This is a genomic window from Stenotrophomonas maltophilia (assembly GCF_013464485.1).
Taxonomy (GTDB): domain Bacteria; phylum Pseudomonadota; class Gammaproteobacteria; order Xanthomonadales; family Xanthomonadaceae; genus Stenotrophomonas; species Stenotrophomonas maltophilia_AW.
In genome coordinates this window covers 1-56,999 of record NZ_RAUX01000038.1, presented here as the reverse complement: position 1 = coordinate 56,999, position 56,999 = coordinate 1, and the positions used below count along the sequence as shown (strand labels likewise).

Annotated in this window: 50 protein-coding genes (1 of these 50 running past the window's edge); 30 read left to right on the top strand and 20 right to left on the bottom strand. The window is 66.1% G+C overall.

All coding sequences use genetic code 11. The features are described 5' to 3' along the window. The 5 genes from mnmE to rpmH all read right to left on the bottom strand — a co-directional run. Positions 1-699, bottom strand: the 5' portion of a protein-coding gene (gene mnmE, locus D7Y61_RS17295) for a tRNA uridine-5-carboxymethylaminomethyl(34) synthesis GTPase MnmE (protein WP_180868061.1). The gene continues 651 nt to the left of window position 1, outside the view; only the first 699 of its 1,350 coding nucleotides appear in the window; its start codon is at positions 697-699; its stop codon lies beyond the left edge, outside the window. A gap of 3 nt (positions 700-702) precedes the next feature. Then, entirely contained in the window at positions 703-3,375 is a 2,673-nt protein-coding gene (locus D7Y61_RS17290) for a polysaccharide deacetylase family protein (protein WP_180868059.1), read from the bottom strand. Between the two features lie 150 nt (positions 3,376-3,525). Next, on the bottom strand, positions 3,526-5,241 hold the full coding sequence (yidC, locus tag D7Y61_RS17285) for a membrane protein insertase YidC (protein WP_180868058.1): 1,716 nt from the start codon (positions 5,239-5,241) through the stop codon (positions 3,526-3,528). Beyond that, positions 5,241-5,735: a ribonuclease P protein component gene (gene rnpA, locus D7Y61_RS17280; RefSeq protein WP_180868056.1), complete on the bottom strand. Its 495-nt coding sequence runs from the start codon at positions 5,733-5,735 to the stop codon at positions 5,241-5,243. The genes yidC and rnpA overlap by 1 nt, the downstream gene beginning before the upstream one ends. A gap of 5 nt (positions 5,736-5,740) precedes the next feature. Continuing rightward, positions 5,741-5,881 carry a 50S ribosomal protein L34 gene (gene rpmH / locus D7Y61_RS17275; RefSeq protein ID WP_005411729.1) on the bottom strand — a complete coding sequence of 47 codons (141 nt, stop codon included), beginning with the start codon at positions 5,879-5,881 and terminating at the stop codon, positions 5,741-5,743. A 255-nt stretch (positions 5,882-6,136) separates the two neighbouring features. Here rpmH and dnaA point away from each other — a divergent pair, with 255 nt between their 5' ends. The 15 genes from dnaA (at position 6,137) to D7Y61_RS17200 (ending at position 23,055) form a co-directional block, all read left to right on the top strand. Continuing rightward, positions 6,137-7,468, top strand: coding sequence for a chromosomal replication initiator protein DnaA (gene dnaA / locus D7Y61_RS17270; RefSeq protein ID WP_180868055.1), 1,332 nt, complete (start codon positions 6,137-6,139; stop codon positions 7,466-7,468). A 275-nt stretch (positions 7,469-7,743) separates the two neighbouring features. Continuing rightward, positions 7,744-8,844, top strand: a complete 1,101-nt coding sequence (dnaN, locus tag D7Y61_RS17265) for a DNA polymerase III subunit beta (protein WP_005411731.1) — start codon at positions 7,744-7,746, stop codon at positions 8,842-8,844. A 992-nt stretch (positions 8,845-9,836) separates the two neighbouring features. Further along, positions 9,837-10,931 (top strand): DNA replication/repair protein RecF, encoded by a 1,095-nt coding sequence (gene recF / locus D7Y61_RS17260; RefSeq protein WP_180868053.1) that lies wholly within the window; start codon positions 9,837-9,839, stop codon positions 10,929-10,931. 112 nt (positions 10,932-11,043) lie between these two features. Beyond that, on the top strand, positions 11,044-13,503 hold the full coding sequence (gene gyrB, locus D7Y61_RS17255) for a DNA topoisomerase (ATP-hydrolyzing) subunit B (RefSeq protein ID WP_180868051.1): 2,460 nt from the start codon (positions 11,044-11,046) through the stop codon (positions 13,501-13,503). 67 nt (positions 13,504-13,570) lie between these two features. Beyond that, positions 13,571-14,416 carry a CPBP family intramembrane glutamic endopeptidase gene (locus D7Y61_RS17250; protein ID WP_180868049.1) on the top strand — a complete coding sequence of 282 codons (846 nt, stop codon included), beginning with the start codon at positions 13,571-13,573 and terminating at the stop codon, positions 14,414-14,416. Between the two features lie 71 nt (positions 14,417-14,487). After that, positions 14,488-15,294, top strand: a complete 807-nt coding sequence (locus tag D7Y61_RS17245) for a M48 family metallopeptidase (protein WP_010487422.1) — start codon at positions 14,488-14,490, stop codon at positions 15,292-15,294. 132 nt (positions 15,295-15,426) lie between these two features. Beyond that, complete coding sequence (locus D7Y61_RS17240) at positions 15,427-16,614, top strand: tetratricopeptide repeat protein (RefSeq protein WP_180868047.1); 1,188 nt, start codon at positions 15,427-15,429, stop codon at positions 16,612-16,614. A gap of 143 nt (positions 16,615-16,757) precedes the next feature. Continuing rightward, on the top strand, positions 16,758-17,426 hold the full coding sequence (locus D7Y61_RS17235) for an energy transducer TonB (protein WP_430543717.1): 669 nt from the start codon (positions 16,758-16,760) through the stop codon (positions 17,424-17,426). Positions 17,427-17,520: 94 nt separating this feature from the next. Continuing rightward, positions 17,521-18,282 (top strand): TonB-system energizer ExbB, encoded by a 762-nt coding sequence (gene exbB, locus D7Y61_RS17230; protein ID WP_049420916.1) that lies wholly within the window; start codon positions 17,521-17,523, stop codon positions 18,280-18,282. Between the two features lie 62 nt (positions 18,283-18,344). After that, complete coding sequence (locus D7Y61_RS17225) at positions 18,345-18,770, top strand: ExbD/TolR family protein (RefSeq protein ID WP_180868045.1); 426 nt, start codon at positions 18,345-18,347, stop codon at positions 18,768-18,770. A 3-nt stretch (positions 18,771-18,773) separates the two neighbouring features. Continuing rightward, on the top strand, positions 18,774-19,187 hold the full coding sequence (locus D7Y61_RS17220; protein WP_005411740.1) for an ExbD/TolR family protein: 414 nt from the start codon (positions 18,774-18,776) through the stop codon (positions 19,185-19,187). 101 nt (positions 19,188-19,288) lie between these two features. Then, positions 19,289-20,749 (top strand): cardiolipin synthase, encoded by a 1,461-nt coding sequence (gene cls / locus D7Y61_RS17215; protein WP_180868043.1) that lies wholly within the window; start codon positions 19,289-19,291, stop codon positions 20,747-20,749. A gap of 40 nt (positions 20,750-20,789) precedes the next feature. Then, entirely contained in the window at positions 20,790-21,065 is a 276-nt protein-coding gene (locus D7Y61_RS17210; protein WP_180868041.1) for a hypothetical protein, read from the top strand. Positions 21,066-21,074: 9 nt separating this feature from the next. Next, a complete protein-coding gene (locus D7Y61_RS17205; protein WP_180868039.1) occupies positions 21,075-21,818 on the top strand; it encodes a pyridoxine 5'-phosphate synthase in 744 nt (247 codons plus the stop codon). Positions 21,819-21,963: 145 nt separating this feature from the next. After that, the gene (locus D7Y61_RS17200; RefSeq protein WP_180868037.1) at positions 21,964-23,055 is read left to right on the top strand and encodes a PA0069 family radical SAM protein; all 1,092 of its coding nucleotides are present in this window, start codon (positions 21,964-21,966) and stop codon (positions 23,053-23,055) included. A 55-nt stretch (positions 23,056-23,110) separates the two neighbouring features. Here D7Y61_RS17200 and D7Y61_RS17195 read toward each other — a convergent pair whose 3' ends face one another. The 3 genes from D7Y61_RS17195 to D7Y61_RS17185 all read right to left on the bottom strand — a co-directional run bounded on the left by D7Y61_RS17195 (position 23,111) and on the right by D7Y61_RS17185 (position 26,480). Beyond that, positions 23,111-23,818 carry a 2OG-Fe(II) oxygenase gene (locus tag D7Y61_RS17195; protein ID WP_180868035.1) on the bottom strand — a complete coding sequence of 236 codons (708 nt, stop codon included), beginning with the start codon at positions 23,816-23,818 and terminating at the stop codon, positions 23,111-23,113. A gap of 107 nt (positions 23,819-23,925) precedes the next feature. Then, positions 23,926-24,942 carry a class 1 fructose-bisphosphatase gene (locus D7Y61_RS17190; protein ID WP_180868033.1) on the bottom strand — a complete coding sequence of 339 codons (1,017 nt, stop codon included), beginning with the start codon at positions 24,940-24,942 and terminating at the stop codon, positions 23,926-23,928. Between the two features lie 335 nt (positions 24,943-25,277). After that, entirely contained in the window at positions 25,278-26,480 is a 1,203-nt protein-coding gene (locus D7Y61_RS17185; protein WP_180868031.1) for an aromatic amino acid transaminase, read from the bottom strand. A 171-nt stretch (positions 26,481-26,651) separates the two neighbouring features. Here D7Y61_RS17185 and D7Y61_RS17180 point away from each other — a divergent pair, with 171 nt between their 5' ends. Beyond that, positions 26,652-28,742, top strand: coding sequence for a TonB-dependent receptor family protein (locus tag D7Y61_RS17180; protein ID WP_180868029.1), 2,091 nt, complete (start codon positions 26,652-26,654; stop codon positions 28,740-28,742). Positions 28,743-28,818: 76 nt separating this feature from the next. Here the strand turns inward: D7Y61_RS17180 and D7Y61_RS17175 are convergent, their stop codons facing one another. Next, complete coding sequence (locus tag D7Y61_RS17175; protein WP_126930451.1) at positions 28,819-29,163, bottom strand: hypothetical protein; 345 nt, start codon at positions 29,161-29,163, stop codon at positions 28,819-28,821. A gap of 146 nt (positions 29,164-29,309) precedes the next feature. Here D7Y61_RS17175 and D7Y61_RS17170 point away from each other — a divergent pair, with 146 nt between their 5' ends. The 3 genes from D7Y61_RS17170 (at position 29,310) to ligD (ending at position 33,245) form a co-directional block, all read left to right on the top strand. Next, positions 29,310-29,708, top strand: a complete 399-nt coding sequence (locus D7Y61_RS17170; protein ID WP_010487387.1) for a hypothetical protein — start codon at positions 29,310-29,312, stop codon at positions 29,706-29,708. A gap of 141 nt (positions 29,709-29,849) precedes the next feature. Beyond that, positions 29,850-30,755, top strand: a complete 906-nt coding sequence (locus D7Y61_RS17165; protein ID WP_180868027.1) for a Ku protein — start codon at positions 29,850-29,852, stop codon at positions 30,753-30,755. Between the two features lie 3 nt (positions 30,756-30,758). After that, entirely contained in the window at positions 30,759-33,245 is a 2,487-nt protein-coding gene (gene ligD, locus D7Y61_RS17160) for a DNA ligase D (protein ID WP_180868025.1), read from the top strand. A gap of 75 nt (positions 33,246-33,320) precedes the next feature. On the opposite strand, the gene D7Y61_RS17155 is transcribed toward ligD, so the two are convergent. The 4 genes from D7Y61_RS17155 to D7Y61_RS17140 all read right to left on the bottom strand — a co-directional run bounded on the left by D7Y61_RS17155 (position 33,321) and on the right by D7Y61_RS17140 (position 36,346). Next, positions 33,321-33,713: a hypothetical protein gene (locus tag D7Y61_RS17155; RefSeq protein WP_180868023.1), complete on the bottom strand. Its 393-nt coding sequence runs from the start codon at positions 33,711-33,713 to the stop codon at positions 33,321-33,323. 162 nt (positions 33,714-33,875) lie between these two features. Continuing rightward, positions 33,876-34,904, bottom strand: a complete 1,029-nt coding sequence (adhP, locus tag D7Y61_RS17150) for an alcohol dehydrogenase AdhP (RefSeq protein ID WP_180868021.1) — start codon at positions 34,902-34,904, stop codon at positions 33,876-33,878. Positions 34,905-35,000: 96 nt separating this feature from the next. After that, positions 35,001-35,639, bottom strand: coding sequence for a bifunctional 4-hydroxy-2-oxoglutarate aldolase/2-dehydro-3-deoxy-phosphogluconate aldolase (eda, locus tag D7Y61_RS17145; protein ID WP_057501592.1), 639 nt, complete (start codon positions 35,637-35,639; stop codon positions 35,001-35,003). A gap of 116 nt (positions 35,640-35,755) precedes the next feature. Beyond that, positions 35,756-36,346 carry a cysteine dioxygenase family protein gene (locus tag D7Y61_RS17140; protein WP_180868019.1) on the bottom strand — a complete coding sequence of 197 codons (591 nt, stop codon included), beginning with the start codon at positions 36,344-36,346 and terminating at the stop codon, positions 35,756-35,758. Positions 36,347-36,585: 239 nt separating this feature from the next. On the opposite strand from D7Y61_RS17140, the gene D7Y61_RS17135 reads away from it, so the two are divergent. Continuing rightward, positions 36,586-37,641 carry a LacI family DNA-binding transcriptional regulator gene (locus D7Y61_RS17135; protein ID WP_180868017.1) on the top strand — a complete coding sequence of 352 codons (1,056 nt, stop codon included), beginning with the start codon at positions 36,586-36,588 and terminating at the stop codon, positions 37,639-37,641. Positions 37,642-37,739: 98 nt separating this feature from the next. Here the strand turns inward: D7Y61_RS17135 and phhA are convergent, their stop codons facing one another. Beyond that, positions 37,740-38,633 (bottom strand): phenylalanine 4-monooxygenase, encoded by an 894-nt coding sequence (gene phhA / locus D7Y61_RS17130; protein WP_180868015.1) that lies wholly within the window; start codon positions 38,631-38,633, stop codon positions 37,740-37,742. A 125-nt stretch (positions 38,634-38,758) separates the two neighbouring features. On the opposite strand from phhA, the gene D7Y61_RS17125 reads away from it, so the two are divergent. After that, positions 38,759-39,244, top strand: a complete 486-nt coding sequence (locus tag D7Y61_RS17125; protein WP_164137061.1) for an Lrp/AsnC family transcriptional regulator — start codon at positions 38,759-38,761, stop codon at positions 39,242-39,244. Positions 39,245-39,283: 39 nt separating this feature from the next. Here the strand turns inward: D7Y61_RS17125 and D7Y61_RS17120 are convergent, their stop codons facing one another. Together D7Y61_RS17120 and D7Y61_RS17115 are read right to left on the bottom strand one after the other, a co-directional pair. After that, positions 39,284-40,276, bottom strand: coding sequence for a patatin-like phospholipase family protein (locus D7Y61_RS17120; protein WP_180868014.1), 993 nt, complete (start codon positions 40,274-40,276; stop codon positions 39,284-39,286). A gap of 179 nt (positions 40,277-40,455) precedes the next feature. Continuing rightward, positions 40,456-41,475, bottom strand: coding sequence for a TIGR00266 family protein (locus tag D7Y61_RS17115; protein WP_180868012.1), 1,020 nt, complete (start codon positions 41,473-41,475; stop codon positions 40,456-40,458). A 159-nt stretch (positions 41,476-41,634) separates the two neighbouring features. Here D7Y61_RS17115 and D7Y61_RS17110 point away from each other — a divergent pair, with 159 nt between their 5' ends. Next, a complete protein-coding gene (locus D7Y61_RS17110; protein WP_180868010.1) occupies positions 41,635-43,905 on the top strand; it encodes a TonB-dependent receptor in 2,271 nt (756 codons plus the stop codon). Positions 43,906-44,053: 148 nt separating this feature from the next. Here the strand turns inward: D7Y61_RS17110 and D7Y61_RS17105 are convergent, their stop codons facing one another. Beyond that, the gene (locus D7Y61_RS17105) at positions 44,054-44,893 is read right to left on the bottom strand and encodes an acid phosphatase (RefSeq protein ID WP_180868008.1); all 840 of its coding nucleotides are present in this window, start codon (positions 44,891-44,893) and stop codon (positions 44,054-44,056) included. Between the two features lie 260 nt (positions 44,894-45,153). Between D7Y61_RS17105 and D7Y61_RS17100 the strand changes: the two genes are divergently transcribed. Both D7Y61_RS17100 and D7Y61_RS17095 read left to right on the top strand, forming a co-directional pair. Further along, positions 45,154-46,032: a hypothetical protein gene (locus D7Y61_RS17100; RefSeq protein WP_180868006.1), complete on the top strand. Its 879-nt coding sequence runs from the start codon at positions 45,154-45,156 to the stop codon at positions 46,030-46,032. A gap of 11 nt (positions 46,033-46,043) precedes the next feature. After that, complete coding sequence (locus D7Y61_RS17095) at positions 46,044-47,246, top strand: DUF4785 domain-containing protein (protein ID WP_180868004.1); 1,203 nt, start codon at positions 46,044-46,046, stop codon at positions 47,244-47,246. Between the two features lie 267 nt (positions 47,247-47,513). On the opposite strand, the gene D7Y61_RS17090 is transcribed toward D7Y61_RS17095, so the two are convergent. Then, positions 47,514-48,335: an ABC transporter ATP-binding protein gene (locus D7Y61_RS17090; protein WP_180868002.1), complete on the bottom strand. Its 822-nt coding sequence runs from the start codon at positions 48,333-48,335 to the stop codon at positions 47,514-47,516. A 151-nt stretch (positions 48,336-48,486) separates the two neighbouring features. Between D7Y61_RS17090 and D7Y61_RS17085 the strand changes: the two genes are divergently transcribed. From D7Y61_RS17085 to D7Y61_RS17070, 4 genes are all read left to right on the top strand, one after another. Next, a complete protein-coding gene (locus tag D7Y61_RS17085; RefSeq protein WP_180867995.1) occupies positions 48,487-49,689 on the top strand; it encodes a DesA family fatty acid desaturase in 1,203 nt (400 codons plus the stop codon). Next, positions 49,686-50,018, top strand: a complete 333-nt coding sequence (locus D7Y61_RS17080) for an EF-hand domain-containing protein (protein WP_180867993.1) — start codon at positions 49,686-49,688, stop codon at positions 50,016-50,018. The genes D7Y61_RS17085 and D7Y61_RS17080 overlap by 4 nt, the downstream gene beginning before the upstream one ends. A 19-nt stretch (positions 50,019-50,037) precedes the next feature. Next, on the top strand, positions 50,038-50,850 hold the full coding sequence (mutM, locus tag D7Y61_RS17075; protein ID WP_180867992.1) for a bifunctional DNA-formamidopyrimidine glycosylase/DNA-(apurinic or apyrimidinic site) lyase: 813 nt from the start codon (positions 50,038-50,040) through the stop codon (positions 50,848-50,850). Positions 50,851-50,955: 105 nt separating this feature from the next. Continuing rightward, the gene (locus tag D7Y61_RS17070; RefSeq protein WP_180867990.1) at positions 50,956-52,560 is read left to right on the top strand and encodes a glucan biosynthesis protein; all 1,605 of its coding nucleotides are present in this window, start codon (positions 50,956-50,958) and stop codon (positions 52,558-52,560) included. 36 nt (positions 52,561-52,596) lie between these two features. Here the strand turns inward: D7Y61_RS17070 and D7Y61_RS17065 are convergent, their stop codons facing one another. Continuing rightward, positions 52,597-53,301: a sel1 repeat family protein gene (locus D7Y61_RS17065; RefSeq protein ID WP_180867988.1), complete on the bottom strand. Its 705-nt coding sequence runs from the start codon at positions 53,299-53,301 to the stop codon at positions 52,597-52,599. A 101-nt stretch (positions 53,302-53,402) separates the two neighbouring features. Beyond that, positions 53,403-54,023 carry a thymidine kinase gene (locus D7Y61_RS17060; protein ID WP_180867986.1) on the bottom strand — a complete coding sequence of 207 codons (621 nt, stop codon included), beginning with the start codon at positions 54,021-54,023 and terminating at the stop codon, positions 53,403-53,405. Between the two features lie 101 nt (positions 54,024-54,124). On the opposite strand from D7Y61_RS17060, the gene D7Y61_RS17055 reads away from it, so the two are divergent. Both D7Y61_RS17055 and D7Y61_RS17050 read left to right on the top strand, forming a co-directional pair. Further along, positions 54,125-56,101, top strand: coding sequence for a UvrD-helicase domain-containing protein (locus D7Y61_RS17055; RefSeq protein ID WP_180867985.1), 1,977 nt, complete (start codon positions 54,125-54,127; stop codon positions 56,099-56,101). A gap of 261 nt (positions 56,102-56,362) precedes the next feature. After that, the gene (locus tag D7Y61_RS17050) at positions 56,363-56,887 is read left to right on the top strand and encodes a GNAT family N-acetyltransferase (RefSeq protein WP_180867983.1); all 525 of its coding nucleotides are present in this window, start codon (positions 56,363-56,365) and stop codon (positions 56,885-56,887) included. The last annotated feature ends 112 nt before the right edge of the window (positions 56,888-56,999 follow it).

The window sequence follows — 56,999 nt, the reverse complement described above, 5'->3', positions numbered from 1 at the left end:
TGAACTCTTGCCGGCATTGGGTGGGCCGATCAGTACCGCGTGCAGGCCATCGCGCAGGCGGCGGCCGCGTTCTGCGTCCCGGCGCAGCAGGGCCAGATCACTGCGCGCCTGATCCAGTCCACGCCGCACCTGCGCACCACCGAGGGTATCCAGCGGTTCGTCGGCGAAGTCGATGGCCGCTTCCACGTGGATGCGCAGCAGCACCAGCTGCTCGACCACGGCGTCGATGCGCTTCGAGAACACGCCATCCAGCGAACGCCGTGCGGCGCGCGCGGCGCGGTTGTCGCCCGCGGCGATCAGGTCGGCGATGGCCTCGGCCTGGGCCAGGTCGAGCTTGCCGTTGAGGAAGGCGCGTTCGCTGAACTCGCCCGGCCGTGCCTGGCGCGCGCCCAGCGCGATGCAGCGCGCGACCAATTGCTGCAGCAGCACCGGGCTGCCATGGCCCTGCAGTTCCACCACTTCCTCGCCGGTGAAGCTGTTGGGCGCCGGGAACCACAGCACGATGCCATCGTCGATCACCTCGCCGTCAGCATCACGTAGGCGTGCATAGTGGGCATGGCGTGGGCGCAGCGTGGGCGCACCGAGCGCGGTGGCGATGGCGGCGGCACGCGGGCCCGAAAGGCGCAGCAGGCCGACACCGCCCGCGCCGGGCGCGCTGGCAATGGCGACGATGGTGTCAGTGCGAAAGGTATCGTCCATCGCTCAGAGCTTCTCCAGCTGCGTGCGTGCCTGCGCGGCACCGCTGCCCTGCGGCTGCAGTGCCAGGTAGGTGGTGTAGGCCTGCTTGGCCTTGGGTTTGTCGCCCGCGTTGAAGTAGGCATCGCCCAGGTTCAGATAGGCCACGGCACGCGAGGGGTCGATCTTCAGCGTGTTCTCCAGCCAGCGCGCGGCTTCGACGTAGCGCTGCTGGCGGTAATAGACAAAGCCGAGGTTGTTGGCGGCCTGGGCGAAGTCCGGGCGCAGCTTCAGCGCCTCGGTGAACTGCGCCACCGCCTCGTCGTACTGCTTCTCGCGGTACAGCTGCAGGCCACGGTCATTGGCCTGCTGCGCGCGCTGGCGATCCGACGCCGGGCCGGCGGTGGGCACCACCAGCTTGGCCTTGCCGCCCTGCAGGTCGGCCACGGTCACCGGTGCCTGGCTGCCCTTGGCTTCGCTGGCGGCCTCGACCTTGTTGTTCAGTGCGATCGCATCGGCGGTCAGCTGGCGCGTATCGGCATTGAGAAACTCCTGGCTGTCCGGCACCTGGAACACGAACTCGCCGCCCTGCGAACCGGGCAGGCTGCCGAAGGCCGGCGTCTGGTGCGAAACGGCCGAGACGGCCGGCGCCACGTAGGCGGCCAGCTCGGTACCGGTGATCAGGCCATCGCCGTTGAGGTCGCCCTTGCCGGCCAGCGCCTGCAGCAGCACCCACGTAAACACCGAATGGCCGTTCGGGCCGGCGTCGGCCACCTGCTGGTCGGCGCCGCCGGCGGTCAGCATCTGCCGCGCGCTGCGACGCGCGTTCTCGCGCAGGAACGACGACGACGAAGGGCCACCACGGGTCAGGCCCAGGCCGCTGTAGCAGGCATCCATCACGAACATCACGTGCTTGGCCTGCATGCTCTCGGCGATGTTCTGGATGTCGGTCATCGCGATGGCGTCGGTGGCGAATTCCTTCGGGTCCGAATCGACCGGGATGATGTAGCCGAGGTCACGTCCGGAGGCGAGCTGACGGGTGGCGCCATGGCCGGCGAAGAACACGAACACGCGGTCGTTCTTTCCGGTGCGGTCATCGGCCAGGCGGTCGTGGAAGGCGGCCAGGATGTTGTTGCGGGTGGCCTGCTCGTTCTTCAGCACGATCACCTGCGAGGACGGGAAGCCGAACTGCCCGGTCAGCGTGTCGGCCACCGCCTGCGCGTCATGGCTGGCGTATTCCAGCTTCGGCCACCTGGCGTAGTTGTCGATGCCGACCACGATCGCCCACGATTTTTCGTAGCCGGTGGTGACGGTGGCCGCACTGGCCTCGCCCTTGCGCGCACGGGCAACGGTGAACTCGCGGCCGTTCCAGCCAGCGAACTGGTAGCCATCGGCAATCAGGCGGTCGAGGATCTGCGGCAGCGCCTTCACCGCACGATCGTGGATGTCGTGGAACAGGATGATGCCGCGCTGTTCCTTGTTCACCTGGTCGAGCACGCGCTGCACGATCGACTCCGGGACCGGGTCGGCCCAGTCCATCGAATCGATGTTCCACATGATCGATTTCAGCCCGGCCTCGTTGAGCAGCTGCAGGCCTTCGGCGTTGCGCGCGCCATAGGGGAAGCGGAACAGCGGTGCACGCTTGCTGTCGACATCCTTCAACAGTGTGTCGGTATCCAGAACCTGCTGGCGCAGCGCCTCGCCGGTGGTGCGCGACAGCTGTGCGTGGGTCAGGCTGTGGTTGCCGACCGCATAGCCCTCCTCCATCAGGTTACGGCTGATCTTCGCCATCGGGCCCAGGCTGACCTTGCCATCGGCCTCGACCTTGCCCAGGTTTCGGCCCACTTCGAAGAACACGCCCGGCACGTCGTAGCGCTTGAGGATGGCCACCACTTCATCGGTGTAGGCCTTGTGCGGGCCATCGTCGAAGGTCAGCACCACGGTCTTGGCCGGCAGGTCGCGGCCGAAGATTTCGCGGTCGCTGTCCTTCATGGACATCGGGTACGGCTCGATCACGCCGTAGTCGCGCAGGATCGCTTCGCGGCTGTAGTCCTTGTGCAGGTGGGCGATGTAGTCGTCCCACTTCTCGCGCTTCAGCTCGATGGCGCGGGTGCGCTCGAAGCGGCTGAAGATGCGGGTCAGTTCCTGGTTGTAGTTGCGTTCGATCTCATCGAGCGCTTCCAGGTCCTCGCCGATGCGCTGGTGCAGCTTCACCGCCGGCAGCGAAGAGTCAGTGCCGACGCGCTCATGCAGATCGCGCAGCACTTCGCGGAAAGCCAGGCGGTCGGCGTCGAACAGTTCCGGCGCCGACTCGATGTAGTCCAGCACGGTGCCCAGCGTGGCGAAGCGCTGCGGACTGGCGCCGCGCAGCAACGTGTCGAACTGCGCGGCGATGGCCGTGCGCTGTTCCAGTCCATCGTGGAACAGCTGCTGGCCCACACGCGTGGAGGTGCCGCGGTCGACAGCCGACTGCTGGTCCTCGTCGGCCAGCAGCACGATGATCCGGCGGTACCCGTCGAGCTGCTTCTGCAACGCAGCCAGCAACGGTGCGGCGGCCGGATCGGCAGCCGCAGCCGCCTGCGCGCTGGGCTGGGTGACGGTGGTCGCCGGCACCTTCGCGTCCTTGTCACCACAGCCGGCAACGACCAGGGTGAACAGCAGCGACGGCAGGAACAGGCGGAACGACGACGCGCGCGGCATGGCGGACTCGGAAGTGGGAGGAACGGTGTGCGGGGAATTCTAACGCCGCATGCGAAAAGCCCGCCTTGCGGCGGGCTTCTTGCGGGTCGGTCAGGCCAGGAGCAGTCGACTAACAGTCGACTCTACCAAGCAGGTGACCTGCCGGTCGGCTTATTTTTTCTTGACCGGGGCCGGGGCGGTGGTGGCCGGGACCGGCTCGCCGCCATGGCGCTTGGTCATCCACCACTGCTGCAGCAGGCCCAGTCCGCCGTTGACCACCCAGTACAGGACCAGGCCGGACGGCATGAAGGCCATCATGACGCCGAACACCAGCGGCATGAACTGCATCATCTTCTGCTGCATCGGGTCCATGCCCGGTGCCGGGGTCAGCTTCTGGGTGAACCACATCACCGCCACGTTGATCACCGGCAGGATGAAGTACGGGTCGCGTGCGGTCAGGTCCTGGATCCAGCCCAGCCACGGCGCCTGTCGCAGCTCGACCGATTCCACCAGCACCCAGTACAGGGCGAAGAAGATCGGCATCTGGATGAGGATCGGCAGGCAGCCGCCCATCGGATTGATCTTTTCCTTCTTGTACAGCTCCATCATCGCGGTCTGGAACTTCTGGCGGTCATCGCCATAGCGCTCCTTCAACTGCGCGATGCGCGGCTGGAAGCGACGCATCTTGGCGCCGCTCTTGTACTGAACGGCCGACAGCGGATACAGCACCAGCTTCAGCAGCACCACCAGGCCCACGATCGCCCAACCCCAGTTGCCGACCAGCTTGTGCACCTGGTTCAGCACCCAGAACAGGCCCTGGCCGATCACCGCCATCATCGAGAAGCGGCTGTAGTCCACCACGCGGTCCAGGCCCGGCACGTCTTCCTTTGCGATCAGGTTGACCAGCTTCGGGCCCACCCAAAGGCGTGCCTCGGTGCTGGTCGACTGGCCGGGAGCGACGGTGAAGGCCGGGCCACGCGCTTCGATCAGGTCACGACCGGCCACCTGCGACAGCACGTAGTGCGCGGTCTGGTCCTTCTGCGGGATCCAGGCGGTGAAGAAGTGGTGCTGCAGCATCGCCAGCCAGCCGCCGGTGATGTTCTGGTTCAGCGTGCCGTCTTCCAGGTAGTCCTTGAACGCACGACGCTGGTACTTCTTGTCGTTGTCGTACCAGGTGGCACCGTTGAAGCTGAAGGAATCCGGGTTGGTCATGCTCCGCGACAGGATGGTCGGGGTGCGGTCCAGGGTGCGGTAGACGTAGCCGTTCCACGGCGCAGCGCCGGCATTGCTGACTTCGTCCTTGAAGCGCACGGCATACTCGTTGCGCGAGACAGTCAGGGTGCGCTTGATGGTCACGCCGTTGTCGGCGGTCCACACGAATGGGATCTGCAGTTCGTTCTGGCCCTTGGCCAGCACGAAGTCCTTGGTGTCACCGACCAGCTTGAAGCCGTCGGCGCCCGGCACCGGGGTGTTCTTGTCTTCGCTGGCCCAGCCACTGATCGCGCTGTACGGATGCGCGGGGTCTTCGGTCAGCAGGCGGACCGGCGGGCTGCCTTCGTCCTTGGTCTGCGGGAACTGCAGCAGCTCGGCGTCCAGCACGCGGCCGCCGTCGAGCACCAGGCGCAGCACGTCGGTGGTGACGGTCACGCGCTGGCTGGCCGGGGTGGCACTGGCCTGGGCCTGCACGGCAGCCTGGCCCGGGGCGCCCGGCACCTGGGCGTTGGGGATGGCGCCCGGGGTCGCACCCGGAACACTCTGTGCGGCAGCCGGGGCCGACGTGGTCGTCGGTGCCGGGGTCGGAGCAGCCTTTTCACGGCTCCACTCCATCCACAGCAGCACGGCCACCATCAGCCAGGCAAAAATGAGGAATACGCGGGTCTGGTTCATCAGCGGACAGGCTCGGCGGGGCCGGGACGCGATGCCGGCTCGGTCAAAGAAGGAGTTGCGATGCCATCAGGCGGCGGCATTGTGCCGTCCACGCCCGGCGCGGGCAATGCACGCAGGCGACGCAGCAGGCGCAGGAAGGCCTGGCGGATCTCGTCGTTGCTGGCGGAACGCGCAGCACTACGGGCCACGACGACGAAGTCGCCTGGCTGGATGTCGGTACGTGTCTGACGCAGGGTGTCGCGCAGGACGCGCTTGATCCGGTTACGCCCGACGGCGTTCGGATCAACCTTGCGGGAAACCGCCAGACCCAGCCTGGCCGGCCGGTCAGCCGGCAGCCAGTGCAGGGTCATCAGCGGATCGGACACACGGCGGGCGCCGTTGAAGACCGTTGAATATTCGGCACGCGTGCGAACCCGCGCAGAGCGAGGGAATCGCTTGCGCGGGTCTGCAGTATTCACTGTCGAAGGGATTGCGTCTGCCGCGATGTGCGGCATGGCAATCAGGCGCTCAGGACTTTGCGGCCCTTGGCGCGGCGACGCGACAGGATCTTGCGGCCGTCAGCGGTCTTCATACGGGCACGGAAGCCGTGGTCGCGCTTACGCTTGAGGTTGCTGGGCTGGTAGGTGCGCTTCGTGGCCATTGGGGGCCTCTCGTATGAATGGGACGGAAAGAACCGGAAATTCTAGAGAGGTCTCCCCCCTCACGTCAACCCCTTGGAGCTACGCGAATTCACCGGGCTGTGCAATAGCTGTGGATGTTTTTGTGAATAAGTAGGGGACAAGCATTCCGAAGGCGGGCGCTCGGTGGTAGTCTGAGCCATCCATTTCCCCCCTTTCCGGCCTGTGTTTGGGCGCCTTGTCGCGTCCATGCCCCGGCCACCGGACGATTATTGCTGATGGATGCTTGGTCCCGTAGTCTCGAGCGCCTCGAAGCGGAGTTCCCGCCGGAAGACGTTCATACCTGGTTGAAGCCGCTGCAGGCCGATCTGCGCGTGGACAGCCTGGTGCTGTATGCACCGAATGCCTTCATCGTCGACCAGGTTCGTGAGCTGTACCTGGCACGGATCCGTGAACTGCTGGCGCACTTCGCCGGTTTCAGCGACGTTTTTCTTGAAATCGGCTCGCGCCCGCGCCCCGTGGAGGCGCAGAACACGCCGGTTTCCACGCCGTCGGCGCACGTTTCCAGCGAACCGCAGGTGCCGTTCGCCGGCAACCTGGACAACCACTACACCTTCGCCAACTTCGTCGAGGGCCGCAGCAACCAGCTGGGCCTGGCCGCCGCCTTCCAGGCGGCGCAGAAACCGGGCGACCGCGCGCACAACCCGTTGCTGCTGTATGGGGGCACCGGCCTGGGCAAGACCCACCTGATGTTCGCTGCCGGCAACGCCATGCGCCAGGTCAATCCTGGCGCCAAGGTGCTGTACCTGCGCTCGGAACAGTTCTTCAGCGCAATGATCCGGGCCCTGCAGGAAAAGACCATGGATCAGTTCAAGCGCCAGTTCCAGCAGGTGGACGCGCTGCTGATCGATGACATCCAGTTCTTCGCCGGCAAGGACCGCACCCAGGAAGAGTTCTTCCACACCTTCAACGCGCTGTTCGATGGCAAGCAGCAGATCATCCTGACCTGTGACCGCTATCCGCGCGAAGTCGAGGGCCTGGAAGCGCGCCTGAAGTCGCGGCTTGCCTGGGGCCTGTCGGTCGCGATCGAACCGCCGGACTTCGAGACCCGCGCCGCGATCGTGCTGGCCAAGGCGCGCGAACGCGGTGCCGAGATTCCCGATGATGTTGCGTTCCTGATCGCCAAGAAGATGCGCTCCAACGTGCGCGACCTCGAGGGCGCGCTCAATACCCTGACCGCCCGCGCCAATTTCACCGGCCGCGCGATCACCACCGAATTCGCCCAGGAAACCCTGCGCGACCTGCTGCGTGCCCAGCAGCAGGCGATCAGCATTCCCAACATCCAGAAAACCGTGGCCGACTACTACGGGCTGCAGATCAAGGATCTGCTGTCCAAGCGCCGGACCCGTTCGCTTGCCCGCCCGCGCCAGGTCGCCATGGCCCTGACCAAGGAACTGACCGAGCACAGCCTGCCCGAGATCGGCGATGCCTTTGCCGGTCGCGATCACACCACGGTGCTGCATGCCTGCCGTCAGATCCGCACCCTGATGGAAACCGACGGCAAGCTCCGCGAGGACTGGGACAAGCTGATCCGGAAGCTGAGCGAATGATGCACGGATGCCGATGAGGCGTCATCGCACAAAACGGTGCAGAATCCGGTAGCAAGCGCGGGACACGTTGTGGATAAAAAGGGCGTTTGAAATCGCGCCAATTTTATCCACAGCTTTCCCCACCCCCTGGGGGTCGGTAATACAGAGGGTTTCGAGGTCTGAAATTCTTTTATTTACAAAGACTTAGCGTTGTTTTCCAGCGATTCTGTCTCTACCAGCACCACCAAGCTTTTGATTTATTCCACATTTTTTAAAGCATAGGGGCACGGAACCACATGCGTTTCACACTGCAGCGCGAAGCCTTTCTCAAGCCGTTGGCACAGGTCGTCAACGTGGTCGAACGCCGCCAGACCCTTCCGGTTCTGGCCAATTTCCTGGTCCAGGTGCAGAACGGCCAGCTGTCGCTGACCGGTACCGACCTGGAAGTGGAGATGGTGTCGCGGATCGCGGTTGAAGACGCCCAGGACGGCGAAACCACCATTCCCGCCCGTAAGCTGTTCGAGATCATCCGCGCCCTGCCAGACGGCAGCCGGATCACCGTCTCGCAGACCGGTGACAAGATCACCGTGCAGGCCGGTCGCAGCCGCTTCACCCTGGCCACCCTGCCGTCCAACGACTTCCCGTCGGTGGACGAAGTGGAAGCCACCGAGCGCGTGGCCATCGGCGAAGCGACCCTGAAGGAACTGATCGAACGCACCGCGTTCGCGATGGCCCAGCAGGACGTGCGCTACTACCTCAACGGCCTGCTGTTCGACCTGCGCGGTGATGCACTGCGCACCGTCGCTACCGACGGCCATCGCCTGGCCCTGTGTGAAACCGACCTGGCCAAGCCCAGCGGTTCCAAGCGCCAGATCATCGTGCCGCGCAAGGGTGTGACCGAGCTGCAGCGCCTGCTGGAAAGCGGCGATCGCGAGATCGAGCTGGAAGTCGGTCGCAGCCACGTCCGCGTCAAGCGCGACGATGTCACCTTCACCTCGAAGCTGATCGACGGCCGTTTCCCGGATTACGAAGCGGTGATTCCGATCGGTGCCGACCGCGAAGTGAAGGTGGATCGCGAAGCACTGCGCGCCTCGCTGCAGCGTGCCGCAATCCTGTCCAACGAGAAGTACCGCGGCATCCGCGTGGAAGTCTCTCCGGGCAACCTGAAGATCAGCGCGCACAACCCGGAACAGGAAGAGGCCCAGGAAGAGATCGAGGCCGATACCACGGTCAGCGATCTGGCCATCGGCTTCAACGTGAACTATCTGCTGGATGCCCTGTCCGCACTGCGCGACGAGGAAGTCATCATCCAGCTGCGCGATTCCAACTCCTCGGCGCTGGTGCGTGAATCCAGCAGTGAGAAGTCGCGTCACGTGGTCATGCCGCTGCGTCTCTGACAACAGCGCTGTTCCACGTGGAACCGAAAGACGCCCGGGATCTTCCCGGGCGTTTTTTTGTTTCACGTGGAGCATTGAATCGGGTTGTCGAGCAGCCTTCGCTTGGAGGGACGTCATCCTCATCGTTGGTCCCCTTCTTTCGCTCTGCCTTCAGCACCATTCATGGCGAGCGTTGGGACCAGCGATTGCAGCCAATGTTCGCTGACGCATCACGTTCGATCGGAAGCACCTGCACCTGGAATGTCAACGCGGGTGCATTCGGCCAGATCTGACTGGATTGACCAAGCGGAGCGCCGCTGATGCCGCGATCCCTGCTGCTTCTGCAAACGACTCTGTCCACAGGACCGATTTGGGGCAGATCGGGCCAAGCCTAGCTTCTAAATCTGGGTATAAATCTAAAGCATGGTGGTGATGGTAGGGCCAGATCTCGTGGAAAAACCGGTTATCTTTATGATTTTAAAGGAATTTATGCGGCTGAAACCCCCTGTATAGAGGCCCCCCAGGCTGGGGGGGAACCTGTGGATAGTTTTAAGAGGCAGGCATAAGGCCTTTTTTATCCACAAATTGCCCATACCTTGTGTATAAGTCATACAGACCCTCTGTGGACAGCGTGAAACGAAGGGGGGGAATTCTTTGAAATCTGTGGAACCCTCCGGGACACTGGATTGCAGATTTGAAGGAATCCGCGGGGTCATCCGACCAGCATCCCTGCCGAAGCTCGCACTCACGCCGGTGCAAAGGCTCTGAAATCGTTGAAATCTGAGGGTTGATGCCCTGCTGCCCTCGATAGAATTGAAGGGATTTCGGCAAGGTCCAAGGCTTGTAAGGGGCCAAGCGGATGGTGTGGCGGCACGTGGAACATGCGATCGCCTGGCGCGCAGAGGCTTCTCCTCCGCTTTGCAGCGAGCTCGTCGCGTCCCGCTTGACCGATGCAGTAAGCTGATGGATTCCCTGCCCCACTCCCGCATCGTGCGGATGGTCTTTCGCGCCCCATGCTTATCCGCCGCCTCGCCCTGCACCAACTGCGTCGCTTCAGTGCGGTGGACCTGTCGCCCCAGCCGGGATTGAACCTGCTGACCGGCGACAACGGTGCCGGCAAGACCAGCGTGCTCGAAGCCCTGCATCTGATGGCCTATGGACGCAGCTTCCGTGGGCGGGTCCGCGATGGATTGCTGCGCCAGGGCCAGCAAGCGTTGGAAATCTTCGTGGAATGGGACGAACAGCGTGCCGATCACCCGCCGCACCGCCGAAAGGCCGGGCTGCGCCACAGCGGCCACGACTGGAAGGGGCGATTGGACGGCGAGGATGTCGCGCAGCTGGGCAATCTCTGCGCAGCGCTGGCGGTGGTGACGTTCGAGCCTGGGAGCCATGCATTGGTCAGTGGTGGTGGCGAACCTCGCCGCCGCTTCCTCGATTGGGGCTTGTTCCACGTGGAACCGGACTTTCTGTCCCTGTGGCGCCGCTACTCCCGGGCGCTGAAGCAGCGCAATGCCCTGCTCAAGCAGGGCGGGCCGTCGCGGATGCTCGATACCTGGGATCACGAGCTGGCCGAGGCCGGAGAACCGCTGACCAGCCGCCGCCAGCACTACTTGGAGCGCCTGCAGAAGCGCACCGTGGCATTGGCCGCCAGCCTGGCGCCGCAACTCGGCATCCAGGGACTGGAACTGAGTCCTGGATGGCGGCGGCATGAACTGCCGTTGGCCGATGCCCTGCTTCTGGCCCGGGAACGTGACCGGCAGGCCGGGTATACCTCGGTGGGCCCGCACCGGGCGGACTGGAGTGTGGATTTCCACAGCATCCCTGGTCGTGATGCGTTGTCCCGCGGCCAGGCCAAGCTGACGGCGTTGGCCTGTCTGCTGGCACAGGCGGAGGACTATGCGGAACAGCGCGGCGAATGGCCGGTGATCGCGCTGGACGATCTGGCCTCGGAGCTGGATCGCACCCATCAGGCGCGGGTACTGGAACGTCTGCTCAGTGGACCGGCACAGATCTTCATCACCGCCACGGAAACCCCGGCGGCGCTGCAGAAACTGACCCACATCGCCCGGTTCCACGTGGAACATGCACAGATCGTGGCTGTGCCATAGTGGGCACACCAGGGCCGCTCGACCCCGGCTGGTATAATTCGGGTTGGAATCCTTTCATTCTCGGCACATCGCCCCAAGCGGTGGCCGACCTGCGGAGCCTACGGCAAGCGCAATGAGCGACGAACAGAACACCCCGGCAAACAACGGCAATTACGACGCCAACAGCATTACCGCCTTGGAAGGCCTGGAGGCTGTCCGCAAGCGTCCCGGCATGTACATCGGTGACGTGCATGACGGCACCGGTCTGCACCACATGGTGTTCGAGGTCGTCGACAACTCGATCGACGAAGCCCTGGCCGGCCATGCCGACCACGTTGCCGTAACGATCCATGCCGATGGCTCGGTCTCGGTGTCCGACAACGGGCGTGGTATCCCGACCGGCAAGCACGAGCAGATGAGTGCCAAGCTCGGTCGCGAAGTGTCTGCGGCCGAAGTCGTCATGACCGTTCTGCACGCAGGCGGCAAGTTCGACGACAACAGCTACAAGGTTTCAGGCGGCCTGCATGGCGTCGGCGTCAGCGTGGTCAACGCGCTGTCGCAGAAGCTGCTGGTGGACGTGTTCCAGAACGGCTCCCACTACCAGCAGGAATTCAGCAACGGCGCAGCCGTGACCGCGCTCGCCAAGCTGGAAGCCACCACCAAGCGTGGCACCACCGTGCGCTTCTGGCCGTCCACCGTCGCTTTCCACGACAACGTGGAATTCCACTACGACATCCTGGCCCGTCGCCTGCGCGAACTCTCGTTTCTGAACTCCGGCGTCAAGATCGTCCTTGCCGACGAGCGCGGCGATGGCCGTCGCGATGATTTCCACTACGAAGGCGGCATCCGCAGCTTCGTGGAGCATCTGGCCCAGCTGAAGACTCCGCTGCACCCGAACGTCATCTCGGTCACCGGCGAGCACAACGGCATCGTCGTGGACGTGGCGCTGCAGTGGACCGACTCCTACCAGGAGACGATGTACTGCTTCACCAACAACATCCCGCAGAAGGACGGCGGTACCCACCTGGCCGGTTTCCGCGGCGCGTTGACCCGCGTGCTCAACAACTACATCGAGCAGAACGGCATCGCCAAGCAGGCCAAGATCAACCTGACCGGCGACGACATGCGCGAAGGCATGATCGCCGTGCTGTCGGTGAAGGTGCCCGATCCCAGCTTCTCCAGCCAGACCAAGGAGAAGCTGGTCAGCTCCGACGTGCGTCCGGCGGTGGAAAACGCCTTCGGTGCGCGCCTGGAAGAGTTCCTGCAGGAAAACCCAAACGAAGCCAAGGCCATCGCCGGCAAGATCGTCGATGCCGCGCGTGCACGTGAAGCGGCACGCAAGGCCCGCGACCTGACCCGCCGCAAGGGCGCGCTGGATATCGCCGGCCTGCCGGGCAAGCTGGCCGATTGCCAGGAAAAGGATCCGGCGCTGTCCGAACTGTTCATTGTCGAGGGTGACTCGGCAGGTGGTTCGGCCAAGCAGGGCCGCAACCGCAAGAACCAGGCCGTGCTGCCGCTGCGCGGCAAGATCCTCAACGTGGAACGCGCGCGTTTCGACCGTATGCTGTCCTCCGACCAGGTCGGTACGCTGATCACCGCGCTGGGCACCGGCATCGGCCGCGATGAGTACAACCCGGACAAGCTGCGCTACCACAAGATCATCATCATGACCGACGCCGACGTCGACGGCGCCCACATCCGCACCCTGCTGCTGACGTTCTTCTACCGTCAGATGCCGGAGCTGATCGAGCGTGGCTACGTCTACATCGGCCTGCCGCCGCTGTACAAGATCAAGCAGGGCAAGCAGGAGCTGTATCTGAAGGACGACCCGGCGCTGGACAGCTACCTGGCCAGCAGCGCGGTGGAAAACGCCGCGCTGGTACCGGCCACCGGCGAGCCGGGCATCGAAGGCCTGGCCCTGGAAAAGCTGCTGCTGGCCTACGCGGCCGCGCTGGATTCGATCGAGCGCAACGCGCATCGCTACGACCGCAACCTGCTTGAAGCGCTGGTCGACTTCGTACCGATGGACCTGGAAAGCTTGCGCGCTGCCGGCGAAGGCGAGGGCCTGAATGCACTGGCCAAGCGCCTCAACCAGGGCAGCCTGGGCAGCCCGCGTTTCACGCTGGAACTGCAGGAAGCCAACGACGAGCGCCCGGCCGCTGTGCTGGTGACCCGTCGCCACATGGGCGAACAGCACATCCAGGTGCTGCCGATGTCGGCCTTCGAAAGCGGCGAACTGCGTGCGATCCACCAGGCATCGAAGCTGCTGCACGGTCTGGTCCGCGAAGGCGCGACCATTTCCCGCGGTGCCAAGTCGATCGAAGTCGACAGCTTCGCCAAGGCACAGAACTGGCTGCTCGAGGAGGCCAAGCGCGGCCGCCAGATCCAGCGATTCAAGGGCCTGGGTGAAATGAATCCGGAGCAGCTGTGGGATACCACGGTGAACCCGGAAACCCGCCGGCTGCTCCAGGTACGCATCGAAGACGCTGTCGCAGCCGACCAGATTTTCAGCACGCTGATGGGCGATGTCGTCGAACCGCGTCGCGACTTCATCGAAGACAACGCGCTGAAGGTCGCCAACCTGGATATCTGACACAATCGGGACACGGCCGGTGCGCGGGGAGGCGCGCCGGCCATCGACTCTTGAACACAGGTACCTGATGTCCGCATCCGCCCCGGTTTCCGCTCCGCCCCCGGTTCCGCCGGCTTCTGCCGCGCCGCGTGCCGTTTCGCCTTTGGCGGGGTTCTTCATCGACCTGGGCATTGCCGCTGTCACCCTGTTCGGCCTGAGCCTGATCAGCGGCCTGCTGTGGGGCCTGTACCGGGGCGTGGTGGTCGGTTACGCGAACGCGCAGGCCAACGGCGGCGCACCCGATGCCAGTTCAGTGGCGGCGTCACTGGGCCAACCCGGCGCGCTTGCACAGATTCTCATGGCGCTGTTTGCCACCGGCGGCGCGGCGCTGCTTCTGTACTTCTGGCGACGACCCGCCAATGCCGCCGAACGTCACGCGTCGCGGCAGGCGCTGCGCCGACCCTCAACCTGGGGCTGGACCGTGCTGGTGGCGACCCTGATCGTACTTGGCAGCAACGGCATCGCCTTTCTGGCCAAGCAGTTCGGCATCGAACCGGTCCCCACCAATCTGGCGCTGATGCAGAGCGCAATCGCACGCTTCCCCTTGTTCCTTGTGCTGTTCGCGGTGGTGCTGGCACCCGCTTACGAAGAGCTGCTGTTCCGCCGCGTCCTGTTTGGTCGACTGTGGCAGGCCGGCCGCCCCTGGTTGGGCGTGATGCTGAGCAGCCTTGCTTTCGCCCTGATCCATGAAATCCCGGGCACCAGCGCCAATGGTCCGGCCGAAATCGCGCAGCTGTGGCTGGTCTATGGCGGCATGGGGGCCGCGTTCTGCTGGTTGTACCAGCGCACCGGTACGCTGTGGGCCGCGATCACCGCTCACGCGCTGAACAACGGCGTGGCGCTTGCCGCGCTTGTGTTCTTCGGGGCAACGTAACGTCGTGTCCGCTTGACGAAAGATTAAGCAGCCAGGCTACACACTGCGCATATGAACACGGGGGTGGATCAATGAAACAACTGCTGCTGGCCCTTGTCATCACCACCCTGGTCAGCGCCTGCGCGACCACGACCTCCCCTACCGGCCGCCGGCAGATGGTGGGGGGCGTGTCGCAGGCGCAGCTGGATCAGCTCGGCGCGCAGGCCTTCGCCGAAACCAAGCAGAAAGAAAAGATCAGCACCGACGGCCGCCAGAACGGCTATGTGCAGTGCGTGGTCAACGCCCTGGTCGCGCAGCTGCCACCTCAGTACCGTGGCGTACGGTGGGAGACGGCCGTGTTCGTCGACAAGGAGCCCAACGCCTTCGCCCTGCCCGGTGGCAAGGTCGGCGTGAACACCGGCATCTTCACCGTCGCCAAGAACCAGGATCAGCTGGCTGCCGTGATCGGCCATGAAATCGGCCATGTCATCGCCCGTCACCACGAAGAACGCATCACCCGCCAGATGGGCGCGCAGACCGGACTGGCCGTGCTTGGTGCACTCGCCGGCGCCGCCTATGGCGAAGGCGCCGCCAGCACGGTCAACCAGCTCGGTGGCATGGGCGCGCAGACCGCTTTCCTGCTGCCTGGCTCGCGCACCCAGGAAAGCGAGGCCGACGTAATCGGCCAGCGACTGATGGCCCAGGCCGGTTTCAACCCGGCTCAGGCGGTTGATCTGTGGCAGAACATGATGGCCGCCAGTGGCGGCCGCAGCCCGCAATGGCTGTCCACCCACCCCGATCCAGCCAACCGTATCCAGGAACTGCGACGCGATGCTCCGGCCCTGACACCGGTCTATCAGCAGGCGCAGGCGGCCGGGCTGCGGCCAAAGTGCGGATGAGTGCGCAGTTCTATGCTGTATTGCAGCACATAAAACGATTTCTCACGCCATCTGTTTCTGATACGTTTGGCGGCTCAGATTTTTCTGACAGTCCGACTTTGCCGCTATCCGGCGGTTCGATCGAGGTGAACGATGATTTTCCGTAACCACAAAGCTGTGCTTTCCGTCCTCGTCGCGACCGCCCTGACCGGCGCCGTGGTCACCGATGCCTTCGCGCAGTCCTCGCGTTCCTCCGAGCGTGGCAACCGCGGCGGCAAGCAGGCCAAGGCCGAAGCGCTGTACCCGAATGCGACCCGCGAGGAGCCGACCGTCAAGGCATCGGCCAAGCTGGGCAGCAAGCTGCAGAAGATGATCGACAGCTACAACAAGGAAAAGTTCCCGGAGACGCGCACGCAGGCCGACGCGATCCTGGCTGACAGCGCCGCGAACGAGTACGACAAGTCGCTGGCCGCGCAGCTGGCCTCGCAGGCCGCCTACCAGACCGACGACACTCCGGCGGCCATCGCCTATCTGAAGCAGGTCCTGCAGTTCAATGGCCTGGACAACAACGGTCACTTCCAGTCGATGCTGATGCTGGGCCAGCTGGAGCTGCAGGAAGACAAGACCGCTGAGGGTCTGGCCACGCTCGACAAGTACTTCGCCGAAAGCAAGTCGACCAAGCCGGAAGAACTGATCGCCAAGGGCCAGGCGCTGTACCAGCTGGAGCGCTACCAGGAAGCGATTCCGGTGCTGAAGCAGGCCATCGCCGGCGCCACCGAGCCGAAGGACAACTGGAACCAGTTGCTGATGGCAGCCCTGTCCGAAGCCGGCCAGTCCGGTGAAGCGGTCAAGGAAGCCGAAGCACTGGCTGCCAAGAACCCGAACGACAAGAAGGCCCAGCTGAACCTGGCCAGCATGTACATGCAGGCCGACCAGATGGACAAGGCTGCCGCGGTGATGGACAAGCTGCGCAGCAGCGGCCAGCTCACCGAAGAGCGCGAGTACAAGCAGCTGTACTCGATCTATGCCAATACCGAACACAAGGAAAAGGACGTCATCGCGGTCATCAACGAAGGGTTGCAGAAGGGCATCCTGAAGCCGGATTACCAGGTTTACCTGGCGCTGGCCCAGTCCTACTACTACTCCGACCAGGTGCCGCAGGCGATCGATGCGTGGCAGAAGGCTGCCCCGCTGTCCAAGGACGGTGAGACCTACCTGAACCTGGCACGCGTCCTGCATGCCGAAGGTCGCATCCCGGAGGCCAAGCAGGCCGCCCAGCAGGCGCTGGCGAAGGGTGTGAAGAACCAGGCTGATGCCAAAAAAATCATCAACCTGAAGTAAGTAGGAATAACGCCTGAATGCCTGCACGGTTGATGCGCAGGCGCTCAGGATTGGTATAAGCTTGGAGGTTCCTGCGGTGTCATGCACCGCTGATCAGGGATTCCGCCCCCGGCATCCCGGCCCCACTATTGAGCTCTTGGCGCATGACGGAACAACTAGTCGTTCACCGGTACGAACAACCCGATGACAAGGGGCTGAGCTGGCCTCGCATCGTCGGCATCGCGTTTGTAATTGCCCTGCATCTGGCCGCCTTCATGATGCTCCTCATCCCCGCCGTGGCTCCCAAGGCCGTCGCGGAGAAGGAGCGCAACGTCATGGTGACCATCGTCGATGCCCCGCCTCCGCCGCCGCCGCCTCCGCCGCCGCCGCCGCCGACCGATACTCCGCCGCCGCCGGTGAAGAATCTGTCGCCGCCGAAGCCGTCGCCGGTCCCGCCGCCGCCGCAGGCGCCGGTCGTGGACGTGCCGGAGCCGCGCCCGAGCGATATCGTTACCCCGCCGTCGCCCCCGTCGCCGCCGGCTCCGCCGACCTCGATCGAGGCCAGCGTGGATATCTCCTCGAAGGCAATGAATCCGCCGCGCTACCCGCCGGCAGCCTTCCGCGCTGGTATCCAGGGCGAAGTGATCCTGATCATTGATGTCGATGCCAACGGCAACGTCACCAATGTCACGGTGGAAAAGTCCAGCCGTAACCGCGACCTGGACCGTGCTGCGATGGAAGCAGCTCGCAAGTGGCGCTTCAACGCCGCTGAATCTGGCGGTAAGAAGGCGGCAGGTCGCGTTCGCGTCCCGGTCAACTTTGCGCTGAACTGATGCGACCGGGTGGCCGCCTGGCCACCCCCGCTCCCGGTTCGATTGTTTAGCTTAGCTACACCCTTTATCACCACACACAACAAAGGTAAGCGTCATGCTGCAGGAAATTTTCATCGCCGCTGCTGCCGGGGGCAATCCGTCCAACGCCCTGTCGCAGATGGGCTTCGAGCACCTGATCCACGAAATGACCACCAAGCCGGGTGATTTCGCGGTTTCCTGGGTCGTGCTGCTGACCCTGGTCATCATGTCGGCCATGTCCTGGTACTGGACCGTCATCAACATCTTCCGTGCGACCCGCCTGAAGAGCGCCGCTGATCGCGTCGTCAGCCTGTTCTGGGATACCCCGAACGCGCAGGACGCCATCCGTGCGATGGAAGAACAGCCGGCTTCCGAGCCGTTCTCGAAGATCGCCCTGGACGCTGCCCAGGCGGCTGCCCACCACCAGCGCGCTGAAGGCGGTGCTACCGGCGGCGTCGGTGAGAACCTGAGCCGTTCGGAGTTCGTCGACCGCGCCCTGCGTCAGGCCGTCACCCGCGAAAGCAACAAGCTGCAGTCGGGCATGACCCTGCTGGCCACCGTCGGCGCGACCGCTCCGTTCGTCGGTCTGCTGGGTACCGTGTGGGGCATCTACGGCGCGCTGATCAAGATCGGTGCCACCGGCTCCGCATCGATCGACGCCGTTGCCGGCCCGGTGGGTGAAGCGCTGATCATGACCGCGATCGGTCTGTTCGTCGCGATCCCGGCCGTGTTCGCCTTCAACTTCTTCAGCAAGATCAACAGCGCGACCATCAGCAAGTTCGATACCTTCGCGCACGACCTGCACGACTTCTTCGCCACCGGCTCGCGCGTCCGCTAATTGCGGCGCGCGTCACCCAGCGACGAACGTAAGTAGTCACCAAGATCTAGACGGAGCCCGTTATGGCTTTCAGTAGTGGTAACAGCGGCGGCCCCATGGCCGACATCAACGTTACGCCCCTCGTGGACGTGATGCTGGTGCTGCTGATCATCTTCATCATCACGGCGCCCCTGATGTCCCACAAGGTCAAGGTGGATCTGCCGGAAGCCAACCTGATCCAGAAGCCGGAAGACGCTGAGAAGCGTTCCGGACCGATCACCCTGGCAGTCAAGGAAGACGGCTCGATCTACTGGAACGACGAAGAAATCAACAAGCAGACTCTCGAGTCGCGCTTGGCGACCGCCGCCCAGCAGACCCCGCAGCCGCCGCTGAACCTGCGTGGTGACCGCACCACCAAGATGCGTGTCATCAACGATCTGACCAAGATCGCGCAGGAGCAGGGCATGCTGGACGTCGGCTTCGTCGCGACCAAAGAGAAGGGGCAATAAGCCATGGCATTCAGTAGTGGTGGTGGCAAGGGCCCCATGGCAGACATCAACGTCACGCCCCTCGTGGACGTGATGCTGGTTCTGCTGATCATCTTCATCGTGACCGCGCCGATCATGACGTACCCGATCGCCGTGGACCTGCCGCAGCGCGTGCTCAACCCACCGCCGCAGCTGGTCGAACCGCCGCCGCCGATCGAACTGAAGATCGACGCCAGCAACCAGGTCTCGTGGAACAACAGCCCGATCAATACGAGCGAGCTGCAGCAGCGGATGGAGCAGGAGGTCCAGCGTGACCCGACCAACCAGCCGGAACTGCGCATCGACGCCAGCCCGGATTCCGAGTACGACGTGATGGCCAAGGTTCTGGCTGCCGCGAAGAATGCTCAGATGAAGAAGATCGGATTTGTGCAGCAGTAATCGCTACACCGCAATACAACAGTCATGACGCGACTGCAGACGCCCCTGGTGACAGGGGCGTCTTTTTTATGTCCGGCGGTCTGGACCGTTATGATCGGCGGATGCTCGCCCTCTTCGACTCCCTTCGCCACTGGCTCGACGGCATCGCCCACCTGGGCACGATCCTGGCGATGGCCTACCTGCTGTATCTCTTCGCGCTGGCGGGCTGGATCATGCTGCAGAAGCGCGAACCGGTGGCCACGCTGAGCTGGATCCTGTCGTTGGCGTTGCTGCCGTACCTGGGTCTGTTCATCTACTACCTGCTGGGCCCGCAGAAGGTGAAGCGGCAGCGCCTGCGCCGCGGACGAGCGCGTTCGGGGATGGAGCACTACAGCGATGTCTGCCCGCCCGACGCCGACTGCACCGAACTGGCCAAGATCGCGCAGGCCACCACCGGGCTGGCGCCGAGCAGTGCGACCGAAGTGACCTGGCTGGTCGATGGAGCGGCCACCTATGCCGCACTGTTGGAAGCGGTGGCGCAGGCCCAGGACCATGTGCACCTGGAGTACTACATCTTCAACCCCGATCACGTCGGCACCGCCCTGCGCGATGCCCTGGTCGAGCGCGCACGGGCCGGTGTGCAGGTGCGGCTGCTGCTGGATGCAGTGGGTTCTTCCGCCCTGCCCCGCCGCTTCCTGCAGCCGCTGCTGGAAGCCGGCGGCGAAGCGATCTGGTTCCACCCACGGCAGCTGCTGAAACCGTTCAAGCGCCCTTGGCTGAATCTGCGCACGCACCGCAAGCTGGTAATCGTCGATGGCCGCCTGGCCTTCACGGGTGGCATCAACATCACCGACGACGAAGACGAAAGCCGCAGTCCCGACGCCTATCGCGACCTGCACATGCGCATCCGTGGCCATGTGGTGCGCAGCCTGCAGCTGGTGTTCGCCGAGGATTGGCTCTACGCCACCGGGCAGGATCCCTCGCGTATGGACATCGCCCGCCTCTGGCCGGCCGACATGCCGCTGCGCGCGGATGGCCCGATCAACGCCCAGGTGCTGGTCTCCGGTCCGGACTCCGGTTGGGAAACCATCCACCGGCTGCACGTGGCAGCGATCCAGGAGGCACATGAGCGGGTCTGGTTGGTGACGCCCTACTTCGTGCCCGGTGAAGCCGCACGGATGGCGCTGACCTCAGCCGCGCTGGGCGGGCTGGACGTACGCCTGCTGGTGCCGAAGATGAGTGACTCCTGGTTTGTCACGCAGGCTGCGCGCTCCTACTTCGATGAACTGCTGCACGCCGGGGTGAAGATCTACGAGTACGGGCCGCGCATGCTGCATACCAAGGCTTTCATCGCAGACGACGATGTCTGCATCGTCGGCAGCGCCAACTTCGACCATCGCAGCTTCCGGCTGAACTTCGAGCTGTCGATGATGATCAGTGACCGGGACCGCGTTGCCGCGCTGGCCGAGCTGCTGCAGGGCGAGTTCGAGCGCGCCACCCGCGTGCACGACCAGGCCGGCCGTTCGCTGTGGTTGCACCGCCTGCCCGAGGCCTTCGCCCGGCTGGCCTCGCCGCTGCTCTGACGCAGCGCTACACTGCGGCGATCATCCGGGGAGCCCGACTATGTACTGGTTGTACCTGCTGCTGGCGCTGGGCTCCTTCGCCTTCGCCTTGAAGACACCCAGCGCCGGGCTGATGGCCCTGTGCCTGGTGGCCGCCCTCGCCTTCCTGCTCGCCTGGGTGCGCGGCCGCTATGTAGCCCGCTTCGGCGATCTGCAGCGCGACCCGGCCACCCTGATCGATGCCGACGAACTGCGCCGCCTGCGCGAGCAGGCCGAGGCCCGCCGCACCGGCGACAGCACCGACCACGATCACGATCCATCTCCTCTTTCCAAGTAGTTCCGTTCCATGACCCAGCTCAGCGTCAACGTCAACAAGATCGCCGTCCTGCGCAACTCGCGCGGCGGTGCCGAACCGGACGTGGTACGCGCCGCCCAGGCCTGCCTGGATGCCGGCGCGCACGGCATCACCGTGCACCCGCGGCCGGACCGCCGCCACATCACCGCCGAGGACGTGCTGGCCCTGTCCACGCTGACCCGCACGCGGGGCGTGGAATTCAACATCGAAGGCAACCCGTTCGCGCCACCGCGCGAGGGCTACCCGGGGCTGCTGCCGTTGTGCGGGCAGACCCGCCCGGCGCAGGCCACGCTGGTGCCGGATGGCGATGGGCAGATCACCTCCGACCATGGCTTCGACTTCGAGCGTGACGCCGAGCGGCTGCGACCGCTGGTGGCCGAACTGAAAGCAATGGGGTGCCGGGTCAGTCTGTTCGTTGATGCGGGCAACCCGCTGCTGGAACAAGCGGCAGCCGTCGGCGCAGATCGCGTCGAGCTGTACACCGGCCCGTACGCCGAAGCGCACGCCGCTGGTGACGCCGAGGCTATGCTGGCGCTGTTCGCCACCGCCGCGCGCCGCGCGCAGGCGGTGGGACTGGGCGTCAACGCCGGCCACGACCTGTCGCAGGACAACCTGCGTGACTTCCTGGCCCACGTGCCGGACGTGCTGGAGGTGTCGATCGGTCACGCGCTGATCGGCGAAGCGCTGTATGACGGGCTGGATGCCACGGTGCGGGGCTACCTGGCGCTGCTGTGACCGATGGATGCAGCCGAGCATGGGCTCGGCTCTACAAAGTACCCGTATCCACTGTAGAGCCGAGCCCACGCTCGGCTCAGACTTTCCCTGAACCCTTCAGGCGGCCGTCGCAGCCACTGAGACATGCGCGGCGTACCCTGCGGGCATGGGTATCGCGATCAAGGGCCGAGGTTCCACGTCCCACCTTGCCGGGCGCTTTGAAAGCACCGTCAGCGAGGCGGTGGACGACGGCTGGGCGGTCGACGAAAGCGAAGAATTCCTGGCCCCCCGCCTGCGCACCGAAGTACGCGCCGAAACCGCGCGCAGCATCATCACCCGCAACAATTCGCCGGACGTCGGCTTCAGCCAATCGGTAAATCCGTACCGCGGTTGTGAGCATGGCTGCTCCTACTGCTTCGCGCGCCCTTCGCACGCCTATCTGAACCTGTCGCCGGGCCTGGATTTCGAAACCAAGCTGTTCGCCAAGACCAATGCGCCGCAGTTGCTGCGCAAGGAACTGTCGAAGCCGGGCTATGTGCCGCAACCGATCGCGCTGGGCATCAACACCGATGCGTACCAGCCGATCGAACGCAAATTCAAACTCACGCGCCAGCTGATCGAAGTGATGCTGGAAACCAAGCATCCGTTCTCGCTGATCACCAAGAACGCGCTGGTCGAGCGCGATATCGATCTGCTTGCACCGTTGGCGGCAGAGAATCTGGTCAGCGTGCATTTCTCGGTGACCTCGCTGGACCCGCATCTCTCCGCGAAGCTGGAACCGCGCGCATCGGCGCCGCACGCACGGCTGCGCGCGATGAAGCGACTACATGAGGCCGGCATTCCCGTCGGTGTGATGGTGGCGCCGGTGATTCCATGGATCAACGACAGCGAACTGGAAGCCGTGCTGGAGGCCGCGCACGATGCCGGCGCCAGCACCGCAGGCTACGTGCTGCTGCGCCTGCCGCTGGAAGTGGCACCGCTGTTCCGCGACTGGCTGGATACGCACCATCCCGATCGCGCTGCGCACGTGATGAGCACCATCCAGCAGCTGCGCGGCGGCAAGGACTACGACAGCCAGTTCGGCACGCGCATGCGCGGCCAGGGCGTGTATGCCGATCTGTTGAACAACCGCTTCAGGCTGGCGCGCAAGCGTTTGGGCTTCAATGCACAGAACAGCCATTGGCCGAAGCTGGATTGCAGCCGGTTCCAGAAGCCGTTGCTGCCGAAGAAGGACACACCGCAGGGCAGTCTGTTCTGAGTAGAGTCGAGCTGGCTTGATTGGGGACGGGAAAGCAGTCGAGCAAGCTCGACTTCTAGCCCCCGAACAACTTCTGCGCGCTCTGGAACAGGATCCAACTCGTCGCGATGAACTTGTCCCCGCCCTGCGGGCGATTGCCACGATGGGTATGAGTGAACGCAGTCGGCGCAATCAACAGACTGCCGGTGCGCGGCACGATCTTCCGCCCCTGGAACAGGAACTCGGTTTCGCCCTCTTCGAATTCGTCGTTGAGGTACAGCGTCCACAGCACGTGCCGATGCAGGGTCTCGGCCTGCACATCCTTCGGGTACAGCTCACAGTGCCAGTACGGATAGCCGCCCTCGCCTGCCGCGTACCACTGCAGGTTGATCGCACCCGGGCGCAGGCAGGTGCGGGCAAGATCCGCCAGCTGCTGCGGCGGCATGTCGGGGAAGTCCTCGGCAGACAGGCGTCGCGGTTGGCCGTTGCTGTCCTGGATCTGCAACATCAGCGGCGCGATCAATGCCTGTGGATAACGGCGTAGATAAGTCAGCAGGCCGTTGAACACCGCATGCTGAAGCTGATGGTCCACATCCTGCCAGCCTTCCAGACCGCTGATGCGCAGATCCTTGCTGTGCTTGAGTTCCGGGAACACACCACTGCCCACCGCACCTGGCCGCAGGCCCTGTGCAGCGCGCATGCGCTCGACGATCGCCGCGCAGACCTCGCTGGGGACGGCGTTGTGGATGACTTCGATGAAATCGACCGGGCTCTGCTCGTGCATGCGTGCATTCCTTAGGCGGCAACCGCTTGATGGTGCCGTTTGCCGCCCTCGGTGTCACCCCACGGTCATGTCATCGAACTGCCATGACCGATATCGGAGGACCTGCCTCAGCCCTGTGCGGCGTCGTGCGCGTGGTGGTAGCGCACGGCTTCGGCCACTTCCTCGCGCGAACCGAGGAACACCGGCACGCGCTGGTGCAGCTGGTCGGGCTGGATGTCGAGGATGCGCTCACGACCGGTCCAGGCGGCGCCGCCGGCCTGCTCGACCAGCAGGCCCATCGGGTTGGCTTCGTACATCAGGCGCAGCTTGCCGGCCTTGCCCGGATCCTTCTTGTCCCACGGGTAGATGAAGATGCCGCCGCGGGTCAGGATGCGATGCACGTCGGCCACCATGCTGGCGATCCAGCGCATGTTGAAATTCTTGCCGCGCGCGCCTTCCTTGCCGGCCAGCAGGTCGCCGACGTAGGCCTGCATAGGGGCTTCCCAGTGGCGCTGGTTGGACATGTTGATGGCGAATTCCTGGGTGGCCGCCGGAATCTGCATGTTCTCGGTGGTCAGCACGAACTCGCCCTTCTCGCGGTCCAGGGTGAAGGCGTGGGTACCGTGGCCGACGGTCAGCACCAGCTGGGTGCTGGGCCCGTAGATGCAGTAGCCGGCGGCGATCTGCTTGCTGCCCGGCTGCAGGAAGGCATCGTCGCCCGGCAGCTCGACATTGGTCGGGCAACGCAGCACCGAGAAGATGGTGCCCACCGAGACATTGACGTCGATGTTGGAGCTGCCATCGAGGGGATCGAACAACAGGAGGAAATCGCCGCGCGGGTAGATGTCCGGTACCGGCTGGCTGTGGTCCATTTCCTCCGAGGCGCAGGCGGCGAGGTGGCCACCCCAGGCGTTGGCTTCGAGCAGGATCTCGTTGCTGATCACATCCAGCTTCTTCTGCGCTTCGCCCTGCACGTTGCCGGTACCGGCCTCGCCGAGCACGCCGCCGAGGGCGCCCTTGCTGACGGCGATGGAGATGCTGGTGCAGGCGCGGGCGACGACCGCGATCAGCTGGCGCAGGTCGGCATTGATGCGGCCGGCGTGCTGTTCCTGGATCAGGAAGCGGGTCAACGAAGTACGGGACATGGTCGGGCAGGTCTCGGCAGCGGGAAAACGCCTATTGTCGCCCGTCCGGCCAGCGCGTGCGTGAGCGCGGGGAGGCGTAATCGTTTCCAGATGCGCTGCGCTCGTGGCGCCTTCCTTTTGTCGAGGCTCGCGTGAGGGGGAGGCGATGCAGGACACGCTGCAAGTACGTCCCTGTAAGCTCGATGGCGCCATCCATGGCGCCAACGGTCCTGCATCGCCTCCCCCTCACGCGAGCGTCAAGGTTCGCCGCGAGCGCGGTGGGGATGGCAAAGGCAAGAGCAAAAAAACAAAGGCGCCTTTCGGCGCCTTTGTCTTCAAACCACTGGAGCGTTGCTTCAGCCCTTGGCGACGGTGGCCACGGCCTTGGCGACGTATTCCAGGTTGTTCTGGTTCAGCGCGGCCACGCAGATGCGGCCGGTGCCGACGGCGTAGATGCCGAACTCGTCGCGCAGGCGCTCGACCTGCTCACGGCTCAGGCCCGAGTAGGAGAACATGCCGGCCTGCTCGTTGATGAAACCGAACTGCGACGCACCGGCCGCGGCCAGCTTCTCGACCAGGCCCTGGCGCAGGGCGTGGATGCGCTCGCGCATCTCGGTCAGCTCCTGCTCCCACATCGCGCGCAGTTCCGGGTTGGTCAGCACGCCGGCCACCAGCGCAGCACCGTGGGTGGACGGGCTGGAGTAGATGGTGCGGATCACGCGCTTGACCTGCGACTGCACGGCCTTGGCGTCAGCGGCGGTCGGCGCCACCATCGACAGCGCACCCACGCGCTCGCCATACAGCGAGAACGACTTGGAGTACGAGTTGGCGACGATGAAGCTGTCGATGCCGGCTTCGGCGATGATGCGCACCGCGGCGCCGTCCTGCTCGATGCCCTTGTCGAAGCCCTGGTAGGCCATGTCGATGAAGGGGAACAGCTGGCGGTCCTTCAGCAGCTGGGCGACCTGCTTCCACTGGGTGACCGTGAGGTCGGCACCGGTGGGGTTGTGGCAGCAGGCATGCAGCAGCACCACGGTGCCGGCTTCCAGCTTGCCCAGGTCGGCCAGCAGGCCGTCGAAGTTGACGCCGTGGGTGGTCGGGTCGAAGTAGGAATACTCCACCACCTCGAAGCCGGCCGCGCTGAACACGGCGCGGTGGTTTTCCCAGCTCGGATTGCTCAGCGCAACGGTGGCGTGCGGCAGCAGCTTCTTCAGCACGTCGGCGCCGACGCGCAGCGCACCGCTGCCACCGACGGTCTGTGCGGTGGTGACGCGGCCGGCGGCCAGCAGCGGCGAATCCTTGCCGAACACCAACTCACGCGTGGCCTGCGTGTACGCCGGCAGGCCATCGATCGGCAGGTAGCCGCGCGGTTTGGCTTCAGCGGCGAGCTGCTGCTCGATCTGCTTGACGGCGCGCAGCAGCGGAATGCGGCCGCTCTCGTCGTAGTAGATGCCCACACCCAGGTTGACCTTGGTCGGGCGGCTGTCGGCGTTGTACGCCTCGGTCAGGCCCAGGATCGGGTCGCCTGGGACCAGTTCCACGTTTGCAAAGAAGGACACGGCGGTACTCGTTCGGTAGACGGAAAGGGGGAGGAATTGCGCCACGCGGTCTGCGGCTTTTCGGCCGGAAACAGCCCATCGTAACAAAGCCTGCCGGGGCTGGCCGCCGCCATCGTCATCCGCGGCCTCGTACCATGGCGTGCGTTGCCGCCCGATCCATCAACCTGAATCATGAATCCCGCCGCACGACGCCGTTGCCTGCCCCTGTCCGCCCTGCTGCTGTCGCCCTGGGCGGCGGTGGCCGAGCCTGCGCCCACCGCCCTGCCTGCGGTGCAGGTACAGGCCGCACGAGTGCCGGGCATCGACCCGTTCGCGCTGCCGGCCAGCCAGGACACGGTCTGGATCGATGCCAGCCGCGCGGGCACCGGCGCGCAGCTGTCCGAGGCGCTGGCCGGGGTACCGGGGCTGCTGGCACGCGACCGGCAGAACTTCGCCCAGGACACGCAGCTGTCGATCCGTGGCTTCGGCGCGCGCTCGACCTTCGGGGTGCGCGGGGTGCGGGTGTTGATCGACGGGGTGCCCGCGACCATGCCCGATGGCCAGGGCCAGCTGTCGCATGCCAGCCTGTTGGGCGCCGAACGCATCGAGGTGCTGCGCGGGCCGTTCTCGGCGCTGTACGGCAATTCCTCGGGCGGCGTGCTGCAGGTCTGGAGCGCGCAGGGCCAGGCCGGCGACCCGTGGCGGTTGCGCGTGAATGCCGGCGCCGACAACACGCTCAGTGTCGGTGCGCAGCTGAAGGGTGCCGGCCAAGTGCTGGACTACAACATCGCCGCCAATCACTTCCGCACCGATGGCTGGCGGGACCACAGCCGCGCGCGCCGTGAATCGCTCAACGCACGCATCGGTGGAGAGCTGGGCGGTGGGCGGCTGGAGCTGCTGCTCAACGCACTGGAAGCACCAGATGCGCAGGATCCGCTGGGCCTGACCCGTGCCCTGGTGGCGGCTGATCCGCGCCAGGCCATGGCGGTGGCGCACCAGTACAACACCCGCAAATCGGTGCGCCAGCAGCAGGCCGGCCTGCGCTGGACCCGTGAAACGGGAGCGCAGCGCTGGCAGTTGATGGGCTATGCCGGGCAGCGCGCGGTGCGCCAGTACCTGCCGATTCCGCCGACTGCGCAGGCCAATCCGCTGCATGCCGGAGGGGTGATCGATCTGGAGGGCGGCTACGGCGGACTGGACGCGCGCTGGGGGTGGCATGGTGACCTCGCCGGCCGCCCCCTCGATCTGGTGGCCGGGCTCAGCGCCGATCGCCAGCGCCAGCATCGCACCGGCTACGAGAACTTCATCGGCAGCGCCTTGGGCGTGCGTGGGCGGCTGCGTCGTGACCAGATCGACGTCGTGCAGAATGTGGACCAGTTCGCCCAGGCCTGGTGGCAATGGAGCCCGCGCTGGTCGCTGCTGGCCGGCCTGCGCCACAGCACCGTGCGCTTCGACTCGGACGATCGCTACATCACCGCCCGCAACCCGGATGACAGCGGCCACCGGCGCTACCAGGCGACCACACCAGTGGCAGGCGTCAGCTTCGAGGCCAGCCCGCAGTGGCGGCTGCACGCGGCCGTGGGGCGTGGTTTCGAGACCCCCACCTTCAATGAACTGGGTTATCGCGCTGACGGCCAGGCGGGATTGGCACTGGATCTGGCGGCCGCCCGCAGCCGCAATCTGGAGATTGGCAGCAAGTGGCATGCGCAAGGCGGAACCCAGCTCGATATCAGCCTGTTCCGCGCAGATACCGACGACGAGCTGGCAGTTGCCAGCAATATCGGTGGGCGCAGCACCTATCGCAACATCGGCCGTACCCGCCGCCAGGGCGTGGAACTGCAATACCGCCAGCCGTTGGCCGAACAGCTGGAACTGCAGCTGGCGTGGACCTGGCTGCAGGCGCAGGTGCGCTCGCCGTACCTGACCGCGAACAGTTGGGTCGCTGCAGGCAGCCGCCTGCCCGGCGTGCCACGCCAGCAGGCCTTCGCCCGCCTGCAGTGGAGCCCCGCCGACTGGCAGTGGGCGCTGGAGGCCTCGGCCAGCACCGATACCGTGGTCAATGACGTGGCTACGGCGCGCGCGCCCGGTTTCGCCCTGCTGCATCTGGAAGGCGGGCGCCGCTGGACCCTGCCGGGTGGCGAGCTGCGCGCCTTCGCCCGGCTGGAGAACGTGCTGGACCAGGCCTACATCGGCTCGGTGATCGTCAATGACGGCAATGGTCGCTTCTACGAGCCGGGACCGGGACGGCGGGCCAGCGTCGGCCTGCAGTGGTCGTGGCGCTGACGCCCCACCAACGGTAGCGCCGGGCCATGCCCGGCGTATCCCCAGGCGCTCGCCGGGCATGGCCCGGCGCTACCCTTCAATCGGGCGCCTTTGCTGGCACAAACGGCGAGGTCGGGTCGCTGGCCGGGAAGGTCTCCTCCAGCGCCTCGTCCTGGTTGTCGCTGGCACGCTGCTTGCGCTCGCGGCGCTTGAGCGGACTCTCCTGGCCGCCGCGATGGCGGTCACCGCCATCCTTGCGGTCCTGGGCCGCCTGTTCAGCCACATGTTTTACCGGCAGGTGGTCGTCACCGTGCTCGGCGTCGAAGAACGGTGCACCGGTGCCGCGGTAGTCGGCGTTGTCGGCATCGCGCTTGCCGCGCTGCTCGCCGGGAAGGGGCGGGTGGTTTTCCCGCAGCGGGTCTCGTGAGGTCTCTCGGCTCATGGTCTGGTACCTGCACTCGGGGGCTCCCACTACACCGCCCTGCAGGTAAAGCCGCCGCGAACCTGGCGTCATGAACATCTCGCTCACCCCCCGGTAACGGCACCGCGCGTATTCCTGCCCACCCGCCCCCGCTGCTGGAGCCGGCCATGCCCCGTCTTGAACGACCCGCACCATCCGTGTTCAACGCCCTGCTCGATCCGCTCGGCCAGCGCACCGCGCAGCGCCGCACGCGCCGCCAGGAAGATCCGCAGGCGGTGGCGCAGGACTACCTGCAGTACATGCTCAGCGACTACGAGGAGAGGCGTGGCCAGAGCCACCGCAACTGGCGCGATCTGTGCCCGGTGTATGCCTTCGCGCTGACCACCCATGCCGCGGATTGGCCACGCGGTGATGCCGCCGATACCTGCGAAGAACTGGCCGAGCACTGGGAGCAGATGCGCGGGCAGTCGCGGTTGAGCTGGTCGCAGGCGAGGCCGGTGGTGGAGGATGCCTGGCGCGCGCTGGACCATATTCCGGCGGCGGCGGTGAGGCCGCTGCTGCAGTAGTGCCGGGCACTTGAAGCAGCCGAGCGTGGGCTCGGCTCTACAGCCAAGTGGCCGCGCCACCTGACGTGCACGGCACCGACACGGGTGGTTTACACCGCTGGGCAGAAGCTGGGCGTCCCCTGCCCTGCCAAAGGTGCGCCCATGGCCCGCCCGATCTGGACCGGCACGCTGTCGTTTGGCCTGCTCAATGTGCCGGTGTCGCTGATGTCCGGCGAACGCAAGGTCGATCTGCAGTTCCGCATGCTCGACTCCCGCGACCGCAAGCCGATCCGTTTCGAACGGGTCAACGCCGACACCGGCGAGGAAGTGCCCTGGAAGGACATCGTCAAGGCCTATGAGTACGACAAGGGCAGTTACGTCGTGCTGGAGGAAGGTGATATCCGCTCGGCCGCGCCGGAAAGCCACGAAGCGGTGGAAGTGGAATCGTTCGTGGATGCGGCGCAGATCGACCCACGCTATTACGAGAAGCCGTATCTGCTGGTACCCGGCAAGAAGGCCGAAAAGGGCTACGTGCTGCTGCGCGAGACATTGCGCAGTACCGGCAAGGTGGGCATCGCGCGGGTGGTGGTGCGAACACGGGAATACCTGTGTGCGGTGATGCCACAGCAGGACGCACTGGTGCTGATGATCCTGCGCTATCCGCAGGAACTGGTGGATCCCGAGGACTACAAGCTGCCCACTGGAAAACTGTCCGACTACCGCATTACCGGCAAGGAAACGGCGATGGCCGAGCAGTTGATCGAGTCGATGTCCAGCGATTGGGATCCATCGCACTACCACGATGAATTCCGCGAGCGCCTGCAGCAGGTGTTGAACAAGCGCATCAAGTCCAAGGGCGGCACCACCCGGGTGGACGATGAGCCCGTACCGCACGAAGATGCCACCACCAATGTGGTTGATTTCATGGCGCTGCTGCAGAAGAGCCTGGACGCGAACAAGCGAACGCCGGCGAAGAAGGCCGCAACGCGCAAGGCACCGGCAAAGAAGGCTGCGAAGAAGACTGCCAAAAAGGCCGTGAAAAAGACCATCCGGCGCAAGGCAGGTTGAACCATGTCGTTGCATCAGTACCGGCGCAAGCGCCGACTGGGTGGTGGCGCCGGGCAGACGCCGGAACCTGACGAAACGCCTGCACGCGCTGATCCCAAGCGGCGGCCGATCTTCGTCATCCAGCTGCACCATGCCAGTTCGCGCCACTACGACTTCCGCCTTGAAATGGACGGCGTACTGAAGAGCTGGGCCGTGCCGAAGGGGCCTTCGCTTCGCGTCGGCGAGAAGAGGCTGGCAGTGGAGGTGGAAGACCATCCCTTGTCCTACGCCGGCTTCGAAGGAGACATTCCTGAAGGCCACTATGGTGCTGGCCACGTGGATGTCTTCGATCACGGCACCTGGGCCTGTGAGGGCGATCCACTGCAGGCGCTGGCATCCGGAAAGATCGACTTCGTTCTGCACGGGCAACGCCTGGCCGGTGGCTGGAAGCTGGTGCGCACCGCGATGAAAGGACGCCAGATGCAGTGGCTGCTGATCAAGCGTGACGACGGTGAAGCGCGCGACGCCGAAGCGGATGACCTGCTGACGGCACCGATGCTGAAACGAGCACCTGCGGCGAGCAAGCGTCCCGCGGAGAAAGCGGCGCGCGCTGCCCCCGTCGCACGCACGACCACACGCAAGGCCGATGCGCGCTGGCATGCACGTGCACTGCAACTGCACGGCGCACGTGATACGCCCTATCCCCGCGGCTTCAAACCGCAGTTGACCGATCATCGCGACCATGCCCCGGATGGCGAGCGCTGGCTGCATGAAATCAAGTGGGATGGCTATCGCCTGCTGGCCGATCTGCACGACGGCGAGGTGAAACTCCGCTCACGTAACGGCCTGGACTGGACGGCCGACTTTCCCGAGGTCGTGCAGGCCGTGCAGGCGCTGCCGGTACGCGATGCGCGCCTGGATGGCGAGCTGGTGGTTCTGGACAAGGAAGGACGCAGTGACTTCGCAGCGTTGCAGCGCGTGATCGACGGTAGTTCGAAGCAACCGCTGCGCTACATCGTGTTCGATCTTCCGGGTGTGGCCGGCGTGGACACCAGTCGTGCACCGCTGGTGGAGCGCAAGGCGCTGCTGAAGGACCTCATCGGGCCGGCGCCCGGCACCCTGGCCTTCAGCGAACACGTGATCGATCATGGACCGCAGGTGTTCGATGCCAGCGGCGAGGCCGGCTTCGAAGGCATCGTCAGCAAGCAGGTGGATGCGCCGTATGTGAACACCCGCGCGCGCAACTGGGTGAAGGTGAAGCACGAAGACACCGACGAGTTCGTGATCGTCGGCCACACGGCACCCAAGGGTTCCCGGGTGGGATTCGGCTCGCTGCTGCTGGCCACGTCGGACAAGGCCGGCCTGCGCTATGTGGGCCGCGTTGGCACCGGCTTCGACGACGAGAGCCTGCGCGCGCTGCTCAAGGTATTGCAGCCGTTGGCAGTGAAGGCGCCCGTGCTGCAGCTTCCGGCGCATGTGCCGTTCCGCGCTGCCAGCGTACGCTGGGTGAAACCGGTGGCGGTGGCGGAGGTGGCGTTCCGTGGCTGGGGCAAGGAAGGCCTGCTGCGCCAGGCCAGTTTCAAGCGGCTGCGCAGCGACAAGCAGAAGGCGGACCTGGGAATGAGCACCGCAGATGCCGAAACCGGAGGCGAGGTCCAGATCACGCATCCGGAGCGGGTGGTGTTTCCAAAGCAGAAACTGAGCAAGGGCGACGTGGCCGACTACTACCAGCGCATGGCACGCTGGATCCTGCCCGAAATCGCCGGACGTCCGCTGTCACTGCTGCGCTGCCCGGACGGCGTGGGCAAGGCCTGCTTCTTCCAGAAGCACCATGGTCCTGGGCTGGGCGATGCGGTACATGCGGTGCCCCTGCAGCAGAAGAGCGGCCGCGAGGATTACGTCTACATCGACGATGCACGGGGCCTGCTGCAGCTGGTGCAGATGAACACCCTGGAGCTGCATCCCTGGGGCGCGACCGTGGCCGACCCCGAGCATCCGGATCGCCTGGTGTTCGATCTCGACCCCGGCGAAGGCGTCAGCTGGGCACAGGTGAAAGCCGGTGCACGCGATGTGCGTGACCGCCTGCAGCAGGTGGGCCTGAAGAGCTTCGTGCGGCTGTCCGGTGGCAAGGGTGTACATGTGGTGGTACCGCTGCAGCCCAAGGCTGGCTGGGAACAGGCGAAGGCATTCTGCGAGGCGTTCGCGCAGGCCATGGCGCTGGAGCAGCCTGATCGCTACGTGGCGACGATGAGCAAGGCCAAGCGCGGCGGGGTGATCTTCATCGACTGGCTGCGCAATACACGCGGTGCTACCAGCGTCTGTTCGTGGTCGCTGCGCGCGCGCGATGCTGCCGGCGTGGCAGTGCCGCTGCGCTGGGAAGAACTGGCCCGGGTGAGCGCGGCCGACGCGTTTCCGATGGCCAAGGCGCTGGCGCGCGCGAAGCGGCTGAAGGGTGACCCATGGCAGGGCATCGCGCGGCTGAAGCAGACGCTGCCGCGCATGGACCTGTAGAGCCGAGCCCATGCTCGGCTTTCATGCACATCGACACAGGCAGCCGAGCATGGGCTCGGCTCTACAGATGCGGCGCTACGTTGCGTCCCGCGACGCACGGCGCCCAAACCACCAGCCGGCCAGCAGCTGCAGTGGCAGCGATGCCAGCAGCGAAATGACGAACCACAACGGAAAATCCGCGCCCGTAGTCCACACCGCGTAGGCGCAGCCCAGCGCGATCAACGACCAGATCGAAAAACCATGCGAACGCGGCCAGCAGGGCGCGTAGTAGGTGGCGAAGGAAATGCCGGCGATGCCACCGAGTACGCTGAAGGCCAGGTCCCACCCCAGCTGCACGCGGTTGTTGTCCGGCGACATGCCCAGCAACGGCGGCAGCCAGCCGGCGACGCTGCTGACCAGCGCAAGCGACAGCACGCCGCCGATCAGGGCGACGAGGGACAGGAACAGGGTCTTGAGCATGCCGGGCATACGCGCATTGTACGGCTGCCACGGAGTGCCCGGGTTGCCGGCCAGCGGCCGGCACTACCGAACCGCCTGGGGTTTGCCGGCCAGTGCCGGCGCTGCCGATGGGTCGGCATGGCCGCCGCGTCCGTGGGAGAGGGGGACGGAGCGGCGGCCATGCACAGGCGGTCAGGCGGCGAAGTCGAGCACCACGCGGCCTTCAATGGTGCCCGCGTGCATGCGCGCGAACACGTCGTTGATGTTTTCCAGGCGGTCGGTGCTGACCGTGGCCGCGACCTTGCCTTCGGCGGCGAACTGCAGCGACTCCTGCAGGTCCAGCCGGGTGCCGACGATCGAGCCGCGTACGGTGATGCCGTTGAGCACCATGCCGAAGATGTCCAGCGGGAAGTTGCCCGGCGGCAGGCCGTTGAGCGAGACGGTGCCGCCACGGCGGACCATGCCCAGCGCCTGCTCGAAGGCCTTCGGCGAAACCGCGGTGACCAGGGCGCCGTGCGCGCCGCCGATTTCCTTCTTCAGGAAGGCGGCGGGGTCGGTGGTGCGCGCGTTGACGGTGATCTGCGCGCCGAGCTGCCGGGCCAATGCCAGCTTGTTGTCGTCCACATCCACCGCAGCCACGTTCAGGCCCATCGCGCGGGCGTACCGCACCGCCATGTGACCGAGGCCGCCGATGCCGGAAATCACCACCCAGTCCCCGGGCTTGGTGTCGGTCACCTTCAGGCCCTTGTAGACGGTCACGCCGGCGCACAGCACCGGCGCGATCTCGACGAAGCCCACTTCCTTCGGAAGCAGGCCGACATAGTTGGCATCGGCCAGTGCGTACTCGGCGAAGCCGCCGTTGACCGAGTAGCCGGTGTTGCGCTGTGTCTCGCACAGCGTTTCCCAGCCACCCAGGCAGTGTTCGCAATGGCCACACGCCGAGTACAACCAGGGGATGCCGACCCTGTCGCCTTCCTTGACGTGCCCTACCCCGCCTCCCACGGCCACGATGTGCCCCACGCCCTCGTGACCGGGGATGAACGGCGGGTTCGGTTTCACCGGCCAGTCGCCCTCGGCGGCGTGCAGGTCGGTGTGGCAGACGCCACAGGCCTCGATCTTGACCAGTACTTCGCCCGCCCCCGGGCGCGGTACCTGGACTTCCTCGATCACCAGTGGCTTGCCGAACTCACGCACCACGGCGGCCTTCATGGTCGAATTCATGTTCGGATCTCCGTAGTGCGCTTGCCCACAGAATGACGCCGGCTCGAGGCCGGCGCTTTGATCACGATCAAACCTTTGACGATCCGTGCAGCAGGTTCAGCTGGCCAGCACTGACGCCTCGCGGGCCAGGCGCTCGATCGCATCCCAGTCGCGGGTCTGCAGCAGCGCCGGGGTGGTCAGCCACGAGCCGCCCACGCACAGCACGTTGGGCAGGTGCAGGAACTGCGGCGCAGTCTGCGCGCTGATGCCGCCGGTCGGGCAGAAGCGCACATCGGCGAACGGGCCGTGCCAGGCCGCCAGCAGCGCAGCGCCACCGGCCTGCACTGCCGGGAAGAACTTGAAGGTGTCGTGGCCGTGCTCCAGGCCCAGGATCAGGTCCGATGCGGTGGCGGCACCGGGCAGGTACGGCAGGTCGGCGTCGCGTGCGGCGGCATACAGTGCCGGTGTCGCACCCGGGGACACCGCGAAACGCGCACCTGCCTGCTTCGCTGCCTGCATCTGCGCGGCGTTGAGCACGGTGCCGGCACCGATTACCGCATCGGGCACGGCCTCGACCATCGCCTTGATCGCATCCAGCGCCTGCGGCGTGCGCAGCGTCACTTCGATCACCGGCAGGCCGCCGCGGAACAGCGCCTGGGCCACTTCGACCGCTTCATTCACATCTTCGGGGGTGTACACCGGAATCACCGGTGCCAGCTTCAACAGCGCGCGCAGGCGCGGATCAGCGCTGGACATCGTCTTGCTCCTTGCCCGACCGGGCATCGCGGATCGCCGCCGGGTCCGGCAGCGCAGCGGCGCATGATGCCACGTGGCTCACGACGGTGCTGGTGGTGCCCCGCCCTGCCCTCGGCTCAGGCCGGGTCGGCCTGCAATGCCTGGATGCGGCGTTGGTACCAGTCACCACCGAGCGGATCGAACACCGCAGAGCGCTCCATCTGCGCCTCGTACACGTGTACCGAGATCGCCAGCGCTTCGTTGCTGGCGTTGCGCAGGGTGTGGTACTCGTGCGGCGGAATCAGGCTGCCGGCACTGCCGCAGCCCCCGCGCAGCACGGCGTGGCGGCGGAAGCGGCAGCGCTCACCGTTGCGCTCCAGCAGTTCATAGCGGGTGATCTCCAGCTCGCCTGACCACACTCCCTCCACACACCACATGGCATCGTGGTCGTGCAGCGGCGTGCCCTGCCCTGGGCCCCAGCTCATGGCAATCACGCTGTAGCCGTGTTCGCGGCTGTGGTACAGCGGGCGTCGCGCGTAATGATCACTGACCGGACGGTGCACGCATTCGGGCAACTCGATGCGGCTGTCCGCGATGGCTTCCTGCAGCGCCAGCTGCAGGTCGGCGGTGATGCGCTCGGCATCACCGGAGGTCATCGCCGCGTCGACTGCGGCGATCAACCGGTCGCGGCCACGGAACGCCGGAAACGGAGAAGTCTGCAGGTCCATGCCCCGACTGTAGCGGAGCCTGGTTAAGGGAATGTTGGCGTTCGCGCGCGTCGCGCCCGCATTCAAGGTGAACACGCGCGGAAGAACGGTTCAGATGGATATCAAGTAGAGCGATCACAATGGAACCTCGCGCAGCAGAAGCGGTCGAACACGACGCGATCCATCTTCGCTGCGACATTCCGCAACTTCGCGCCCCACGGGCGCAAGGCTAGAATTCTCCGAATTACCTGGTTCTATACATGTCAGTGCGAATTATTAGCGATGCCGCGTTGCCGGCATCGAAGGGCAAGGCTGCCACGATCAACGACATCGCACGACTGTCGGGAGTTTCCAAGAAAACGGTTTCAAGAATCATCAACAACTCGCCGCTGGTGCGCAAAGACACCCGCGACAAGGTCGAGGCGTTGATGCGCGAGGTCGGTTACGTGCCCGACCCCTTGGCGCGCGGACTCGCGTTCCGCCGCTCTTTCCTGATTGGCCTGGTGTATGACGACCCGGGCGCCCAATGCATCGTCGATCTGCAGCACGGCGCGCTGGATGCGCTGCGCGGCACCGGCTATGAACTGGTGGTGCATCCCTGCGACAGCCAGGATCCGGAATGCGCGCAGGGCGTGCGCCGGTTCGTGCAGCAGCAGAAGCTGCATGGGGTGATCCTTGGCCCGCGCGCATCCGAATCGACTGCACTCGCGCAGATGCTGGACGACATCGATTGCCGCTACGTACGCATCAACGCACATGCGTCGGAGGATGAAGTGCAGGCGGTGGTCACGCACGATCGCGACGGCGCTGCTGCGGCTGCCGGCTACCTGCTCTCGCTCGGCCATCGCGACATCGCGGTGATCGCCGGTCCGGGTGATCGTCGGACCGCCCGGGAAAGAACCCATGGTTTCCTCGACCGGTTGGCCCAGGTGGGCCTGACCCTGCCGGGGGACCGCGTGCTGGAAGCGGGCGACACGTTCGAGTCCGGCGTGCATGCCGCCGAGCGTCTGCTGCTGGGCGGGCAGCGCCCCAGCGCCATCTTCGCCGGCAACGACGAGATGGCGGCGGGTGTGTACCAGGTGGCGCTGCGCGCAGGCATCGCGGTACCGCAGCAGTTGTCGATCGTCAGCTACGACGACAGTCCGTTGGCCTCGCGGTTGTGGCCGCCGCTGACGTCGGTGCGCCGCCATGTGTCCGATATCGGCCGCATGGCTGCGGCGATGCTGGTGCAGACCGAGGTACCTGAGGCCCCGACTGCGGCCAGCGTGCATCCACAGCTGATGGTGCGCGGTTCCTGTCGGGCCGTGGACGCCTGAGTGCCCAGCCCTCGCCTGCGCCGCTGCGGCAGCGCGTGCAGGCAGAAACAGAAACGGCGCACCGAGGTGCGCCGTCTTCAGTGTTCAGCGGTGTGCGCTTACACGTCGCCGCCGTCGGCCCAGCCTTCGCCCGTGCCCTTCTGGAACACGCGGTCGTCGGCCTGCACGTCACCGGCCGGCAGGTGCGCCTGGTCGGCCAGTGCGGCGTAGATCGGGGTGAAGTCCGGCGAGGTCGCCTGCATCAGCTGTTCGAAGCTGTCGATGACGAAGTAAGTCTTCTGGAAGGTGTCGATGCGGTACCTGGTGCGCATGATGCGCTGCAGGTCGAAGCCGATGCGGTTGGGCGCGGCCGATTCCAGCGAGTACAGCGATTCGCCCTTCGACGACACGATGCCGGCACCGTAGATGCGCAGGCCATCCGGCGTGTCGATCAGGCCGAATTCCACCGTGTACCAGTACAGGCGGGTCAGATTCTGCAGCGCGTCCGGACCGATCGCATGGGCTTTGACGCCGCCGCGGCCGTACGCCTCCATGTAGTCGGCGAACACCGGGTTCATCAGCAGTGGCACATGGCCGAACAGGTCGTGGAACAAGTCCGGCTCGGCGATGTAGTCGATCTGGTCCGGGCGGCGGATCCACCAGGTAACCGGGAAACGGCGGTTGGCCAGGTGATCGAAGAAATCCAGTTCCGGCAGCAGGCCTTCCACGCCCACCAGGGTCCAGCCGGTGGCGGCGCCCAGCACTTCATTGAGCTGGTCGAAGCGCGGAATCATGTGCGCGCTCATGCCCATCTCGTCCTGCGCGTCCAGGAATTCCTGGCAGGCGCGGTCGACCAGCAGCTCGCGCTGGCGCTGGTACAGAGTGCTCCAGGTGGCGTGATCGTCGGCGGTATAGGTCTCCCACGGCTGCTCGACGAGCGCGGTGGTGTACACCGGCACGTAGCCCTTGTCGGTCTGCTGGTGTTCGACGCGGCGGGGCTGGGCGAGGTCCATGGGGCACTCCTTGACGGGATACCTACGATGCTAGGGCAGAGCACGCGCAACAGGGTTGCAAAAGTTGCGCCGATTGGCCTTGTTGGCGCAATATCCTTGCGTACTCACCATGTTGCGGGGCAACAATGGCCGGAGAAGTCCAGTTCGATCGCACGGATATACGCCTGCTGGCTGAAATCCAGCGGGATGGGCGCGCCACCAACGCTGAGCTCGCGGCACGGGTGAATCTTTCGCCTTCGGCCTGCCTGCGGCGCCTGCAGCGGCTGGAAAGCGAGGGCGTGATCGTCGGCTATGGCGCGCGGCTGGAACCGCGCCAGCTGCGCCTGGGCCTGCAGGCCTTCGTGCGCGTGCAGCTGGAAAAGCACGATCAGGCTGCCATCGGCCACTTCGTGGACAGCGTGCAAGCGTGGGATGAGGTGGTGGCCTGCCATGCACTGACCGGCGACATGGACTATCTGTTGCACGTCTACGTGCGCGACCTGGAGCACTTCTCGCGCTTCCTGCTGGATCGCCTGCTCAATGCAGGGGGCGTGGCCGATGCCAATTCCAGCTTCGTGCTGCGAACGGTGAAGGGCTTCCAGGCATTGCCGTTGTCGCAGCTGGAGCCCTGAGCGACCACCGGGCATGCCCGGTGGCCAGCCATCAACGGATCAGCACTTGTCCTTGCGGCCCATCAGCTTGCCCAGGCGCGAGGTCTCCTCGCACTTGGGCGCAGCCACCGGCGCCGGTGCAGCGGCGGCAGCGCGCGCGCGCTGCAGCTGCTGGATCCTGGCGCGGATCTGCGGCATCGCTGCCATCGCGGCCTTCTCGCCTTCCAGGATCGCGGTGCCGCGCTGGCTGAAATCGGCAGCGCCGATGTCCAGCACCTTCGGCCGGATCACGATGTCGGCGCGCGCCAGTTCCTGTTCGCCGAGGCGCTGGCCCATGATCGAGATGGACTGGTTGACGATGCCCAGCATGTCGGTCGGTGCCTTGCCGCTGGCCTTGCTGGAAATGTCCACGGCGATCACGAAGTCGGCGCCAAGCTGGCGTGCGGCATCCACCGGTACCGGGCTGACCACACCGCCATCGATGTAGTTGCGACCGCCGATCTTCACCGGCTCGAACACACCGGGAATGCTGCTTGACGCGCGCACCGCCTGGCCGACGTTGCCGCGCACGAAGATCGCCCGCTCGCCGGTTTCCAGCTGGGTGGCAACGGCAGCGAACGGCTTCTTCAGGCGTTCAGCGGGACGGTTGGCGACCTGCTCGTTGACGTAGTCCTGCAGCTTCTGGCCCTGCACCAGACCACCGGAGAACAGGCGCACGTCGCGGATGCTGGCTTCATCCAGCGCCACCGCCTTGCTCTGCATCTGGAACGCGTCCATGCCGCTGGCGTACAGCGCGCCGACCACGCTGCCGGCACTGGTACCGGACACCACGGCCGGCTCGAAGCCGTTGGCCTCCAGCATCTTGATCACGCCGATGTGGGCGAAGCCCTTGGCTGCGCCACCGCCAAGGGCGATGCCGATCTTCATTGGCTTGGCCTGCGGCACCACGGTCGGCGCAGGCGGCGGCGTGGGGCGGACCGGATCGCCGCCGCAGCCGGCGAGCAGGCCGATCAGGGCGACGGACAGCAGCATGCGGGGGCGGAACAGGCTCATCGGCAGTGCGCTCGCGGCGCCGGATTCAGGAAAGGGCGCCAGCATACCGAAGCCGCGGCGGGCCGGGCAGGGTGGGGGAATTGCCTATTCAGCAAAAATGGACCCCGGTAGGTGCCGACCTTGGTCGGCACACGCAGATTCCAGTGCCGACCAAGGTCGGCACCTACCCAACGAGTGGGTCAGAACCGGTTGTCGCCGTCCAGGATGCGGCCGATCCCGCCCAGTACCGAACCTTCACCGCGGCTCTGGCCACCGCCCTGCGGCGCGGCCATCCACATGCGGCCGGCCAGGCGCGAGAAGGGCAGCGACTGCAGCCAGACTTTGCCAGGGCCGGTCAGCGTGGCCAGGAATACGCCCTCGCCACCGAACAGCATGCTCTTGATGCCTGCCACCCGGCGCACGTCCATGTCCACGGTGGGGTGATAGGCCACCACGCAGCCGGTATCGACGTCCAGACGCTCGCCGGCGGCCAGCTCGCGTTCGACCACGCAGCCACCGGCGTGGATGAACACCCAGCCGTCGCCCTCCAGCTTCTGCATGATGAAGCCTTCTCCGCCGAACAGGCCGGTCATGATCTTGCGCTGGAACTGCACGCCGATCTGCACACCGCGTGCGCCCGCCAGGAAGCTGTCCTTCTGGCAGACCAGGCGACCGCCATGCTGGTCCAGCTTCATCGCCAGCACGGTGCCGGGGTAGGGCGCAGCGAAGGCGACCTTGGCCTTGCCCTGGCCGGTATGGGTGTACAGCGTGGCGAACAGGCTTTCGCCGGTCAGTACGCGCTTGCCGGCGGCCATCACCTTGCCCATGAAGCCGCCGCCCTGGCCGCTGTGCGAGCCGTCGCCGAACACGGTGTCCATCTGCACGGACGCGTCCTTGAACATCAGGGCGCCGGCCTCGGCCACCGCACTTTCGCCCGGGTCCAGTTCGATTTCGACGAACTGCATTTCGTGGCCCACGATGCGGAATTCGATGTCGTCGGCCCGTCCGCCGGCACCTGCCGGGACCGGTGGCGGGGTGTTGGGCATGCCCGGAGCCGGCGACTGCAGTTCGGCCACTTCGGCGATCGATGCCCACCCGCTCATGCCCTGGCACCAGGCCAGGGCGCGCGGATTGGCCTGCGCGTAGCGCCGCGCAGCCTCGTCATCAAGCGGGCCGACGCGCTCGGACTGGGCGGACGGATGGAAGTACCACTGGGTCATTGCGGCGGCTCCATGGGACTGGAAAAGCCCGAGTCTAGCGAGCGGCGGGGGGCACGGGCGACGTCGCCATGAACAGCCGGCATTTGCGGGGCAGGTGCTGTATTGCAACAATTATCTGGTAGCGCCGTTTTACCACCCCTCCAAACACAGCCTACCGCCATGTCCCCGACCCGTACTTCCCGTGGCCGCCTTCCGGTCGCGCGCCCCCTCGTTGCCGCTCTTTCCGCCCTGCTGCCGCTGGTAGCAGCCGCCCAGGAAACCCCCGCTGCCAAGGACCCGGTTGCCCTCGATGCACTGCAGGTGACCGCGCAGCGCCGCGTCGAGAACGCCAAGGACGTGCCGGTCGCGATCAGCGCGATCCAGGGCGAGAAGCTCGATGTGCTGGGTTCGGCGGGCGATGACATCCGCTTCCTGGCTGCGCGCGTGCCCAGCCTCAACATCGAGTCGTCCTACGGCCGTGCCTTCCCGCGCTTCTACATCCGCGGCCTGGGCAATACCGATTTCGACCTCAATGCGTCGCAGCCGGTGTCGCTGGTGTACGACGACGTGGTGCAGGAAAGCCCGCTGCTGAAGGGCTTCCCGCTGTTCGACCTGGCCAACGTGGAAGTGCTGCGCGGTCCGCAGGGCACGCTGTTCGGCCGCAATACCCCGGCCGGCGTGGTCAAGTTCGACTCCGCGCGCCCGTCGCAGGATGCCGACGGTTACGTGCGCGTGGGCTATGGCAGCTACAACAGCTGGAACGTGCAGGGCGCCTACGGTGGACCGCTGACCGACCGCTGGTCGGCACGCGTCTCGGCCATCTACCAGCGTCGCGACGATTGGGTCGACAACACCCGCGCCGGTGCGCCGAACAGCGGTTTCGAAGGCTATGACGAAGCCGCCGGTCGCGTGCAGTTCCTGTACGAAGGCGACGACTTCGAAGCGCTGTTCAACCTGCACAAGCGCAAGCTCAACGGTACCGCCCGCCTGTTCCGCGCCAACATCATCCAGAAGGGTGGCAACGGCCTGGTCGAGAACTTCGACCGCGACAAGGTGGCCAACGACGGCGTCAACTTCTCCGACCTGGAAACCTGGGGCGGCAGCGCGCGCCTGCAGTGGAACCTCGGTTCGGTGACCCTGCACTCGATCACCGGCTACGAGACCGCCGAATCGCTCAACCGCGGTGACATCGACGGTGGCTACGGCGAGGCATCGCTGGGCGCTGGCAACTATGGGCCGGGCTTCATCCCGTTCTCGTCGGAGTCGGCCGACGGCCTGCCACATCACCGCCAGTGGACGCAGGAGTTCCGCGTCGAATCCAACGAATGGGGCCGCTTCGACTGGCAGGCCGGCGTCTTCTATTTCGACGAAGACGTGACCATCAACAACTTCAACTACAACTCTCTGAAGCCGGGCAATCCGCAGACCGGCCATGTGGTGCAGAACCAGCGCAACAAGGCATGGGCGGTGTTTGCCTCGGGTGACTTCGATGTCACCGACCGCTTCAAGCTGCGTGCCGGCCTGCGCTACACCCAGGACAAGAAGGACTTCAACGCCAGCGTGCTGCAGGCCGTGCCGTTCGGCACTCCGGTCAGTGGCCCGTATGTGGCCAACACCGACGTCAATGACGTCAGCTGGGACGTCAGCGGCGTCTACAAGCTGACCGACAATGTGAACGCCTATGCCCGCGTCGCCAAGGGCTTCCGCGCGCCGTCGATCCAGGGCCGCCTGGCCTTCGCGCCGGGTCTGTCGCAGGCCGATTCGGAGAAGGTGATCTCGTATGAAGCCGGCATCAAGGCCGACCTGTTCGAGCGTCGCGCACGCCTGGGCCTGAGCGTGTTCCGCTATGACGTCGATGGCCAGCAGCTGATCGCCGTGGGCGGCACCAACAACACCGCCACCCTGCTCAATGCCGACAAGACCATCGGCCAGGGCGTGGAGCTGGACCTGGAAGCCTACCTGGCCGACAACGTGCTGCTGACCTTCGGCAGCAGCTACAACGACACCGAGATCAAGGACAAGAACCTGGCGGTGGCGATCTGCGGCGGTGGCTGCACCATTACCGACCCGACCACGGTGATCAACGGCCAGACCTACGCGCTGGTCAACGGCAACCCGTTGCCGCAGGCGCCGAAGTGGATCCACAACGCGACCCTGCGCGTGGGCTTCCCGCTCAGCGACGGCAGCGAGCTGTACGCCTACACCGATTGGGCCTACCGCAGTGCGGTGAACTTCTTCATCTACGAGTCGCCGGAATTCCGTGGTCGCAGCTCGCTGGAGGGCGGCCTGCGCCTGGGCTACAACTGGGATTACGGCCAGTACGACGTGGCCGTGTTTGGCCGCAACCTGACCAACCAGACCCGCGTGGTCGGCGCGATCGACTTCAACAACCTGACCGGCTTCCTCAACGAGCCGCGCACCTGGGGCGTGGAGTTCACCGCAAAGTTCTGATGCGGTGGCTGCGGTAGTGCAATGAAGAAGGGCCGGCACAATGCCGGCCCTTCTGCTTTTCGCGTCCGCCGGGCATGGCCCGGCGCTACCCACGTGTCGCAACCGGTAGTGCCGGCCGCTGGCCGGCAACGATCCATCCGGCGTTGGCCTACAGCGCGCTCTGCGGGCGCACCTTCAGCACGGCGTTCTCGGTGGCGCAGTCACGGCTGGAATGCAGGCCGGCCTTGCGTGCGGCGGCGATCTCCTTGCGCGCCGCCAGCAGGTCCCTGTTGAACGCGGCGCTGTCGTGCAGGCGGGCCACGGCGGCGGCGCCCATGAAGCGGCCTTCCAGTATGTCGCTCTGCCAGTGCACGTTGCAGACCAGGCGGCTCTCGCCGTAGTTGCGGCCGCGGGCCTGGATGGCATCGGCGCGGTCCGGTGCGATCTCCGACAGGATCAGGGCCCAGGCCCAGCCGATCGAGGTGTGGCCGGACGGGTAGGAACCGTTCCTGCGCAGGCCGTCTTCGTCCTTCGGCGAGCAGGTCGGTTCACCGTTGACCATGAACGGGCGCGGGCGCTGGTAGTGGTTCTTGGCAACCTTGGTGGCGGCGCTGGCGTCGATCCGGCTGCGCTCCAGCAGGCGGTACAGCGCCGGGGTCTTCACGGCGTCCACGTCGATGTCAGCGGCGCAGGAGAAGTGGTTGGCCCCCTCGGGGAAGCCGAGTTCCGCATCGACGCCGGCCTGGGCGAAACGCGGGCTGCCACGCAGTGCGCGCGCTTCACGGCTGACCTGTTCGTCAAGGGCAAGGGCAGCCGAACCGGCCACCGGCGGCGCCGGCACCAGGTCCAGGCTGGCCGGGACCGCGCTCTTGTCCAGATAGCCCACGGCCTTGGTGGTGATGTTGGCCTCGACGGCGGTCGGCTTGGTGGCGGTGGCGGCACAGCCGGCCAGGGCTGCGGCAACAGCGAGGCCCAGCAGTGGGCGGGCAGGAGAGGAAATCAGCAACATGGGCGGACTCTGGGGAGGAAACACCGCGTCATGATCGCAGCCCGTGTACGACATCGCAGTGGCCATCGGTCATACGGCCAGACCCGGCATGGTCACTGTCGCGATATGAAAAACGTCATCGTCTGACGTCAGTCTCCTGAATCCGGGCGCAGCGCACGGACTTTCACGTGGCCGCGCCGTGAGCATCGGCACAACGGTGAACGAGACGCCGTCCAGTTCCAGCCGGGTCGGGGGGATCCGCAGACAGAGGGAGAGAAGCGATGCGCAGCACCGCAACAGGAAGTACCGTCCTGGCCCTGCTCCTCGGGCTCGCAGCAGCGCCGGCGCAGGCCGCCGACGTGGTCGGCGTGGCCTTCGTGCATGGCACCGGCGCGCAGACCAATGCCACCCAGGAGTACTGGCAGCCGGCGATCATCGACACCGTGCGCCAGGGCCTGCCGAACAGCAGCAACTACGTGGTCATCAACTGCGACTTCACCCAGTACATGTGGAAACCGGAGGCCGCCGGCTGCCTGGCCAACCAGCTGACCAGCTTCATCGACAGCCGTGGCATCACCCAGCTGGTGGTGATCACCCATTCCAACGGCGGCAACGTGGTGCGCTGGATCCTGTCCAATCCGACCTACGACAGCCGCTATCCGAAGATCATCCGCACGGTGCGCAAGGTCACCGCGCTGGCACCGTCCTCGGCGGGCACGCCGTTGGCCGATGCGGTGCTCAACGGCAATACCTTTGAAACCTCGCTGGGCTGGCTGCTGGGCTACAAGAACGATGCCGTGCGCCAGCAGCAGGTGGCCAGCATGGCCACCTACAACGCGCAGAACCTGTATGGCACCGCTGGCCGCCCGGCTTTGCCCAAGCCGTTCCGCGCCGTGGTTGGCAGTGACGTGGAATCGGCGGTGTGGGACAGCAACAGCTACTGCGGTGGCTATGCCGCCAATGTCGGCCTGGAGTTCACCCAGAACTGGCTGTCGTCCTGTTCCGATGGCTTCCTGGAGTGCAGCAGCCAGAAGGCGGCCGGCACCACCTTGTTCACCGACAAGGCGCGCACCCAGGGCGCCGAGCCGCTCAGTCACAACCAGAGCCGCCGTGAGTGCTTCGGCCTTGGCACGATCCTGCGCAACGACCTGACCCAGTGAGGGAGACGACCATGACGATCCATTCCACCCTGCTGGCCAGCGCGGTGCTGGCGGTGCTGTCTCTCTCCACAGCGCAGGCTGGGCAGCCGTTGAATGCCGCACGTGCCGGCGATCAGGTGCCCGCTGCGCTGGTTGCCGCGCCGTTGCCGGCCGATGACAGCGAACGCGCACCGCTGTCCTTCGCCTGGGCGCTGGACCCGGCACAACCGCTGCAGGCCGCCACGCCGTATGCCTCGATCAGCCGCAGCTACTGGCAGCAGGTCGATGGCACGCAGCTGCAGCGCGGCTTGGACCTGCCACTGACCGCTGCCGATGCGGTGATCCAGCTGAGCCCGGCCGAAGGCGCGCGTGCAGTGCCGGCCAGTTCGCTGCAGGTGCGCGACCCGGCAGGCCGCAGCAGCGTGGCACGCAGTGTCGACGCGCGCGTGCTGCAGCAGGCCGGCATGCCGGTGAGTGATGGCAGCAGCATGCTGCGCACTGGCGCAACCAGCGTGGCCGGTGCGTACACGCTGCAGAGCGCGCAGGCGCAGGGCCGCTACGTTGTACAGGTGCTGGAGCCCAACAGTCCGCTGCGGCTGGAGGTGCAGGCCAACCAAGGGCAGGTGCTGGCCGGTGGCAACCTGCAGCTGCAGGCGCGCCTGCTGGAAGATGGCGCCGCTCCCGCAACGCTGGCCTCACGCCGCAGCAGTCTGGGCGGTGAAGCGTTGCTGGTTGCGCCGGACGGCCGCAGCTGGCCGCAGCGCCTGCTGCGCACCACCGATGGTGCCCTGCGTGCGCAGGTGCGGATTCCGGCGGATGTCGGCAACGTGCAGGGGCTGTGGGAGCTGCAGGTGTTCGCCCAGGCCGATGGCGTGCTGCGCGATGGCAAGGTCGCCTTTTCGGTTGCGCGGCCGACCGCGCGCTTCAGTGGCCAGGCGGCATCGGACCCGACCAGCCGCCAGGTGGCGCTGCCGCTGCAGGTGGCCGCCGCCGGTCGTTACGAGGCGCGTGGCACGTTGTATGCCACCGGCCGCGATGGCCAGCTGAAGCCGGTGGCGCAGGCGCACGCAGCCGCGTGGTTCGATGGACCGGGGCGTGGCCAGCTGGTGCTGCCGTTCGACCAGGCCGCGTTGCCGGCTGGGTTCGGTGCGCCGTACGAGCTGCGCGACCTGCAGCTGCAGGATCAGAGCCGGATGGCGCCGATCGAGTCACGCGCGCTGGCGTTGCGGTTCTGAGGGTGCGTGCAGCGGGCCGGGATCCGGCCCGCTGCACCGGCATGCCGACGGAATGGCATCACGATGGGGGATGCCATGACGAGGGGAATGGCGTGACGACGGGGTAGAGTCGACTGTTAGTCGACTGCCTTTCGCCTGGATCGCAAACATCCCGCGCTGCGCGCGATAGTCGACTAACAGTCGACTCTACCGCTGCCGGATTCCGAGCCCGTCGGTTTTCCGGGCCCGTCGGTTTCCAAGCCCCTTGCTTCCCCCGAGGGCTTCGCCTCACCCCGCGTACGCGGTCAGCCTGCCTTCCTGCTCGCACACGGTGATGGCGCCACCGAACACCGCAGACAGCGGCTCGCTGCGCAGCAGCTCGGCGCGGGTGCCGTCGGCCAGCACGCGACCATCGCGCAGCAGCACCACGCGTTCGATCTCGGGAATGATCTCTTCGATGTGATGGGTCACCAGCACCAGGGTGATGCCCTGCTGGGCGAGCACCCGCATGGTTGCTACCAGCTGTTCGCGGGCGACCAGGTCCAGCCCGGTGGAGGGCTCGTCCAGCAGCAGCGCCTGCGGCCGATTGACCAGTGCGCGGGCGATCAGCACACGGCGGGTCTCGCCGGCCGACAGCTCGGCGTAGGCGCGTTCGCGCAGCGACAGCGCACCGGTCATCGCCAACGTTTCACCAACGCGTGCGCGCATGTCGGTGGTCACTTCGCGGAAGGCCGGCACCACGTAGCTGGCAAAGAAGCCGGACAGCACCGCCTGTTCCACGGTCAGCCCGGGCATGTCGGCCAGGTTGCTGCTGAGATCACCGGTGACGATGCCCAGCTGCGAGCGCAGCCGGTCCACCTGCCAGCGGTTCTGACCCAGTACCTTCACCGCCACCGCGCCGTCGCCCTGCGCCAGCGGGTACAGCTCGCGGGTGATCAGCTTGATGAAGGTCGACTTGCCGCAGCCGTTGGGGCCGAGCAGGGCGGTGTGCTGGCCCTGCGCGATGCGCAGGCTGAGCCCGTGCAGCACCTTCACCTGGCCGCGCACCACGGTGGCGCGGTCCAGTTCGATCAAGGGCGGCAGCCCGGCGACGGGCGGAGCGGCGGTCATGGTGCTGGCGCGTGGATCAAGGCTCGACAACTCAGGTCCCCAACTGTGAACGGTGCCACGGATGGCGGTGGAAATCACCGCCGCAGGGATGCAGTTTGCAACGCAAGCGCCCATGATGTCTGCCATCCCCGCGTCGATCCGGAGAGCCGTCATGCCTGATGACCTGATGTTCCTGTTGACCGGTGGTGTGCTCGGCCTGGGCTGGTGGGCCATGCTGGCCGTGCTGCTGGTGTTTACTCAGATCACCATCTTCTCGGTGACCCTGTACCTGCACCGCAGCCAGGCCCATCGCGGGGTCGATTTCCACCCGGCGCTGGCCCACGTGTTCCGGTTCTGGCTGTGGCTGACCACCTCGATGATCACCCGCGAGTGGGTGGCCATCCACCGCAAGCACCACGCCAAGGTGGAAACCGAGGACGACCCGCACAGCCCGGTCACCCGCGGCATCGGCAAGGTGTTCTGGCACGGCGTGGAGCTGTACCGCGAAGCGCGCGGCATGCGCGCGGACATCGAGCAGTACGGGCGTGGCACCCCCGATGATGCGATCGAGCGCCACCTGTATACCCCGCACGCCACGCTCGGCCCGGTGCTGCTGTTCGCGATCAATACCGTGTTGTTCGGCTTGCCTGGCGTGGCCCTGTGGGCGATCCAGATGGCGTGGATCCCGTTCTGGGCGGCCAGCGTGGTCAATGGCCTGGGCCACTGGTGGGGGTACCGCAACTACGAATCGGCCGATACCTCCACGAACCTGACGCCGTGGGGGTTCTGGATCGGCGGCGAGGAGCTGCACAACAATCACCATGCCTTCCCCAGCTCGGCGCGCTTCGCGATGCGGCGCTGGGAATTCGACATCGGCTGGAGTGCAATCCGCCTGCTGCAGGCGCTGCGTCTGGCCAGGGTGCTGCGGGTGGCACCGGCCATGGATGTGCGCCCGAACATCGCCGTGCCCGATGCTGAAACCCTGAAGGCGCTGCTCTCGCACCGCTTCCAGGCGATGACCGATTACCAGCGCAATGTGTTCATGCCCGCCCTGCGCGAGGAGGCCGCTCACGCCGGTGCCAAGCTGCGCCGTCTGCTGCCGCGTCGTCTGCGCCGTGGCCTGGTCAATGATGGCCGCTGGTTGAAGCCGGACAGCCGCGCCCAGCTCAGCGAATGGGTGGCGCAACGTCCGCGCATCCGCACCCTGGTCGAGTACCGCGGGCGGCTGGCCACGCTGCTGGAGGCGCGCGGCCACGATGCGGCCGAGCGCCTGCGCCAGCTGCAGGCCTGGTGCCATGAAGCCGAGGAAAGCGGTATCGCGGCATTGCAGGTCTATGCGGCGCGTTTGAAGGGCTACCGCCTGGTGGGCGCGTGAGGGCAGGGTACGGACTGCTGCTGGCGGCGCTGCTGCCCAGCGCGGCGCTGGCCCAGGTCACCGATACCGCCAGCTATCTGCAGCGGATGGACAGCGACGGCGATGGCAAGGTCAGCGAGGCAGAGTACGTGCAGTGGATGCTGTATGCCTTCGACCGCATGGACCGCAATGGCGATGGCGTGCTGACGGCCGAGGAGCTGCCCGGTGGCAAGGGCAGGGCGATCAGCCGCGAGCAGCAGCGGCAGGTGATCGTGCAGCGCTTCCACACGCAGGACGCCAACGGTGATGGCGTCCTGGATGCCCGTGAACTGGCCGCGCCGCCGCGCTGAGCGGGCGTAGAATCGGCGCATGCCTGAACTGCCCGAAGTCGAAACCACCCGCCGCGGCCTGGCGCCGCACCTGCAGGGCCGCCGCGTCCATGGCGTGATCCTGCGCCGCGCCGACCTGCGCTGGCCGATTCCGCCGGAAGTGGCCGACCTGCTGCCGGGACAGCGCATCGAGGACATCCGCCGTCGTGCCAAGTACCTGCTGCTGGACACCGCCGTCGGCAGCGCCGTGCTGCACCTGGGCATGTCCGGCAGCCTGCGCGTGTTGCCCGGTGATACGCCGGTGCGCGCCCACGACCACGTCGACATCAGCCTGGACAACGGCCGCCTGCTGCGCTTCAACGACCCGCGCCGCTTCGGCAGCCTGCTCTGGCAGCCGGCCGGCGAAGTCCACCCGCTGCTGCAGGGGCTGGGCCCGGAACCGTTGGACGATGCGTTCGACGGCGACTACCTGTTCGCCCGCAGCCGTGGCCGCAGCGCGCAGGTGAAGACCTTCCTGATGGACCAGGCGGTGGTGGTGGGGGTGGGCAACATCTACGCCGCCGAAAGCCTGTTCAAGGCCGGCATCAGCCCGCTGCGCGAGGCGGGGAAGATCTCGCGCGAGCGCTACCAGCGACTGGCCGATGCAGTGAAGGAGATCCTCGGCTACGCCATCACCCGTGGCGGCACCACCCTGCGCGATTTCATCAGCCCGGACGGCGCGCCGGGCTACTTCGAGCAGGAACTGCTGGTGTACGGCCGGGATGGCCTGGCGTGCCCGAACTGTGGCCGCGCGCTGAAGCACGCCACCATCGGCCAGCGTGCCAGCGTCTGGTGCAGCCACTGCCAGCGCTGAGGCAGGCGGCCAGCGGCAGCTGAACGGGCAGGGCACGTCTCCGCTGCCCGTTAACGTTTGTCTGCCTATGATGGCCGACCTTCACTCTGTGCCTGACGCGCCTGCATGCAACGACGCGACTTCATCCGCAATGCCTCCCTCGCCCTGGCTGCATTCGGCCTGCCGTCCCTGCCCGCGTGCGCGGCCAGCAAGAGCGGCCAGATGGGCCTGCGCCGCCTCGGCCAGCCGCAGCCGTTCGACTTCGCCACCCTGAAGGGGCAGGCGCGCGCGCTGGCACAGGCGCCCTACAAGAGCCACAAGCGGGTGCTGCCGGGCCGCCTGGAAGGCCTGGACTGGGACCAGTACCAGTCGATCGGCTACCGCCAGGACCACGCACTGTGGGCCGACCAGCCGGGTAAGTTCCAGGCCAAGTTCTTCCATCTGGGCCTGTATTTCCACTCGCCGGTGCGCATGTTCGACGTGGTCGACGGCAAGGCGCAGGAGCTGGCCTACGACGGCGCGGCATTCAACTACGGCAGGAGCGGCATCAAGGACGGCGAGCTGCCGGCCGATCTGGGCTTCGCCGGGTTCCGCCTGAACACCCGCAAGGACACCGACCGCGACTTCGCCGCGTTCCTTGGCGCCAGCTACTTCCGTGCCGTCGGCAAGGAAGGCCAGTACGGCCAGTCCGCGCGTGGCCTGGCGATCGACACCGGTATGGGCAAGCCGGAGGAATTCCCGGATTTCATCGCCTATTACCTGGAACAGCCGTCGGCCGATTCGGAAACGATCGTGGTCTACGGCCTGCTGGATTCGCCCAGCGTGGCTGGCGCCTATCGCTTCGCGATCACCAATGGCGACGTGCTGCTGATGGACATCGACAGCGCGCTGTACCCGCGCAAGGCGATCGAGCGGTTGGGCATCGCCCCGTGCACCAGCATGTACCAGGTGGGTGAGAACGACCGCCGCATGGCATGGGACTGGCGCCCGGAGATCCACGATACCGACGGCCTGTCGCTATGGACCGGCGCGGGTGAATGGATCTGGCGGCCGCTGCTGAACCCGCGCAACCTGCGCTTCAACATGTTCGTGGACCGCAACCCGCGTGGCTTCGGCCTGCTGCAGCGCGACCGCAACTTCGACCATTACCAGGACGACGGCGTGTTCTACGAGAAGCGCCCGTGCCTGTGGGTGGAGCCGAAGGGCGAATGGGGCGAGGGCTCGGTGCAGCTGGTGGAAATCCCCACCGTGGACGAAACCTTCGACAACATCGTGGCGTTCTGGAACCCCAAGGAAAAGCCGCAGCCGGGCCAGGAGCTGCTGGTCGGCTATCGCCTGTACTGGGGCGCCGAACCGCCGGCACGGCCGCCGCTGGCGCACTGCGTGGCCAGCCGCACCGGCCTCGGCGGCGTGGTCGGCAAGAAGCGAGAGTACTTCAGCTGGCGCTTTGCGGTGGACTTCGAAGGCGGCGAACTGGCCAGGCTGATCGACAAGGGCGAGGTCGAGGCGGTGGTGGAAGCCAGCCGTGGCCGGGTCGAGATCGTATCGGCGCGCCCGCTGCGCGAGATCAACGGCTACCGCGCGATGTTCGACCTGGTGCCGCCGGAAGGCAGCACCGAGCAGATCGACATCCGCCTGTTCCTGCGCAGTGGTGGCAAGACCCTCACCGAGACCTGGCTGTACCAGTACACCCCGCCGCCGGCGGGTGCGCCGGAGCGCACGCTCTACTGAGCATCGAGCGGGCCGGCAAGGCGCCGGCCCCCTGGTTCAGGGCTTGGCTTCGGTGGCGTTGGTCTGGGTCGGTACGCCCACCTGTACCGTGCCCCGGCGGATCTTCATCCAGGTTTCGTCCTGCCAGCGTTCGTACTGCTTCGGATCCCAGTACTTCGGGTCGTAGAGGCGGTCAGCCTTGATGGTTCGCGCGATGCCGCCGTCCATGTACATGATGTCCACGTTGTTGGACATCGACCCCACGCGGCTGCCGGTCATTTCACGGCGCCCTTTCCGGAGCACCTCCGCCATGCGCGGGCGCGCGACCTCGTCTCCGAATTCGGCACGCAGCACACGCGCCTGTGCCCGGGCCTGCTCATGCAGCTCGAGCGGAAGCGTCGCCCAGTATTCGTCGCGAAGTTCGACAAACAAGGGGTAGCCGCGTTCGGCCGCCACGTCCATCCACGCAAAGGCCATGACCGGATTGCGCGGTTGTTCCACCCCGTACCAGTACATCTCGCCCAGGTATCCCTGCGCCGGCTTGTCGGCGTACCTGGCGGCAAGCCTGAAGTTGTCCATGGCCCCGTTGACGTCGTTGCGCCGGAGTGCGTTGACGCCCCACTGCCGGTACATCATGTCCGGATGGCTGTCCATGAAACCTGCCCCGATCACCGCCGAATCCTCTTCAGGCGAAGGTCGATCGGCGGCAAGGCTGAGCATGGGCAGGCAGAGCAGCGGAAGCAACAGCAGGGCGGGGCGCATGACGGACGTCCAGTTCGGCAGCAGAGGATGCCGCAGCCTAGGCCCGGCGACCGCACGCTGTAAACCGCCGGTGGTCATGCGCCGGGATGTGCCGCATGGCGCTACAACGGCAACGGTGCCTGCATCGGCTCGATCCGCCCTTCACCGCGGGTGATCTTCTTGAACTCCGCACGGCTGACCGATACGTAGCGGTCGTTGCCGCCGATCTCCACCTGCGGGCCGTCCTGAACCGCGTGGCCATGCTCGTCCACGCGCACCGTCATCGTCGCCTTCTTGCCGCTGTGGCAGATGGTCTTGATCTCCTGCATCTCGTCGGCCCAGGCCAGCAGGTACTGGCTGCCTTCGAACAGCTCGCCGCGGAAATCGGTGCGCAGGCCGTAGCACAGCACCGGAATGCGCAGCTGATCGACCACCTCGCTGAGCTGCCAGACCTGGGCGCGGGTGAGGAACTGCGCCTCATCCACCAGTACGCAGCCCATCGGACCGTTCGTGGCCAGGTCCTGCTCGACCCAGCGCTGCAGGTCGGTGTCACGGTCGAAGGCCATGCCATCGGCACGCAGTCCGATGCGCGAGGCGACCACGCCGGCCCCGGCGCGGTCGTCCAGGCGAGGGGTCAGGATCGCCACGCGCATGCCGCGCTCACGGTAATTGTGTGCGCTCTGGAGCAGGGTGGTGGTCTTGCCGGCGTTCATCGCCGAATAGTAGAAATAGAGCTTGGCCATCGGCCGATTGTACGCCGCCGGTCCGGGGCGCCGAAGCTGTTCAGCAAGCCCACCGGCCAGCGGCTGTGGCCGTCACCCGGGCCCGCTACAATCCCCTCCCAATGCACGGTCTCAATCCCCCCCAAGCCGCCGCCGTCCTGCACATCGAAGGTCCGTTGCTGGTGCTCGCCGGCGCCGGCAGTGGCAAGACGCGCGTGATCGTGGAAAAGATCGCCCACCTGATCGGCTGCGGCCGCTATCCGGCGCGCCGCATCGCGGCGATCACCTTCACCAACAAGTCGGCCAAGGAAATGCGCGAGCGTGTGGCCAAGCGCCTGCGCGAGCAGGATGCGGACGAGGTGACGATCTGCACCTTCCATGCGCTGGGCCTGAAGTTCCTGCAGATCGAGCACGCGGCCGTGGGCCTGAAGCGTGGTTTCTCGATCTTCGATGCCGACGATGCCGCCGCGCAGATCAAGGACCTGATGTACGGGGCCAAGCCCGACGACATCGAGGACATGAAGAACCTGGTGTCGCGCGCGAAGAACGCCGGCCTGTCGCCCCAGCAGGCGATGGCTGCCGCGCGCAGCAACCGCGAGAAGGAAGCGGCCAGCGTCTACGAGCGCTACCAGCTGCGGCTGACCGCGTTCAACGCGGTCGACTTCGATGACCTGATCCGTTTGCCGGTGCAGATCCTGGAAGAAAATCCGGAGATCGCGCTGGCCTGGCGTGAGCGCATCGGCTACCTGCTGGTGGACGAATGCCAGGACACCAACGACGCGCAGTACCGGCTGCTCAAGCAGTTGGCCGGTGACAAGGGCAACTTCACCTGCGTGGGCGATGACGATCAGTCGATCTACGCCTGGCGTGGTGCCAACCCGGAAAACCTGCAGCAGATGGGGCGCGACTACCCTACGCTGGAGATCATCAAGCTGGAGCAGAACTACCGCTGCTCCAACCGTGTGCTGCGCGCCGCCAACGCGCTGATCGCCAACAACCCGCACGAACATCTGAAGAAGCTGTGGAGCGACCAGGCCGACGGCGAACGCATCCGCGTGTGGGAATGCCGCAACAGCGAACACGAAGCGGAAAAGGTCGCGGCCGAGATCGCCTTCGTGGCGCAATCGCGCAACGTGCCGTGGAGTGACTTCTGCATCCTGTTCCGCGGCAACTTCCAGTCACGGCCGCTGGAGAAGGCGATGCAGCTGCTGCGCATCCCCTACCACCTGACTGGCGGAACCATGTTCCTGGAACGCCAGGAAGTGAAGGACACGCTGGCCTGGCTGCGGCTGCTGGTAAACCCGGACGACGACACCGCGTTCATGCGTGCGGTGCAGTCGCCCAAGCGCGATGTCGGTGCCGGCACGCTGGCCAAGCTGGCCGAGCTGGCGCAGGAAAAAGACATGCCGATGGCGCAGGCCGCCGAAGCGATCGGCGCCCTGCAGCAGCTGCCGCCACGGGCGGCCAACAGCCTGGCGCGCTTCACCGACATCCTGCGTGACCTGCGTGCGCAGACGCGGCAGGTCACCTCCGGCGACATGATCCGCAAGGTCGCCAAGGAGTCCGGCCTGCTCAGCGAGCTGCGGCAACAGGCCAAGGAAGAGGCCAGTTACCAGCGCCGTGCCAACAACATCGAGGAGCTGGCGCAGTGGTTCGAGGGCGGCCCGCGCGGTGCCACCGCTGCCGACCTTGCAGGCCAGCTGGCGCTGCTGTCGCGCAGCGACAAGGACGAGGGCGGCAATCAGGTGCGCATGATGACCATGCACGCCTCCAAGGGCCTGGAGTTCCCGTACGTGTTCATCGTTGGCTGCGAGGACGGCGTGCTGCCGCACCAGGTGAGCCTGGACGAGGGCAACCTGCAGGAAGAACGGCGACTGCTGTACGTGGGCATCACCCGCGCCAAGATCCAGCTGTGGATGAGCTACAGCAAGCTGACGCGCAAGTTCGGCGAGCATGTACGGTTGAAGCCGAGCCGGTTCTTCGAGGAGATTCCGGCCGAGGAGATCCAGCGCGATGGCGCGGACCCGGTGGCGGATGCGGCACGCAAGAAGGAGCGGGCGAGCGCGGGGTTGGCGGCGATCGAGGCGCTGTTCGACTAAGGCGCTCCAACGGCGCCGCCCCTACGTGGTGGAGCGCGCTTTGGCTCCGCGGTGTGACCGGTCGAGGTGGGTTMGCGGGGGRCGCCGTGAACCCATCCCWGGGGGCTTGGCCGCGCCATCCATGGCGCGGATACCCCCGCGAACCCACCCCGGCCGGCCTCTGACAGATTCCGGGCGCCTCCTGCCATGGCAATGCAAAGAAAATCAAAAGCAACAGCCAGGGGTTGAGGCAGAATCGGGGTTTCGGCTGGAGGTCTGCCTGTGCAACCGATCGAGAGTGAGCGCCTGCGGCTGCGGGCCATTGAACCGGACCGCGATGCGGCACCGATGCTGGCCCTGCTCAACGATCCGGGCTTCGTGCGTTTCATCGGTGACCGCAACGTGCGCGACGAAGAACAGGCACGCGAGTACATCGCCCTGCGGGTGCTGCACAGCTATGCGTTGAATGGCTTCGGCATGTATGCCATCGAGCGGTTGTCCGATGGTGCCTGGCTGGGCAACGCCGGGCTGGTGCGGCGGGATGGCCTGCCGGGGCCGGACATCGGCTATGCGGTGCTGTCGGAATTCGCCGGGCAGGGCTATGCCGGTGAGGCGGCACGGGCGGTGTTCGCGCATGCGCGCGCTGAGCTGGGCCTGCAGGATCTGTACGGCATCACCGATCTGGACAACGTGGTGTCCGGAAAGATCCTGCTCGGTCTGGGTATGCAGGAACGCGGGGTGATCCAGTTGCCGGGCGTGGACAGCCCGAGCCGGTTGTATGCGACGCTCGGTGCGGCGCAGGTCTGACCCTGTGGGTCGGGGCCAGAGCATCCGGTAGTGGSGGGGGGGGGGGGGGGGGGGGGGGGGGGCGGCCGGGGGGGGGGGGGGGGGGGCGSGGGGGGGGGGGGGGGGGGGCGGG

Coding starts and splice junctions, on each gene's coding strand:
- D7Y61_RS17290 (WP_180868059.1), bottom strand. CDS start 3,375: ATGCCGCGCGCGTCGTCGTTCCGCCTGTTCCTGCCGTCGCTGCTGTTC.
- yidC (WP_180868058.1), bottom strand. CDS start 5,241: ATGAACCAGACCCGCGTATTCCTCATTTTTGCCTGGCTGATGGTGGCC.
- rnpA (WP_180868056.1), bottom strand. CDS start 5,735: ATGCCGCACATCGCGGCAGACGCAATCCCTTCGACAGTGAATACTGCA.
- rpmH (WP_005411729.1), bottom strand. CDS start 5,881: ATGGCCACGAAGCGCACCTACCAGCCCAGCAACCTCAAGCGTAAGCGC.
- dnaA (WP_180868055.1), top strand. CDS start 6,137: ATGGATGCTTGGTCCCGTAGTCTCGAGCGCCTCGAAGCGGAGTTCCCG.
- dnaN (WP_005411731.1), top strand. CDS start 7,744: ATGCGTTTCACACTGCAGCGCGAAGCCTTTCTCAAGCCGTTGGCACAG.
- recF (WP_180868053.1), top strand. CDS start 9,837: ATGCTTATCCGCCGCCTCGCCCTGCACCAACTGCGTCGCTTCAGTGCG.
- gyrB (WP_180868051.1), top strand. CDS start 11,044: ATGAGCGACGAACAGAACACCCCGGCAAACAACGGCAATTACGACGCC.
- D7Y61_RS17250 (WP_180868049.1), top strand. CDS start 13,571: ATGTCCGCATCCGCCCCGGTTTCCGCTCCGCCCCCGGTTCCGCCGGCT.
- D7Y61_RS17245 (WP_010487422.1), top strand. CDS start 14,488: ATGAAACAACTGCTGCTGGCCCTTGTCATCACCACCCTGGTCAGCGCC.
- D7Y61_RS17240 (WP_180868047.1), top strand. CDS start 15,427: ATGATTTTCCGTAACCACAAAGCTGTGCTTTCCGTCCTCGTCGCGACC.
- D7Y61_RS17235 (WP_430543717.1), top strand. CDS start 16,758: ATGACGGAACAACTAGTCGTTCACCGGTACGAACAACCCGATGACAAG.
- exbB (WP_049420916.1), top strand. CDS start 17,521: ATGCTGCAGGAAATTTTCATCGCCGCTGCTGCCGGGGGCAATCCGTCC.
- D7Y61_RS17225 (WP_180868045.1), top strand. CDS start 18,345: ATGGCTTTCAGTAGTGGTAACAGCGGCGGCCCCATGGCCGACATCAAC.
- D7Y61_RS17220 (WP_005411740.1), top strand. CDS start 18,774: ATGGCATTCAGTAGTGGTGGTGGCAAGGGCCCCATGGCAGACATCAAC.
- cls (WP_180868043.1), top strand. CDS start 19,289: ATGCTCGCCCTCTTCGACTCCCTTCGCCACTGGCTCGACGGCATCGCC.
- D7Y61_RS17210 (WP_180868041.1), top strand. CDS start 20,790: ATGTACTGGTTGTACCTGCTGCTGGCGCTGGGCTCCTTCGCCTTCGCC.
- D7Y61_RS17205 (WP_180868039.1), top strand. CDS start 21,075: ATGACCCAGCTCAGCGTCAACGTCAACAAGATCGCCGTCCTGCGCAAC.
- D7Y61_RS17200 (WP_180868037.1), top strand. CDS start 21,964: ATGGGTATCGCGATCAAGGGCCGAGGTTCCACGTCCCACCTTGCCGGG.
- D7Y61_RS17195 (WP_180868035.1), bottom strand. CDS start 23,818: ATGCACGAGCAGAGCCCGGTCGATTTCATCGAAGTCATCCACAACGCC.
- D7Y61_RS17190 (WP_180868033.1), bottom strand. CDS start 24,942: ATGTCCCGTACTTCGTTGACCCGCTTCCTGATCCAGGAACAGCACGCC.
- D7Y61_RS17180 (WP_180868029.1), top strand. CDS start 26,652: ATGAATCCCGCCGCACGACGCCGTTGCCTGCCCCTGTCCGCCCTGCTG.
- D7Y61_RS17175 (WP_126930451.1), bottom strand. CDS start 29,163: ATGAGCCGAGAGACCTCACGAGACCCGCTGCGGGAAAACCACCCGCCC.
- D7Y61_RS17170 (WP_010487387.1), top strand. CDS start 29,310: ATGCCCCGTCTTGAACGACCCGCACCATCCGTGTTCAACGCCCTGCTC.
- D7Y61_RS17165 (WP_180868027.1), top strand. CDS start 29,850: ATGGCCCGCCCGATCTGGACCGGCACGCTGTCGTTTGGCCTGCTCAAT.
- ligD (WP_180868025.1), top strand. CDS start 30,759: ATGTCGTTGCATCAGTACCGGCGCAAGCGCCGACTGGGTGGTGGCGCC.
- D7Y61_RS17155 (WP_180868023.1), bottom strand. CDS start 33,713: ATGCCCGGCATGCTCAAGACCCTGTTCCTGTCCCTCGTCGCCCTGATC.
- adhP (WP_180868021.1), bottom strand. CDS start 34,904: ATGAATTCGACCATGAAGGCCGCCGTGGTGCGTGAGTTCGGCAAGCCA.
- eda (WP_057501592.1), bottom strand. CDS start 35,639: ATGTCCAGCGCTGATCCGCGCCTGCGCGCGCTGTTGAAGCTGGCACCG.
- D7Y61_RS17140 (WP_180868019.1), bottom strand. CDS start 36,346: ATGGACCTGCAGACTTCTCCGTTTCCGGCGTTCCGTGGCCGCGACCGG.
- D7Y61_RS17135 (WP_180868017.1), top strand. CDS start 36,586: ATGTCAGTGCGAATTATTAGCGATGCCGCGTTGCCGGCATCGAAGGGC.
- phhA (WP_180868015.1), bottom strand. CDS start 38,633: ATGGACCTCGCCCAGCCCCGCCGCGTCGAACACCAGCAGACCGACAAG.
- D7Y61_RS17125 (WP_164137061.1), top strand. CDS start 38,759: ATGGCCGGAGAAGTCCAGTTCGATCGCACGGATATACGCCTGCTGGCT.
- D7Y61_RS17120 (WP_180868014.1), bottom strand. CDS start 40,276: ATGAGCCTGTTCCGCCCCCGCATGCTGCTGTCCGTCGCCCTGATCGGC.
- D7Y61_RS17115 (WP_180868012.1), bottom strand. CDS start 41,475: ATGACCCAGTGGTACTTCCATCCGTCCGCCCAGTCCGAGCGCGTCGGC.
- D7Y61_RS17110 (WP_180868010.1), top strand. CDS start 41,635: ATGTCCCCGACCCGTACTTCCCGTGGCCGCCTTCCGGTCGCGCGCCCC.
- D7Y61_RS17105 (WP_180868008.1), bottom strand. CDS start 44,893: ATGTTGCTGATTTCCTCTCCTGCCCGCCCACTGCTGGGCCTCGCTGTT.
- D7Y61_RS17100 (WP_180868006.1), top strand. CDS start 45,154: ATGCGCAGCACCGCAACAGGAAGTACCGTCCTGGCCCTGCTCCTCGGG.
- D7Y61_RS17095 (WP_180868004.1), top strand. CDS start 46,044: ATGACGATCCATTCCACCCTGCTGGCCAGCGCGGTGCTGGCGGTGCTG.
- D7Y61_RS17090 (WP_180868002.1), bottom strand. CDS start 48,335: ATGACCGCCGCTCCGCCCGTCGCCGGGCTGCCGCCCTTGATCGAACTG.
- D7Y61_RS17085 (WP_180867995.1), top strand. CDS start 48,487: ATGCCTGATGACCTGATGTTCCTGTTGACCGGTGGTGTGCTCGGCCTG.
- mutM (WP_180867992.1), top strand. CDS start 50,038: ATGCCTGAACTGCCCGAAGTCGAAACCACCCGCCGCGGCCTGGCGCCG.
- D7Y61_RS17070 (WP_180867990.1), top strand. CDS start 50,956: ATGCAACGACGCGACTTCATCCGCAATGCCTCCCTCGCCCTGGCTGCA.
- D7Y61_RS17065 (WP_180867988.1), bottom strand. CDS start 53,301: ATGCGCCCCGCCCTGCTGTTGCTTCCGCTGCTCTGCCTGCCCATGCTC.
- D7Y61_RS17060 (WP_180867986.1), bottom strand. CDS start 54,023: ATGGCCAAGCTCTATTTCTACTATTCGGCGATGAACGCCGGCAAGACC.
- D7Y61_RS17055 (WP_180867985.1), top strand. CDS start 54,125: ATGCACGGTCTCAATCCCCCCCAAGCCGCCGCCGTCCTGCACATCGAA.